This window comes from Acinetobacter pollinis (assembly GCF_015627175.1).
In the GTDB taxonomy this organism is placed as follows: domain Bacteria; phylum Pseudomonadota; class Gammaproteobacteria; order Pseudomonadales; family Moraxellaceae; genus Acinetobacter; species Acinetobacter pollinis.
The window spans coordinates 1-57671 of record NZ_VTDQ01000009.1; the positions used below are offsets into that span (position 1 = coordinate 1).

The window sequence follows — 57671 nt, forward strand, 5'->3', positions numbered from 1 at the left end:
GCATTTATAGTATCTATATTCTTAGCTAATTTATTATATTTTAAATCAAAAAAATCAATTATTACATTATCTATTCTATCTTTTTCGATGTTTTTTATAGTATTGCAAGATAGTGTGCAAGAGATGATATTGTTAAGGTTTAATAGTAAAACAGTAGATGCATCTGATTTAGAAAGAATTATCCAACAAAGAAGTATATACTCTGCTATTAATGACTATCCGTTAATGGGGAATGGGTTAGGTTATTATATACCAAACTTGATTAGAAGTGATGTTGCAAAATATTTGTATGAACTACAGATTTCTGCATTAATAATGCAGTTTGGTATTTTGGGATTTATTATTTTATCTATAATTACTTTATTTCCACTATTTTCACAACTAAAAAGAAAAAGTTTTCTCTGGTTTTTTGTATACTTCTTCATTATAACAATATGGTTAGGAGGTGCTATGATTAATGCTATTCTTTTCTCATCCTCATCGGCTTTGGTTTTTGCTTTAGTATATATTTATAGCCAAAAAACGGACTTAAAAATATAGGAAATTAAATGTATATTAACTCTAGAAATTTAGTTGGACATACAACAGGTGTTCAACGTTATACGCAAAAAATTATAGAAGGCTGGAATGATTCATTATTTCAGGAAATTCGCCCAGACGAAAAATTTGCTTCAGGTATCAAAGGACATTTATGGGAGCAATTTGCCTTACCTAAGGAGTGTAAAAATCAGGAACTATTATGGTGCCCTAGTAATACAGGCCCCTTATCATACAAAAATCAGGTATTAACCATACATGATACAGTACCCTTCGATCATCCAGAGTGGTTAAATCCTAAATTTGTTTTTTGGTATAAATTTCTGCAACCTAAATTAGTGCAGAAAGTTAAACATATTATTACGATCTCTGAATTCTCAAAAAATAAAATTATTGAGCATTTTAAAGTTCCAGAAGATAAAATCTCAGTTATATATAATGGTGTAGATCTGACAAATAAAAAATCTGAGGATTTACCACATAACAGCTTTACGAAATTACCCCCTTATATTTTAAGTGTAGGTTCATTAGAACCTCGAAAAAACTTATCTAGATTGATTACTTCATTTATTGAATATAAAAATGAAACAAAGTCAGATATTAAACTTGTCATTGTTGGTAAAAAAGGCGTAAGCCGAGTTTTTAGTGAAGCAGGTATCAACGAAGTAGATACGGATGATATTATTTTTACAGGTCATGTATCAGATTATGAACTACAGTATTTATATAAAAACACATTAGGATTTTGTTATCCATCTTTATATGAAGGATTTGGATTACCTCCTTTAGAAGCAATGCAGTTTGGTGTACCAGTTCTAACGAGTAATACAACAGCGATAAAAGAACTATGTGAAAATAGAGCATTACTTGTAGATCCTTTATCGGTTTCATCTATTTCTGAAGGAATTTTTGACCTATTGAATGGTGGGATATCTAAAGAAATTTTGACAAGTAACTTGAAGTATGTTCAGGATTTCTCTTGGAGCAAATGTGCTGATCAGACGCTTCAAATTTTACTACAACATAAATAATAGGTTATCGTATGGTTATTGCCTCTATAGTAATATATAAGCATACATATAAAGATTTAGAATCTACATTAATGAGTTTATTCTCAGCTGATTCAATTCAGAAAGTTATCTTGGTAGATAATGATGCTAGTAATTGGGCAAAAGATTTTAAACATGAGAAAGTCACTTATTTAAAATCGGATGGTAATTTTGGTTTTGGATATGGACATAATATCGCAATAAAAAAATTTGCAAAAGAAAGCGATCTTTTTCTTATTTGTAATCCAGATATCGCTTTTGATCATTTACAATTTGAAAAACTAGTAAACTTTGCTTTAAATCGTAAGGAAGGGCTATTTTTACCTAAGATTGTCTATCAAGATGGTGAGAATCAATATGGTGCAAGATTGTTACCCTCTCCGTTAAATCTTTTTGCACGTCGATTTCTAAGTCAAAGTTATGCTAAAAAACTAGATGAAAATTATTTGTTAAAGAAATTTGACTTATCTAAGCCTATATTTGCACCTTATTTACATGGTTGTTTTATGTTATTTAAATCGAAGGCTTTATTAGAGTTAAATGGTTTTGATGAACGATTTTTTATGTATATGGAAGACATAGATTTATCTAGAAGATGTGCTCAACAATTTGGAAATATATACTATGCTGATGCAGAAGTTATCCATTTGCATGAACAGGGTTCTTATAGCAGTAAAAAATTGATGAAAGCACATATAAGAAGTGCGGTACAGTATTTTAATAAATGGGGATGGGTTTACGATAAAAATAGAGATGTCTTAAACAGTAAATGTACACTACAATTAGAGGAGGGTAATTAAACCCTCTAGCAACGTCCATAAATGTCTTCAAAACGAACGATATCATCTTCACCAAGGTAAGAACCTGATTGTACTTCTATGAGTTCCAAAGGTAGTTTTCCTGGATTCTCAAGTGCATGTATTTCACCAAGTGGAATATAGGTCGATTGATTTTCGGTAAGTAAGAAACTCTCTTTACCTTTATGAATTTTTGCTGTACCACTAACAACAATCCAGTGTTCTGAGCGATGATGATGCATCTGAATAGAGAGTTTTTCACCTGGTTTCACAGTAATTCTTTTAACTTGATAACGAGATGAATGATCGATACTATCGTATTTACCCCAAGGGCGATATACTTCACGATGGTTAAAGTGCTCAGTTCGATTTTCTTTTTTCAACGACTCAACGATTTTTTTAATGTCTTGTACTTTAGATTTATCTGCAACCAACACCGCATCTTTTGTTTCAATTACAATAATATTTTCGACGCCAAGTAAGCTGACAAGTTTATTATTGCTATGACAATAACTGTTTTTGCTATCGATGCTAATCACATCGCCATGTAAAACATTGCCATGTTCATCTTTATTTTGTATATCCCATAAAGCTGACCATGAACCAACATCGCTCCAAGCAGCATCTAAAGGAATGACAACGGCATCTTGTGTTTTTTCCATAACAGCATAGTCAATAGAATCTGAGCGACATTGACTAAAGATTTCCGCGTTAATTCGTATAAAGTCGAGGTCTAATGTTGTGTCTTCTATACTTTTTTCACAAGTTTCATAGATATCGTGCGCATGCTGGCTCAATTGTTCTAAGAATATTCCTGTTTTAAACATAAACATTCCGCTATTCCATAAGAATAGACCACTTGCTAAATATTGTTCTGCAACGTCTAGACTTGGTTTTTCAACGAATTTTTTAACACTGTAACCAGAAAGTACTTCTGCACCTTTCTCGATATAGCCGTAACCTGTTTCCGCATGCGTTGGAACAATACCGAAAGTTACAAGCTTATTATCGTTGGCAAGTTCGATAGCCTGATGAATACCTTGTTCAAATGCAGTTTGGTTTTGAATCACATGGTCTGCAGCAAGTACAAGTAAAATACTGTCTTTATCTTTTTTATTTTGGTATGCGGCAGCAAGTGCAACAGCAGGGGCAGTATTTTTTCCCTCAGGCTCTAAAATAATTTTTGCTGAAATACCAATTTCACGCATTTGCTCTGCTGCAAGAAAACGATGTTCTTCATTACAAATAAGAATAGGTTCTTCACAAGATAAATTTTTGAGTCTAAGAAGTGTCGCTTGGAGGAGAGTATAACCATCGGGTGAAAGTTTTAGAAACTGCTTAGGGTGTTGTGCTCTAGATAATGGCCAAAGTCTTGTTCCGCTACCGCCAGCCATAATAACAGGTACTATTTTTGCAGTCATTTATTCATGTTTCCATTTATTAAAACGAGTATTATTTAATAAGCCGTCTTTTGTATAAAGCCACGGAGTATGGTCAGAAAAATTAATTTAATATCTAACCATAAACTCCAAGTTTGAATGTATTCAAGATCACAATTTACGCGTTGTTGCATTTTATCTAAAGTGTCTGTTTCGCCACGCCAACCTTTCATTTGTGCCAAACCAGTAATACCAGGCTTGACCATATGACGTAGCATATAATCGGGTATACATGTCTCATAATATTCATTATGACTAATTGCATGAGGTCTTGGCCCAACGATAGACATCGTACCAAAAAGAACATTAAAGAATTGTGGTAACTCATCTAAAGATGTTTTTCTTAAAAAACCACCTACTTTGGTTACACGTGAGTCATTTTTTTTCGCTTGAACGACAGTATCGCCATTTTCCATGACAGACATACTTCTGAACTTCCAAACCTCAATGATTTGTCCGTGTAAACCATGTCTTTTTTGTTTAAAAAGAATAGGGCCTGATGAGGTTGTTTTGACTGCAATCGCAATAATGAATAAAAGTGGTGAAATCAGCAAAATAATAACAAACGAGATACAGATATCTTCTGTTCTCTTTATAACTTTATTTACTCCAGTAAATGGAGACTTTAAATTATTTAGTTTATTTTTTGCCTTATGCGATTGGCTATGAGCATCTATTATCATAGTTTTTTAGAGATATACCAGATTTATTAAAAATTTAATTTAAGTCTATTACTTAAATTTAGTTATCATATTTGGTGCTTACAGATTCTTTAGATATTTACTAAAATTATGATACCGCTAAAAGTACATTATTTTATATGACGATAGCAAGAGGAGAAATATAGTTTCCTTGTGAAAAATCGTCTGTGTTGTTTCAATTCATATACATATACTCAGCATCTGAAAAATGATACAATTATTCGCTATCTTTCTTCTTTAGCATTCTATAGTTGAATCTCATGACGACCAATACTCAAATTACTGAAGACCGTATCCTCATTTTGGACTTCGGTTCGCAATATAGTCAGCTCATTGCACGTCGCGTACGTGATGCTGGCGTTTATTCTGAAATGTATGCTTTTGATATGTCTGAAGAAGACATTCGTGCGTTTAACCCAAATGGTATTATTCTTTCGGGTGGCCCAGAAAGCGTACATGAAGCAGGCAGTCCGCGTGCACCTGAAATAGTATTTAATTTAGGTGTACCTGTCTTGGGTATTTGCTATGGCTTACAAACGATGTCTGAACAGTTGGGCGGCAAAGTTGAGCCAGGTACTGTGCATGAGTTTGGTTATGCAGAAGTTGACATTCTAATACGTGACCAGCTTATTGGTGACTTACAAGACCAAGAAAACCAACTCCATGTCTGGATGAGTCATGGTGACAAAGTTAGTAAAATTCCTGAAGGTTTTAAAGTGACTGCAAGTACACCAAGCTGTCCGTTTGCAATGGTCAGTGATGAAGCACGTCGTTTTTATGGTATTCAGTTCCATCCAGAAGTGACACATACCTCGAAAGGCAAAGAAATTTTATCAAACTTTGTACATAAAATTTGTGGTTGTCGTAGTCTCTGGACTTCAGAACATATTATCGATTTACGTGTAGAACAATTACGTCAGCAGATTGGTAGCGAAAAAGTATTACTTGGCCTTTCTGGTGGGGTAGATTCATCTGTGGTTGCTGCTTTGTTACATAAAGCGATTGGTGACCAACTCACGTGTGTATTTGTAGATAATGGCTTACTTCGTTTGAACGAAGGTGATCAAGTCATGCAAATGTTTGCAGATAACATGGGTATCCGCGTAATTCGTGCAGATGCTGAAGAGCGTTTTCTAACAGCTCTTGCAGGTGAAGTTGACCCTGAAGCAAAACGTAAAATTATTGGTCGTGAGTTTATTGAAGTCTTTGCAGAAGAGGCACGTAAGCTTGATGGCGTAAAATACTTGGCTCAGGGAACAATTTACCCTGATGTTATTGAATCTGCTGCAAGTAAGCAAGGTAAAGCGCATGTCATTAAATCGCACCACAATGTAGGTGGGTTACCAGAAGACTTGGCATTTGATTTGGTCGAACCATTACGTGATTTATTCAAAGATGAAGTACGTAAACTAGGTACAACACTTGGCCTACCACATAGTATGATTTATCGTCATCCATTCCCTGGCCCTGGTTTAGGTGTTCGTATTCTAGGTGAAGTGAAAAAAGAGTATGCAGATATTCTTCGCTTAGCTGACGATATTTTCATGCAAGAATTACGTAACAGTGGTTGGTACGATAAAACAGCACAAGCATTTGCAGTATTTCAACCTGTGAAATCGGTTGGTGTGGTGGGTGACGGTCGCCGTTATGCATGGGTCATTGCTTTACGTGCAGTAGAAACAGTTGACTTTATGACAGCGCGTTTCGCACATTTACCGTATGAGCTTGTGGATAAGATCTCAACTCGTATTATGAATGAAATTAAAGACGTATCGCGTGTTGTTTATGATGTTTCATCAAAACCACCTGCAACAATCGAATGGGAATAAAATTCCCGTCTTAAAAAAAGCAGAAGTTTAAACTTCTGCTTTTTTTTACCCAATTGTTGTAGATAAAGTCTTTTTTAAATTGTGATCAACGTCGATTTGACATACTCCCACCACTAACCTAACGGTATAGTGGGGGAATCTTTGCGACCTGTACAAACCAATGTTTGCACCTTTCGACATTGCACTTGCACCGACAAGTATCGCAATGTAGGAACTCTTTACACAGCACTGCGTCCCAGTGCATCGGCTAATGCAAAATTGCGTATGTTGATCGAGGCGTTGATGTCCCGATCATGTACACTGTCGCAATCTTGACACGTCCATGTACGAATATGTAATGGCATCTGATCACAAGTATAACCACAATATGAACAGACTTTAGAGCTTGGTACGAAACGTCCAATCTCTAAAACATTCTTACCATTCCATTTCGCTTTGTACTTCAATAAAGTTAAGAACTGCCCCCAACCAACATCCGATATGGCTTTGGAAAGCTTGGCATTCTTCACCATGTTTTTAATGCCTAAATCTTCAACTGCATAACTCGTTGCTTGGTTTTCACGAATGAGTTTATGGGTCAATTGATGATGTTGATTGAGGCGTTGATGTCTGACTTTCTCATGACTTGATGCAACCAATCGTTTTTGATGTTGGTAGTTTTTTGAAGTCTTTTTCTTTCGGGAAAATATCTTTTGACTGATTCCTAAACGTGTTTGACTACGCTGAAAATAGCGTGGGTTCTCTATTTTCACCCCATCAGATTGAATGAGGAAATACTCTAAACCTAGATCAATACCAATGGTTTGGTTTGTATCAATCATTGTCGGTTTAGGTACATGCTCTGAAGTTTCTATAAGTACAGATGCGTAGTATTTGCCAGTTGCAGACTGACTGATAGTGACTGTTTTAATTTTACCTTGAATATCTTGGGTAATCTTGGCTTTAATCCCTTTGATTTTTGGGACATTCAAACGCTGAGAATTGATATCTAATGTACAGTGTTGTGGGCACTGATATGCACGCTGTGGAATCTTCTTAGACTTGAAACGTGGGAACTTTGCACGTCCTTTGAAGAAATTACTAAATGCAGTATGTACATGAAGCAGACTACTCAATAGTGCTTGGCTATTGACCTCTTTCAACCAAACGTATTTGGGGTGGTCTTTCTTTTTGACGAGTTGGTTTTGAAGACGTGTTCTTGAAATACTTTTCTTGAAGAATTTGTAATATCTATTTTGTAATGCTAAAGCCCAATTATAGACAAAGCGAGCGCATCCGAAGTGCTGTTGAATTAACACCTGTTGGTTTTTATTTGGATGAATACGGCATTTCACTGCCTTGTAAATTGTTTCGCTCATATTTATAATTTTAATCCAATACCAATTTAGTGTCAATCTAATGAAGTCACACCATCATTGCGTTTATAAACTAACATACCATTTAGTGTTAGTTACAAAATATAGAAGAAAATGCTTTACCAATCAAATACTCAATCGACTAGAAGAAATTGTAAGAAAGAATTGTTCTGATTGGGATATAGAACTCATTGAGTTCAATGGAGAGGAGGATCATGTACATTTACTGCTTGAAATGCACCCCAACATCATGCCATCAAAATTTATTAATAACTTGAAAACAGTTTCAAGCAGAATGATACGAAAAGAATTTGCTGAGCATTTGACAAAATACTACTGGAAGCCTGTGCTTTGGACTAGGGCGTATTGTTTACTGACAACAGGAGAAGCAACCATTGATACGATTCAACAGTATATTGAGAATCAGAATAGACCTGACTGATCGTCAGGTGGGCTATCCATCTCCATCTGAGAAGCACTACTTCGCAAGAGAGATTATAGATGGAGAATTCCGCCCGTTAAGTTAAATAAGCACATGTTTTGGTTGATTGAGACGATTCAAAGCTGTATAAATTTCTGACACGTTTTCGCAAACAATCAGTTTTGCTCGGTGTTGAGGTGGTAGAAAACCTTCATTTACAGCATGATCAAGTTGTGAAATTAATGCATCATAGTATCCACAAACATTATAAAGAATCATTGGTTTATGGTGTTGCTCAAGTTGTCCCCATGTTGCAACTTCTAATATTTCTTCAAATGTTCCTAGCCCGCCTGGCAAAGCAATAAAAGCACTTGCACGCTCAGCCATCATCGCTTTACGCTCATGCATGGTTTGTACGACATGTAATTCAGTCAATTCGTTGTGGGCAACCTCATAGTCCAACATGAATTCAGGAATAACGCCTACCGTTTCGCCACCAAATTCAATAAACGTATCGGCAACCTGTCCCATAAGCCCAATACTTGCACCACCATAGACGAGACCGAAATGATGTTCTGCAAGTCCTTGCGCGAGTTGTATCGCACTTTCTAAATAAATAGGTTTATTGCCTGAGCGAGAGCCACAATATAAAGCGATTAGCGGTCTAGTTGTCTGTTTTTTTACTTGATCCATAGCATTCACCATATTATCTATATCTTCTCTTTAACATGCCTACCTAAAAATATACAAGTATCTTTTTAGGTAGTAGGAAAATAAAGTTTTTTATCCCTTTAGCCGTAAAACCTCGCCCTTCAGGGCGGGGATATAAGGCTGCAATCCGCTAGTCCCCCTTGTGGGGATTAGCTAGGATTGCTAATGCGGTGTTTTTTACGTGTCAGTAACACTCATGTTGAATATATTGTTTAATAATTCCAATAGGTGCACCACCACATGATGCAGCGAAATAGCTAGGCGACCATAGGGCATTTCCCCATAATTTATTTCTAATTTCAGGGTGTTTCTTTCGTAAAATACGGCTAGATGCTCCTTTTAGACTATTTACTAGGCTAGAGATAGCAACTTTAGGTGGATAATTTACAAGTAAATGAACATGGTCATGTTCACCGTCAAATTCAACCAACTCTGCTTCAAAGTCTATACAGACACGCTCAAAGACCTCTTGCATGGTTAAAAGCATTTTTTTTGAAAATACATCTCTACGATATTTAGCCACGAAGACTAAATGAACGTGCATGTTAAAAACACAGTGTCGACCTGTTCTAATCTCTTGACTATTACTCATAGACCAAATATATTTAAACAATGAAAACACTTAAATTACGCATAAAAGACAAACATTGCAAGGTACTAGACCAATTGGCATCTGAGGTGAACTTTGTTTGGAATTATGTCAATGATTTGTGTTTTAAGCATCTCAAAAAAACAGGGCAATTCTTCTCAGCCTATGATGTTGCGAAATACACCAAAGGCACATCAAAAGAGTGTGGCTTGCATAGCCAAACTGTTCAAGCAGTGACAGAAGAACTCATCATAAGACGCAAACAGTTTAAGAAAGCCAAGCTGAATTGGCGTGTAAGTAATAAGAAATCTGCAAGACGTTCACTCGGTTGGATTCCATTCAAAAAAGTTGCTGTGAAGTACACTGATGGCTATGTTCAATACGGTAAACATCAATTCAAACTATGGGATAGCTACGGACTTTCAAAATACAAAGTTAAGACAGGCTCATTCGTTGAAGATAGTCGTGGGTGTTGGTATGTGTGTTTGGTCGTAGATACACCAAAGATTGAGAAAACAGTATCAACCACAGCAATAGGCATTGATCTAGGGTTAAAAGACCTTGCTACATGCTCAGATGGTGTAAAACTCAAAGCCCCTAAAATATATCGTCAGTATGAATAAAAATTAGGTATTGCTCAAAGAGCTAAGAATAAAAAACGTGTTAAAGCGATCCATGCCAAGATTAAGAATATTAGACAGAATATGTTGCATCAATTCACACATAAACTTGTGAATAGCCATGCAATGATCATTGTTGGCAATGTAAATGCCAAAGCATTGGCACAGACAAAATTAGCTAAGTCTGTACTTGATGCAAGTTGGACGACCTTTCGAGCCATGCTCAAGTACAAATGCGAGAACGCAGGCGTATGGTTTGAGGAAGTCAATGAAATGTATACCACCCAAACGTGTTCGTGCTGTAGCTCACGGCTCAGTAGTCCGAAAGGTAGAATAGGTCTTGGAATAAGAGAATGGCAGTGCATGGAGTGCGGTACACTCCATGATCGAGATATAAACTCAGCACTGAATATTCTTGCGCTCGGACATGAGCGTCTCGCAGGAGGAATCCCCGTCTTGCGAAACTAATCGTTTCTCAGGTCGGGGAGGATGTCAATTGGTTTCTAATCAGAATTTATTTATGGTCAGAATTGCTATAGATACTTTTGTGCATCAATCGTCGCTTTCATTTTTATGGTACCTTGTCCGCCAACGACCTCAAAACCTGCTTCGATAACATCAATATACATGGAATCATTAAAATGGTTATCTTTACCACGTGCCATATTTAACCATGATAAAAATGGCTTAGCATTTAAGTCTAAAGTCCCCTTTTTTGGAAGACTTAAATTTCTACCTACGGTATTTGAAGGGACAAAAGTATATACATAATATCCAGCAGCCGCGTTGTAGCCTTCCCACAGGTCAAAAGTGTATCCATTTTCTGTGAGTACATTGGATGCAGTTTTTTCCCCAAGTGGCCAAGAGTTATGATCACCCCAAATCATAATTTCGAGTTGAGGATGGCCACCATTTGCATCGTTGCGCAAGAAAATATCATATGCGAAATTTCCAGCCATATTGTTGCCACGTGTAGTGTAGTTAAACTTAAGCGGAATTTGTTTTAAAGAGGATACTTGTGTTGGAAACAATTTATCTCCTGTAGGATTCCAGCCATAGTGTGAACCACGTAAAATAGCGGGATAACCATAAAGACCTTTTTCAGAAATATTAAAATTTACTTCTAACTCAGGCGTTGCTTGTCTACCAAATTTACCTCGAATTAAATGATTTGGGTCATTCCAATTATTGATCCATGCATAATGGACGTTAAAATTTTGATAAGAACCTGCATGTAATTGAGTTGTACCAAATACTGAAATGATAAAAAAAAGAATAAAATGAAGAAATTTAGGGGAAGTAATCATTCCGAAATCCCTGAAAAAGTCTCATCATACCATCACAAAGGGACAGTAAAAAAAATGTATGTTATTGATTGTAAAGTTATTGACTAGTTTTAATACTTAAAAAAATTATATTTTGTTCAATTTGTAAAAAGTAACAAAAATTAGTGAATTTAAATAAAATCTTTCCTATACTGATTGTTGGTTTAACAACATTTTTATGAATATGGGTTGTCGACGCTCGATAAAACTTTCGCCGCAATTAGAAGAAGCTTGCCAGTTTAAGGTAATGCCTTTCTCATTTTTTACATTTCAAGACAATAAAAGAAAATCAATGCAGGAGTATAGTCAATGATGTTTGAATGGATGTCAGATCCTTCGGCATGGGTTGGACTTGCGACACTTGTCATTCTTGAAATTGTACTTGGTATAGATAACCTTGTCTTTATTGCCATCTTGGCAGAAAAGCTACCGCCAGAGCAACGTAGTAAAGCACGCCTAATTGGTTTGTCGCTTGCTCTGTGTATGCGTATGGTACTCCTTGCATCTATTGCATGGGTTATTACGCTAACTAAACCACTATTTTATATTTTTGACCATCCATTTGCAGGTCGAGATCTAATTTTACTTTTTGGTGGTGTCTTTTTATTGTTTAAAGGAACAATGGAATTGCACGAACGCCTTGAAGGAAAAATGCAAGTTAAGGAAGAAAATCCTGTACATGCTGCTTTTTGGATGGTGATTGCTCAAATTGTTGTATTAGACGCAGTTTTCTCTTTAGATAGTGTCATTACTGCTGTTGGTATGGTTAAACATTTATCTGTCATGATGATTGCCGTAGTGATTGCGGTGGGTATTATGATGTGGGCATCTAAGCCACTGATGAATTTTATTAACCGCCATCCAACGGTAGTTATGCTCTGTCTTGGCTTCTTAATGATGATTGGTTTCTCATTGGTGGTCGAAGGCTTTGGTTTCCATATTCCAAAAGGCTACTTGTACGCTGCGATTGGCTTCTCAGTCATGATTGAGTTCCTGAATCAAACCACGCGCCGTAATCAAGAAAAGTTGGTGACAACAACAGATTTACGCTATAAAACGGCTTCTGCTGTCATGCGTATGCTTGGTGGTAAACCAAAAAATAATAGTTCTACAGAAACGATGGATCCAGAAAGTGATGTGCTAGCAACAAAAGCTTTGGCTGATGAAATTTTTGATGGCGAAAACAGTACTTACCATAGTGTAATGGTTCAAGGTGTTTTAGGCTTATCTGAAAGACCTGTTAAGTCTGTCATGACACCACGTCCAGAGATTGATTGGATTGATTTAGACGATACACCTGAAGAGCTACAAGAGCGTTTAATGCAAATGACGCATTCGCGTGTCATTTTTGCTCATGGCGAACTAGACAATTTAGCAGGTATTGCATCTACTCATAAGTTGTTAAATGAGTATGTAGATACGAAGCAATTGCACGTAGAGAAAAGCTTACGTGAACCAATGATTGTGCATGAAAATGCACACGTACTCATGGTAATGGAACAGCTCCGTCAAGCACCTTTGCAAATGGCTGTTGTACTTAATGAGTATGGTTCAATCGAAGGTCTAGTGACACCGATTGATATTCTTGAAGCGATCGCAGGAGAGTTTCCAGATGAAGATGAAATGGAAGCTGTTGCAGAAAGCTTAGAAGATGGCTCTTTACTTCTTGAAGGCTCTACCGATATTCGTCATTTGTCTTTATTGCTAGGTAAAGATTTAGTCGATGATAGTGAAGAATACTCAACACTTTCAGGCTATTTATTATTACATCTAGGGCGTTTACCTGAAAATGGTGATGTTGTCCAAGCCGATGGGTATCAATTTGAGATTGTGACCATGGATGGTCATAAAATTGAAAAAGTACATATCGTTTCAACAGAAACACCTGACACGCAAGATGAATAGTCATATTGCAAAATAAACCATGCCTTTTAAAATAGCCCTTTTATAAGGGCTATTTTTATGGAAGATCAGCAACCTTGTCCATGTGGTGGACGTCTTTATACCGAATGTTGTTTGCCATTGCATCTAGGACAACAGAAGGCAAAAGATGCAGAGCAACTGATGCGTTCGAGGTATAGTGCATTTGTAAAACAACAGATAAATTACATTATAGATACGACAGCGCTTGAACAACAAAAGTATCTGGTCTATGGCGATCTGCTCTCATGGAGTCAGGAAACAGATTGGAAATCCTTAGATGTGATTGCTTATGACTATCCTATTGATAAAAATCATGCAAGTGTTGAGTTTAAAGCGTATTATTTGGTCGAAGGCCAAACCAAGGCACACCATGAAAAATCTTTTTTTGTGAGTCATCAGTCTACATGGTACTTTCTTGATCCTACGGTTGAGATTGCATATACCATGAAGCAAGCATGTATTTGTGGTTCACATAAAAAGTTTAAGCATTGTTGTGCGAAATATCTTTAATCGTCGAAAGGTGAAAGATTTTATGGAAAAAAACTTAAAATTCATTATCCTGTAAAAGAATAAAAAAGCTCCGTACAAGGAACTGAGTATGCTACTAACCATTATTTATATTATTGCGATTACTGCTGAGGCAATGACAGGTGCACTGTCTGCAGGAAGGCGGAGTATGGATTGGTTTGGCGTAATTCTAATTGCTTGTGTTACAGCACTCGGAGGTGGTTCGGTAAGAGATGTTTTGCTTGGTCACTATCCGCTAGGATGGGTAAAGCATCCTGAATATTTAGTACTCACATGTTGTGCTGCATTGTTTACAATTTTAATTGCAAATTGGATGAGGCATTTACGATCAATTTTTTTATTGTTAGATGCATTGGGACTTATTGGATTCACAATTATAGGGTGTCAGATTGCCATTCAAATGGGGCATGGTTTTGTAGTGTCTGCTGTTGCAGGAATTATGACTGGTGTTTCAGGGGGAATCTTACGTGACATTTTATGTAACGATGTGCCTTTGGTGTTTCGTCGTGAGTTATATGCCAGTATTTCTTTTGTTTCAGTAATTTGTTATTGGTTATGTATTCATTTTGGTTTAACGCTTGAATGGACTGTGGTCACTACGCTTGTTTTTGGTTTCAGTTTGCGCGTTATTGCAATTTATTTTGGCCTAGAAATGCCAAAATTTATTTATCAAGATGATGATGAGCAGTCTGCATCTTCTAAAGATATTTAGGGAAACCCTTGTAGTTTTGTATCCAAAAGTAAAACTACTTCTATGATTGAATTATAATCGTTTCATCATAGAGTGAAAAAGAACGGTATGGATACTCAAATAGCATCAAATACGTCGAAATATGAATTAAATAAAAAAATTCTCTCTGTTGTTATATTTACTTTTTTTGCCTATTTGTCGGTTGGTTTACCATTGGCAATTTTACCCCAATTGGTGAGTCAACAATTGCAATATAGTTCATTTATTGCGGGCGGAATTATTAGCGTTCAGTATTTGGCAACGTTGTTAACTCGACCGAAAGCAGGCCAACTTGCAGATATGCTCGGTGCACGTAAGGTGGTACTGATTGGGTTAGGTTGTTGTGGAATGAGTGGGATTTTTTCTATCATTGCCGTATTTTGTATAGATAAACAACCTGCTTTAAGTTTAATTCTCTTTGCACTTGGGCGCTTATGTTTAGGGGCAGGAGAGAGTTTTGCAAGTACAGGCTCAACGTTGTGGGGAATGAACCTAGTTGATCGTACGGAAACATCGCGTGTCATTTCATGGAACGGTGTTGCGACTTATTCTGCAATGGCATTTGGAGCACCTTTAGGTGTGTATTTAAATGGTCACTTTTCAACATACGCTTTTGCTGTGACAACGCTTGTTCTTGCTGTAATTGGTTTTTTATTGGCATACCGTAAGCCTACCATTCGTGTCAAAGTCGATACGAAAATAGCCTTCTTAAAAGTTGCTTCTAAAGTTTGGGTCTTCGGTGCTGCATTGGCTTTGGGAACAGTCGGTTTTGGTGTTATTTCGACATTTATAACATTGTACTTTAATGAAAGAGGCTGGCCAAATGCGGCTTATGCACTAAGTGTATTTAGTATTGGCTTTGTATTTATTCGACTGATTTTAGGAAAAATGATTCCTAAATTTGGCGGAATTAAAGTGTCATTATTTTCTTTCGTGGTTGAGGCAATCGGTTTGTTCTTTATCTGGGGAAGTACGCATATTAGCATGGCATATATTGGTGCTTTTTTGGTTGGTGCAGGTTTTTCTTTGGTCTTTCCTGCTTTGGGTGTAGAGGCTGTGAAACAAGTCGAAACAAAAAATCGTGGTTCGGCATTGGGTGTCTATAATGCATTTTTAGACATCGCCCTTATGTTTATTGGGCCGTTTGCAGGGTTGCTTATTCCACTCATTGGAATGCAAGATTTATATGGTGTTGCAGGTGTTATTACGGTACTTGCCGTCATTTTAATGTATTTTTTAAATAAGAATGCGCAAAAGCCAATTTGAGCATTTTATATTGCTATGAGAATTATCAATAAATCAGCGAAAAGTGCGCAAACACTTGTTCTTAGGTGGCACACAGACTAGCATAGGCAACAGATAACAAATCACGAATTGGCCATTTATAGTTATGTCTAGTCTGACTCATCACGCAACTGAAAATCGTTCAGTTGCAGAATTTACTGAACAAGCATATCTCGACTATGCAATGTACGTCATTATGGATCGTGCATTGCCTCACATCAGTGATGGTTTAAAGCCTGTGCAACGCCGTATTGTGTATGCAATGAGCGAACTCGGTTTAAAACATAGTGGGAAACCTAAAAAATCTGCGCGTACAGTAGGTGATGTACTTGGTAAGTATCATCCGCATGGTGATTCGGCATGTTATGAAGCAATGGTTTTAATGGCACAGCCTTTCAGCTATCGTTATCGTTTTATTGAAGGGCAAGGGAACTGGGGTTCACCTGATGATCCTAAATCGTTTGCGGCGATGCGTTATACAGAAGCTAAACTTTCACAGTTTAGCGAGTTATTACTTTCCGAGCTCGGACAAGGAACATGTGCTTGGCAAGATAACTTCGATGGATCATTAAAAGAACCAGTTCATTTACCTGCTCGCGTTCCAAATATTTTATTAAATGGAACAACGGGCATTGCTGTAGGTATGGCCACAGATATTCCACCGCATAATTTGCGAGAAGTGATTAAGGGCGCAATTGCATTAATTCGTAACCCACAACTTACGGATCAAAAAATAGCTGAATATATTCCAGGGCCAGATTTACCGACAAAAGCTGAAATTATTACATCTAAAGAAGAATTATTAAAAATACAGACCACAGGTCGCGGTAGCTATCGTGCACGTGCAGTATATACTGTGGAAAAAAATGAAATTATCATTAGTGATCTACCTTATCAAGTTTCTGGCTCTAAAGTAGTTACACAGATTGCCGACCAAATGCAGGCAAAGAAACTGCCATTAATTTCAGATGTTCGAGATGAGTCTGATCATAAAAATCCGACGCGCTTGGTTATTGTTTTAAGGTCAAACCGTGTAGATGCGGCAATGGTAATGAGCCATCTGTTTGCGACCACAGATCTTGAAAATAGCTACCGTGTGAACCTAAATATGATTGGTGAAGATGGTAGGCCTAAAGTTAAATCAATTCGCCAAATTTTACTTGAATGGATTTCTATTCGTAAGCAGACGGTAACGCATCGTTTAGAATATCATTTAAATAAAATTGAAAAGCGCTTACATATCTTGGCAGGCTTGCTGATTGCTTATTTAGATATTGATACAGTCATTGAAATTATTCGAGAAGAAGATCAGCCAAAATCTGTATTAATGACAAAGTTTGGAATTGACGAAATTCAAGCAGAAGCTATTTTAGAACTAAAATTGCGTCATCTAGCAAAATTAGAAGAGATGGAAATTCGCAAAGAACAAGATGAGCTTGCCGCACGTGCTGCGATTATTCGTGAGCAACTTGAAAATCCTGAATCGTTAAAAACATTAATTATTGATGAACTGAAAGCAGATGCTAAAAAGTTTGGTGATGAGCGCCGTTCACCTATTGTACAACGCGATGATGCAGTACAAATTAAAGAACAAGATCTTGTTCCTGCAGAACCTGTGACCGTTGTATTGTCACAAGCGGGTTGGGTTCGTGCTGCAAAAGGTGCAGATGTAGATGCGGAAAAATTAAATTATCGGGCAGGCGATCAATATCTTAGTCATGCAGTTGGTAAAACGAATCAGCGTGTTTATATTTTAGATGAGTCTGGTCGTAGTTATGCGCTAGCAATTTCTACCTTGCCATCTGCTCGAGGGCTCGGTGAGCCATTAAGCTCTCGTTTGTCTCCTGCCAATGGTGTTAATTTTATTCAGCTTTATATTGCTGATGAAAAACAAGAAATGATGGTGGCGAGTTCGGCAGGCTTTGGCTTTAAAACGGTGACTCAGTCTTTAGATACCAATGCGAAAGCAGGGAAGGCATTTTTAACTCTCCCTGAAAAATCTCAGGTACTTCCATTACTGCCTTTAAAATCGCAAACACATTTGGCTATTTTGACATCTTCAGGGCGTTTGCTCATTATGGAATTAGCAGAACTGCCAATGCTAAACAAAGGTAAAGGGAATAAGTTAGTACAATTGGACAAAACTGAATCACTACTTGCCATTTTACCACTCAATTTAACAGATACTTTAGAGGTCACAGCAGGGCAACAAAAGTTGAAGTTAAAGGGAGAAGATTTAGCGAAATATATTGGCAAACGTGCAAGTAAAGGGCAGATGCTCCCTAGAGGGTATCAAAAAGCATATAAGCTAGATGTTTAAATACATCGCTTTTGATCTGTAAATCAATCATTGATGTTACGTTTACATCAATTGAATAATTAATACGTTCTTAAACTGGAGTTAGCTGGCATTATGGAAAAGATATGGTTTGATGAATACAAGCGAACGGGTATTCAAAACGAGATCAAATTGCCACCTGAAAATACTTCTTTAATTGATTTATTTGAAGAAAGTTTTCAAAAATTTGGCTCGCGTGATGCATTTATCTTTATGGATAAAAAGCTAACTTATACAGATCTTGAGTTAGAAAGCCGAAAGTTTGCCTGTTATTTACAAAGCTTAGGGTTAAAAAAGGGCTCACGTGTTGCGATTATGATGCCAAACGTTTTGCAATATCCTGTTGCCAGCTTAGGGATATTACGTGCAGGATGCATCTTGGTCAATGTGAATCCCTTGTATACATCAAGAGAGTTAGAGCATCAGCTAAACGATGCAGGTGCTGAAACACTCATTATTCTTGAAAACTTTGCGTCAGTATATGAGAAAATTATTGGTCATACTCCAGTGAAGCATGTGGTTGTTGCCTCTGTTGGCGATATGCTTGGTTTAGTAAAAGGTACGGTGGTTAATTTTGTATTACGTACGGTGCGTAAGCAAATTCCTAAATGGCATATTTCAGGACATATCTCATTTAATACCGCGCTTAATCAGGTGAACCCAAATCAATATAAGCGTCCTTCACTGAATTTAGATGATACCTTTATTTTACAATATACAGGTGGTACGACTGGTGTATCTAAAGGTGCAGAGCTAACACATCGGAATTTAGCTGCAAATATGCTTCAGATTCGAAATTTATTTGAAAGTAAATTTCGTACAGTAGAAAAACCAGAGTATCGCTTTTTAGCTGCCTTACCGCTATATCATATTTTTGCCTTTACGATTTGTGAGCTTTATGGTCTATGCCAAGGTGCAACTAACTTACTTATTCCAAATCCAAGAGATTTACCTGCATTGGTGAAGGAAATTGCTAAGTTTAAACCGACATTTTTTCCAGCAGTAAATACGCTATTTAATGCGCTTGTACACAATGACGAGTTTAAACAACTTGATCATAGTCAGATGCAAATAGCAGTTGGTGGGGGTATGGCTGTTTTGCCTTCGACTGCTGAAGCATGGAAAAAATATACCGGAATTATTATTCATGAAGGGTATGGATTGTCAGAAACATCACCTGCTGTTGTTTTTAATCCACCAGTTTCAGAAGAGTTTACGGGAACAATTGGTATTCCATTACCGACTACAGACATCGCAATTTTAGATGACGATGGTAAAGAAGTAGCTTTAGGAGAGCAGGGTGAAATTTGTATCCGTGGTCCTCAAGTTATGAAAGGGTATTGGAATCGTCCCGATGAAACAGAAAAAGTGATGACCAAAGATGGTTTTTTCCGCTCTGGTGACATTGGTGTGATGGACGAGCGTGGATATATTAAAATTGTGGATCGTAAAAAAGACATGATTTTGGTGTCTGGTTTTAATGTTTATCCAAACGAAATTGAAGAAGTTATTGCACAGCATCCAAAAGTATTGGAGGTAGCTGCTGTAGGTGTGCCAGATGAGCGCTCAGGTGAAGTGCCTAAACTGTTTGTGGTTAAAAAGGATAACTCACTGACGACCGAAGAGTTATTGGCATATGCAAAAGCAAATCTAACGGGTTACAAACGTCCACGTTTTGTTGAGTTTATGGATGAGTTGCCTAAATCGAATGTGGGTAAAATTTTACGTAAAGATTTACGTAAACAAGGATAAATATAAAAAAGACCGATTCATCGGTCTTTTTTTATTAAACTTTGCTGCATGACCTGATCTAGATAGGGGCGTGCAACATGAAAAATAATTGTAAATATAAGCATGGTAAAAGCTTGCATTTCAAGCTTATTTAATACCAGTGTGCCATAGCTCAAATAGTTGTCTATACAGCAATACACCACAATAATTGTTAGCCACAATGAAATAGACCAGCGTTTAATACCAACTGCAATCAATGCAAACGTAAGTACAATAATCGTTCCTAAGGTTGAAAACCATGTCCAGTTTGCACAGATCATGCTAATTAAGAAGGCAACAATAGGAAGAACAATCATTAAAATACGATCAAGCTTTTTTTTGGCAAGCTGATGTTGATCTAGTGCTTTTAATAACTCTTGTTGGTCAGATTGTGACATTCAAATCTCATAAAACAGATATATTCACCACTATATTACTAGAGATTTTTATTTTTTGTTGCCTCTAACGTACCCACAAGTTATTTTTAATTGGTTTTGCAAAGAGGGCGAGCACAAACACAAAAGATACTTCAATTGAAAAAGCCCAATAAATATGACCAAGCATTTCACTGGTTAATTCATAGGTATTCAAATTCCATAACCAACCTTTTACATTACTGTCATATGCAGGGTATCTAAATCCGAGTGCAGGTATTAAAAAACCGTGCATTACTACCGTAATAACAATACCGTATAAAGCACCATAAAATGTACGAATTTTAGGAAAATAAGCTGCAAGAAAAATATAAACAAAAGCAAAGATAAAACTAAAAACCCAATGGTAAAGTGTTACAGCACCACTAATAGTAGTTCCCTGATAAATATAGTCCAAGCTATGTGCATCAATACCAAATGGTTTTAGCCATGCATTAATATGCGCAGCAGGCGGAGAAATTTCACCTGCAATACGTGGCGGCATATTTACTTCAGAGCCCCATTTCACAAGAGAGCTAATAAATCCTGCGACCAGTGTACCTAAAGCCAATATTCTGAGGTTGATGCGATTCCATATCATAATAAGTTCCCTATTATTATTGCTTTTGTTTCATAATATCTGACATAAATGTTCTAGTAAAATACTTTACGACATGATTTAGTATTTATTATGATTAAACAATATAGAAGTGAAGAGGGGATTTCATGCAGAGCATAAGTGGCATTGTTTATTTAATTTTAGTTGCATGTCTATTGCCTTATGCTTTTTCAATGATTGCAAAAGTGGCAGGTGGGTTTACCTTTAAAGATAATCAAAATCCTCGCCAGTTTCTATCTCAGACACAAGGAATAGCAGCACGAGCAAACGCTGTACAACAAAACAGTTTCGAAAATTTACCTTTATTTATTGCAGCGATTTTAATGGCTGAATATATGGTCATTGACCAACATGTGGTGATGATTTTAGGGATTGCATATATTGTTTTACGTGTTCTTTATGGAATTTGTTATTTGGCCAATTGGAGTAGTTTAAGATCAATCATGTGGTTCTTGTCTCTATGTTGCCCAATCTACTTGCTTATATTGGTTATTCGCCTAACTTAGGTCAATAATATTGGGAATGATACATATCGCAAAAACGCTTTTTGTATCAATTTAATATAAAATGTATAATTGATAAAGAACCAATCGTAAATACAAGAGTATTGAAATGAGTTATAACAATATCCCTGCGGGTAAAGATGCACCAAACGATATTTATGTTGTTATTGAAATTCCTGCAAATGCAGCACCTATCAAATATGAAGTAGACAAAGATTCTGATGCATTATTTGTAGACCGTTTCATGGCAACTACAATGTTCTATCCTGCAAACTACGGTTATGTACCAAATACACTTTCAGAAGATGGTGATCCTTTAGACGTATTGGTTGTAACACCTCATCCAGTAGAACCAGGTTCAGTTATTCGTTGTCGTCCTGTTGGTAAATTGAATATGGAAGATGACGGTGGAATTGATGCAAAATTAGTTGCTGTTCCTCACGAAAAATTATCTGCACTCTATTCAGATATTCAAGAATATACAGATTTACCAAAATTATTAATTAGTCAAATTGAGCACTTCTTTGCACATTATAAAGATTTAGAACCTGGAAAATGGGTAAAAATCTCTGGTTGGGAAGGTGCAGATGTAGCTAAAGCTGAAATTGTAAAAGCAATTGCTGCAGCAAAATAATTAGATTTTTTAATCAAATAAAAAAAGCCTTCATAGAAGGCTTTTTTTATATTCTACCTTTTAAGTGTGATTTTTATCAATTAATTAAATAATATTGTGATTTAAATACATTTTTATTATATAAAAATATAGAATTATAAATACACTAGAAGACTTATTTTTATATGGCAATTGTAGCCATTTGACGGTGTAATTAAATGAATAAACTTTTTTTAGTGGGTCTATTTCTACTCGGGTCTGCTCAGATAAATATAGTACAAGCAGGAAACATTGGCGATATTACTGTAAAAACAGCAACCGGTAATTATAATTTAACGATGCGACAAGTATGGTCTATGCATTGGTCACCTGCATTTAATAAGTGTAGAGCAAACTATCCCCAAACGAAGTCTGTCCAATTACAGCGTTTCGTTTTAAATGAACAAATGTCTCCTGCAAATCTTTTTAGTTTGTGGACTTGCCGAGATACAAAATAACTTTAATAAAAAAACGCCTAATGTATAACATTAGGCGCTTGGCAATCGTATCTAAAATAAAATTAGAAGTTGATTGGATATTCTAGGTATAAACGCCATTCATTTGTGTTTCCTGCATAGTCGTTATAACTTGCATTTGCACGGTAAGTAGAGTTACGTACTTTAAAGCTTAAGTTTTTAGCAAAACCACTTTGAACGGTATATTTGACTTGGTTGAAAATTTCACGCTCTTTAGCATCGTCTGCTTTACCCGCTACATGAATGTTCCAACCATATACATATGCAGTTGTCCATGTTAAGCCAGGAACGCCTAATGAACCAAAGTCTAAAGAGTACATTGCTTGTAATGATTTCTCATGATTACCATTGAAGTCAGAGTAATATGAGTTCGGTAGCCAAATTGACATACCACCATCACCTACAATGTTATAGTCGTAGCCGACATCACCTGTGCTTTGTTGGTATGAAAGCATACCTGTATGTGCGCCTTTGTTATAAGTTGCAGATGTTGCCCAAATATTATTTTTCTTACTTGTGTCTTTCTCTCCAGTAGGGAAAGTTAGATTACCGTAAACATCTTTATTATATTTAGTATGGTAACCGCTTAAATCAAATGTTAAAGAACTATCAGATTCAAGTGGCAGTTTATAGTTCACATTTAGGTAGTGACGCTGTAGGGCATCTTTAAATACTGCACCGTAGTATGAACCTTGTAAGTTTTCATCAAACTTATATTTTGCACCCCAAACATCAGCGCGTTTTAAGTGATTACCATCGGTATTAATTTGGTTTGAATATTGGTCTTTTGTGAAGTGACCATAGACAAGCTCTAAATCTTTAATTTCATGACTTGTAACTAACGTCCCTGTGAAGTATTCAGGAAGTAAGCGTAGATCATTACTTGACAGTACTGGTAGTTGTAAGAACTGTGTACCATATACAACTGTTGTATTTGAAATACGTGCTTTTACGTTTACGCCACCACGTGCCCAAATATCTTTTTGTCCATCTTTGTAGAGCATTTGGTTACCAGCATGTGCATTTTCACCAAGTTTAAATGCAAAATCACCAAGTGCACCCACACCAAAACCTACAGTACCTTGTGTAAAGCCCGAATCGAACTTACCGATGACACCTTGGCCCCATGAGCTTTTATCATGCTGACCATTTGATAGGTCACGATAGATCCATCCATTTCGGAGGAGAATAGAGCCTTTTGCATCTTCAACAAAACCTTTTGATTCGCTTTGTTCGCTTGCATGTGTCACTGTTGAAAGCAAAGTTGCTTGAACGATAAATGCGAGTGCGAGTTTCTTGTGTATTTTTGGCATGTATACTTTCCCCAAGGAGGTGAACTGTAATTTGGAGCTAATCAAACACAGTGGTTTAACAAAAGACCAACTAATCTATAATAAAAAAAACCACAATTGCAAATTTATTTACCGTACATCATATATAAAATGCGGATTTACTAAGTGTTTTTTCCGATATTGATCTTTCTAATGTCATTCTACACTGTATCTATCGATAAAATAATTAGCAAAAAGTATACCAATTTCCATAATTCTGAAAAACTTGTTAAAGTGAAAAAGTAAAAATTAAACAAAATTTTTATAAATACGATTCACTCATTCGATGTTTAGGGGGAAACATGTTTCAAAAAATTCTAATCGCTACCAGTATTTTCACGATGTCTGGCCTAACATGCGCTTCAGAAAATGGACTACAGCCCTATGGTCTAAGTTTTTCAGGAAGTGTTGGTTTAACATCAGATTATCGCTTTCGTGGACAAACACAGACCCAGAATGATCCAGCATTGCAAGGAACTTTTACCCTAGCTCACGATTCGGGTATGTATTTTAGTGTTTTTGCTTCTAATGTTGATTTTGGTACAAATAATCCGAATATAGAATTAGATCCATCTGTTGGTTACACCACAAAGTTACCCCTTTCGGCAACGTTACAACCTAATTTGGATGTGGGTTTAGCATACTATAATTATCCAAGCGGTCATGACCTTAACTATCCTGAATTATATGCACGTCTTACTTTTGCAGATCTTTTTGCGAAAGGTGATAGCTTAATACCTAGCATTTCTTATAGTCATAATTATGGTGGGAATCTTACAAAGGATGCATATCAGCACCGTATTAATAATTGGAATTTTAATCTTGCTTATAGTGTACCTATTAAAGAAACAGGGTTTGGTTTAGTCAGTAGTCTTGGATATAGTAAATCTGATCGAGAAATCGGATTGTATGGTAATGATGATAATTACATCGATTGGAAAGCTGGGCTCACTTATAACGTTCAGGCAATTTCAGGTTTAGTTGCAGAGTTAAGTGCTGTCGGCACAAATATCGATACTACCGGCTATGACCATGTGACTAAACGTGGTGTAGATACAGGTGCAGTATTTAGTATAACAAAATCATTTTAAAGTAAAAAAGCACCTTTTAGGTGCTTTTTTATGGGAAAGGACTACGGTATGACAGCGCTTCAGTTAAATGAGATGAATTTATATTTGATGTACCGTCTAAGTCGGCAATTGTACGCGCAAGTCTTAAAATTCGATGATAGCTTCTCGCGGAGAGGCCCAACTTTTTTTGAGCAAGTTCGAGAATTTTCTGACCAGTAGCATCAAGTGATGCATACGTTTGAAGTTCACTGGTCGAAAGTGCATGATTTTGCTTATTTTGTCGTTTTAACTGTTTAGTATGCGCTGCAATAACGCGGTTTCTCACTGTTTCAGAACTTTCAGGTACCGCATTGGATTGTAGGTCGTGAGAGGATAGAGGTGGAACATCAATGTGTAAATCTATACGGTCAAGCATAGGACCTGAAATCTTGCTCTGATAACGTCTAATCGTTTCTGGACTACACTGACAACGAGCATCTTGATGAAATGCGTAACCACAGGGGCAAGGGTTCATCGCTGCAATGAGTTGAAAATGAGCAGGAAAAGTAGTTTGCCTTGAAGCACGAGAAATTGTAACTTGTTTTTCTTCAATAGGTTGACGTAAGGCTTCAATGACTTTTCGGTCAAATTCAGGAAGCTCATCTAAAAATAATACTCCTAGATGTGCAAGTGTAATTTCACCAGGTTGAGGCGATGAACCACCTCCCACCAATGCAATACTTGAAGCCGAATGGTGAGGTGCACGAAAAGGGCGCATACCCCAAGTATGACTTTGTTTTGCAACAGAATATATACTAGCTACCTCCAATATATCTTGTGCAGTAAGGGGAGGTAAAATACTAGGAAGTCTTGAGGCCAATAGCGTTTTTCCTGTACCAGGAGGACCTCTAAACAGTAAAGAATGCCCACCTGCGGCAGCAATTTCTAAGGCTCTGCGAGGTCTAAGTTGACCTTTCACATCTTTTAAATCAAGCATTGATTTTAATGAATAATATTCTTCTTGATTTGAGTCGTACACTGACATTGAAGAACCATGATTAAAATGATCACATACTGCTTTTAAACTACTCGCTGTATATATTTTTAATTCATTTAATCGGCTAGCTTCTTGTGCATTTTGTTCAGGAAGAATTAGAGCACGTTTCGATTGCTGACATGCAATTGCAATAGTAATTGCACTAGAAACAGGTCTAAGTTGACCATCTAAAGAAAGTTCACCAATAAATTCATAATTTTCGGATTCTATTGGTGAAATTTGCCCAGAGGCTATGAGAATTCCCAACGCGATTGCGAGATCTAACCTTGCACTGTCTTTGGGTAAATCTGCAGGTGCAAGATTAATGGTTAATCTTTTGGTTGGAAAGGTAAAACCACTATTAATAATTGCTGAGCGTACACGGTCTTTACTTTCCCGTACAGCAGCTGCGGGAAGTCCTACAATAGTCAGGGAGGGTAAACCTTGACTTAGATGGACTTCAACTTCAATGCATGGTGCAGAAATACCAAGAACACCACGACTGTAAACTTTAGCGAACGACATTTTGAACCAAATTGGTGCTTTACATTAGAGATAAAATAACTAATTGTGCACTTTTATTGTGCATTTTTAGAGATGGCATGCTCCAATACAGAGATCTGCTCATTTAATTGATCAATACGTTCATTTGCTTGAGTTAATGCATGCTGATGTCGTGTGAGTTCTTCTTTCGACACTAGATCCATTTTATGAATAGCCTCATTGAGTAATGCACGTAAATGATGCTCTAAATCTGCTTTAGGTTGTTCTATCTGAGACAAAATAGATTGAATTAACTGTTCTTTCATAAAAAACTCGGTTTTGGCTATAAAAATGTAAATTTTTTTAGAATTGCTTCACTATTCTAAAGCATTCATTTCATATTCAATAAACTTTAACAGTAGCTTGAATGTAAAGCATTTAAAATAAATTCTTAATGCTTGAGTTTTCATCAAATTAATTCAATTTTGGCATGAAAATTGAACATAAAAAATGAACCATAATGAAATAACCTGAAGGAATATAAACATGAAGCTTGTAACAGCAATTGTAAAACCATTTAAGTTAGATGATGTTCGTGAGGCACTTTCAGAAATTGGTGTGCAGGGGATTACTGTAACAGAGGTGAAAGGTTTTGGACGTCAAAAGGGGCATACCGAGCTTTATCGTGGTGCAGAATACGTTGTAGATTTTCTTCCAAAAGTAAAAATTGAAATTGCTATTAGCGATGAAATGGTTGATAGCGTTATTGAGTCTATTACACGTGTGGCAAGTACTGGAAAAATTGGTGATGGTAAAATTTTTGTCACTACTTTAGAGCAAGTCATTCGTATTCGTACGGGCGAAACAGGTCCAGATGCAGTTTAGTCTTGGCACAAAGATTGCTAAGAGCTGATTAACTTGCATGAATATGGGGTAGGGAATATGAAAAAAATTATCATGGCACTGAGTCTGACCAGTGCGCTTCTAAGTGGTGCACCAGCATGGGCAGAAGATACAGCATCTGCACCATCTCAAACCGTGGTTGTTTCTCAGGCTGCAGATCATTCGGCAAGTACGTCTACACCTGCCCCTCAACCTGCTCCCGCACCTGTAGCAACACCTAAGTTAGATACAGGTGATACAGCGTGGGTACTTATTTCAACGGCATTGGTATTGCTGATGACCATTCCCGGCATTGCACTTTTCTATGGCGGTATGGTGCGTAAGAAAAATGTCTTGGGCATCATGGCACATAGTTTAATGGCAACAGCATTGGTCAGCGTTGTATGGGTTGCAGTAGGCTATAGCTTGGCATTCGATGCAGGTAATGCTTTTATTGGTGGCTTCAGTAAGGCGATGCTTTCAGGCATTGGTTTAGATACCTTACAAGGTACAATTCCTGAAGTTTTATTTGTAATTTTTCAGATGACCTTTGCCATTATTACCGTTGCTATCATTAGTGGTTCAGTCGCTGAACGAATGAAATTTGGTGCATTTGTTGGGTTTACAACGCTATGGATTCTTATTGTTTATGCACCAATTGCGCATTGGGTTTGGGGCGGTGGCTGGTTGGCAGCTGATGGTGCATTAGATTTTGCTGGTGGTACGGTTGTTCATATCAACTCAGGTGTAGCAGGTCTTGTTGCTGCATATATGTTAGGTAAACGTGTTGGTTTTGGCAAAGAATCTATGGCACCACATAACTTAACACTTACAGTTATTGGTGCAGGCCTCCTTTGGGTGGGGTGGTTTGGTTTTAATGGTGGTTCAGCTTTGGGTGCAAACGGTGGCGCAGCTTATGCTTTAGTGACAACTCAAGTAGCAGCAGCAGCAGCAGCACTTTCTTGGTCTTTAATTGAAAAGCTAATTCGTGGTAAAACCTCTGTATTAGGTATTGCATCTGGTGGTGTTGCAGGTCTTGTGGTGATTACACCTGCTGCAGGTTATGTGACCGTTGGCGGTTCACTTATTATGGGTTTACTTGGTGGTGTGATTTGTTTCTGGGGAACAACAGCACTCAAACGTTTCTTAAAAGCAGATGATTCACTTGACGCTTTTGGTTTACATGCAGTCGGTGGTATTGCAGGCGCAATTTTAACAGGTGTATTTGCAAGCTCATTCATTATGGGCGATAAAGCACCTACGAATTTGCTCCATCAGGTATGGGTACAAAGCCAAGGTGTATTAGCAACAATCGCTTATAGTGCAATTTGTACATTCATTATTCTTAAAATTATTGATGTAGTGATTGGCATTCGTGTACCCCATGATGATGAACGTATGGGACTCGATTTAAGCCAACACGGCGAACGTATTGAGTAATCCGATTTAGATCAAAATAGCCTCTATATGGGGCTATTTTTTATTTTAGACACAACATTTAGTATCTGTCAGTTTTTTGATACACTAGAGAAAAATAAATTGGCAGATAGAATTTAAAATGCATTGTCCATTTTGTAATGTTCCTGACAGTAAAGTGATTGATTCTCGACTTGCAGCCGAAGGACGTCAGATTCGCCGTCGTCGAGAGTGTGTCGGATGCGCAGAGCGTTTTACTACATTTGAAACATATGAAGTGGTAATGCCTCGCGTCATTAAATCAAATGGGAAAAATGAACCGTTTGATGAAGCAAAACTTCGTCGTTCCTTAATGCATGCATTACAAAAGCGCCCTGTTACACAAGAGAAAATAGAGGCGGTGTTGAGTGATATTCAGCAAACATTACGTCGTTTAGGTGAGCGAGATGTAAGTTCATTGCGCATTGGTGAAATTGTCATGAAAGCGTTATTTGTATTAGATCATGTGGCATATGTACGCTTTGCATCTGTATATCAAGACTTTCAAGACGTAGAAGCATTTAGAAAACAGATTGAACAAATGCAGCAAATGCAAAAAGAGCGCCAATCATGAATACGCTATTTTCACAACAAGACCAAGTATATATGCGTCAAGCCATTGAGCTGGCAAAAAAAGCAATTTATTCGACCAAGCCAAACCCAAATGTAGGGTGTGTTATTGTAAAAAATGGTGAAGTCATTGGACAAGGGTTTCACCCAAAAGCTGGGCAACCTCATGCAGAAGTATTTGCTTTACGTGAGGCAGGGCATTTATCTGAAGGTGCAACGGCATATGTCACCTTAGAACCATGTGCCCATTATGGTCGTACACCCCCATGTGCAGAAGCATTGGTAAAAGCAGATGTGAAACAAGTATTTATTGCCAATACAGATCCTAATCCGCTTGTTGCAGGCAAAGGTATTTCAATTTTAGAAGCAGCAGGCATACAGGTTAATACAGGACTTTGTGCAGAAGAAGCTAAAGTACTAAACGAAGGCTTCTTAAAAAAAATGGCAACGGGAATGCCATACGTTAGACTAAAAGTAGCTTCAAGTTTAGATGGCCGCACTGCTATGGCTTCAGGTGAGTCAAAATGGATTACAGGACAAGAGGCTCGTCAAGACGTTCAGCATTGGCGTGCAATCTCAGGTGCCGTGATCACGGGTATTGAAACGGTATTGGCAGATGATTGCCAATTGAATGTACGCCAGTTAGAAAATATTGAACGAGATGCAATTGTACAGCCCAAAAGAATTGTATTAGATCGTCAAGGGCGTTTACCTTTAACTGCAAAAATTTTAGAGAATCCAGAAGATACATGGGTAATGACACCGTATCGTCAGGAGTTGGCAGATTTAGGTGTTCTTCAGTTTGAGGTTCAACCGCTCAATAGTTTATTAAGAGTGCTTGCGCAGAAACATCATATTCATGATGTACTTGTCGAAACAGGTGCAACGCTTTCGACCAGCTTTTTAACTGAAAAATTGGTTGATGAAATGATACATTATGTTGCACCAACATTATTGGGCCAGTCAGCGCGAGCGATGTTCCAAGCTAATTTTTCAATGTTGGCACAGCAACAACGTTTTACTGTGAAAGATATTACTCAATTGGGTGATGACTTCCGCTTAAGGTTGATACCAGTACAAGAGTCATTATGAGTTCAGAAACGACGGTTTATCATAAGCGCCGACATGCGGCACGAACAACAGATGAATACTTGTTCCATCAATTGGTTCCTTATTTAGGCAATAAACGCCGTTTACTTCATCTCATTTTAGAAGCACTGGAAATGACAGGCACGCTAAATACTGATGGTAAAAAAAAGCGTGCGCCCATTTTTGCAGATTTTTTTGCAGGTAGTGGTGTGGTTTCGAGATTGGCGCGTCAAAATGGTTATCGTGTTATTGCAAATGATTGGGAGCCGTACAGTCATGCACTGAATCATGCGGTTCTTTCTTGTGTTGAAGCTCCTGCCTTTAAAGAATTAGGTGGATATCAAAAAGCGATTGATTACTTAAACCGCTTACCTTTAGCGAAAGGTTGGGTAACTCATAACTTATGCCCACGTAACGATGAAGAATATGACCCTGCGCGTGATCGTTTGTTCTTTAAACGTAGAAATGGCATGCGTATTGATGCAATTCGTCAGCAAATTGCAACATGGCAGGCAGAAGGTGCAATTGATGATGTGGAAATGAGTGCTTTATTAGCACCACTTCTATATTCAGCCAGCTTTGTGAGTAATACCAGTGGCGTGTTTAAGAGTTTTCACCATGGTTGGGGTGGAAAAACACAGACGGCACTTGAACGGATTGAGTCACTTTTGTGGTTAACCCCCAGTCGTTTTTGTGAAATTGGTCGTCCGAATCAGGCTGCTGCTGAAATGTGGTGTGTAGATGCACAGCACCTTGCAAATCAAATGAGCGATTTTGAAGTTGATGTGGCTTATTTAGATCCACCATATAATCAGCATGCATATAGTAGTAATTATCATGTTTTAAATTCGCTCACGTTATGGGATCAAACAGATTTACCATCTCCAGATACGAAAGGTTTTAAAAGTGGTATAGATCGGGCATGGCGCAAAGAGCGTCCGAGCTTATATAACTCTTCAAAATATGCCAAAGAGGCCTATGAAAAGTTACTTGCTACGGTAAATGCACGTTTTATCTTAACGAGCTATTCGACGGATGGAAATATCTCGGCAACCGATTTGCTCAAAGCAAATTTAGAACGTGGCAAAGTCACGTTACTCACACAAGATGTACCACGGTATCGCGTGAGTAAACAGCGTCAGTCTGAGCGTGCACGTGTACTTGAATTTATTGTTATTACAGATACAAAGGCCAAATCTGGTCCACCACTGAGACAGCTACTCGGACAACTTTACCATTATGCCGAGTTAGGTGGTGTAGATACGACAGGTGTAAGCTCTCAGTTGGCATTATGGTAAAAGGAAGATAACCATGTTTACAGGTATTATTGAAAGTGTTGGGCAAGTGAAAAGCTTGCAAAATGTGGGTGGAGATATTCGTTTAACAGTAGGTACAGACATAGACATGTCTGATGTTCACCTAGGTGACTCGATTGCAACCAATGGTATCTGTTTAACGGTAACAGCTTGGGGCGATCACTGGTATTCGGCTGACGTTTCACGTGAAAGCTTAGACCGTACAACTCTAGGACGTTGGAAAGTTGGACAGCCATTAAATATTGAAAAAGCGATGTTACCTACAACGCGCTTTGGCGGACATATTGTGAGTGGTCATGTCGATGCAATTGGTGAAATTACGCTCATGCGTCATGATGCACGATCATTGTATTTTGAAGTGACTGCACCAAAAGAAATTGCAAAGTACTTAGCAGAAAAAGGCTCGATCACTGTTGATGGTATTAGTCTAACAATTAACCACTTAAATGGTTGTGTGCTTAGCCTAAATTTAATTCCACATACTGCCGAGCGAACTAATATTTCAACATGGCAAGTAGGTACAGCAGTCAATTTAGAAGTAGATATCCTAGCACGCTATATGGAGCGTTTACTTTTAGGTGATCGTGCGGCAATTGAAAAAGAAGATTCGAAAATTAGTATGGAATTTCTTGCAGATCATGGGTTTTTAAAATAAAGAATTCGGCATTATGCCGAATTCTTGCTTTTATTTTCGTCTAGTAAAATTTTAACTTCTTCTTCGGCTGCTTGTTGTAAGTTTTGGTTGAAACTTTCTACTGATTTTTGAATGTGTTCAATCAGTCCTTCCGCTTCAAGTTCAAGACGTAATTGAATATTTTCAATAACCTGTTGTAGCTGTACATGATTCAGTTTTAATGCTTTGTCAGAGGTTTGAGATGAAGCAGAAGCAAAACTCTGTTTTTGGTAACGACTACTATATGACTTGGTTTCAGTGTTCAATTTATTTTGCAAAGATTTTAATTGCTCCACTTGCGATTGTTCTTGCAAGCGCTCATCAAGCTGTAAGTTTTTGAGATATTCATCTTCAGCTTTTCTTTGTTTGAAAATTTTATCTTCAAGACGTTTTTGCTCGCGACAACGAGCATCTTCGATCATTTGTGCTTTAAGTACTTCATAGGCGTGTTGAATTTTTTGTTCAGAAGTCGTTTGAGCAAGTTCGTCTGATGCCTTCCATTCGTCAATATCACTTTCAGGTGTAAGGAGCTCACAGATGCGTGAGAGGTCATCAATATAGGTTTGTCGTGCAGCCTGCGGTGTATTTAACCAACGGGTTTTAAAGTCTTCACCAATATCTAATGCCACCAATTTAACTCCTCATGACAAATATTTTTTATAGTTTAAATGTTCTTGGTTCAATACCAAGTTGACGGTACTGCTTAAATTTATCTCGGCCTGTTATTTTAGAGGCTTCTGTATTTTCGACAATCTCAATAATGTGTTTAAACGTATCTTTAACATCAATCACATCATCACTAAAATTAAAAATAATCCATTCACCTTCGGTAGGTAAGTTTCCTGAAATACATACCTGTCCTGTGGTTTCATCTATACCATGGGTAATAAAACTTGTAGGATCAAAAGACCAAAGTAAATCGTCTAAAGTATGTTGTAATTCTTTCGATGGACAATACCACCATAGTTTTGGTGTGGTTTTTAAAACTTTACGTGCCAAACGACAAGCACTTTGTACTTGTCGTTCAACGCTTTTTTCAAAAAGATAAAAGCTAATAGCTGTCATTATTTCACGCGGTTTGCAATAAATTGAGTCAAAAGTGGTACTGGACGACCTGTCGCTCCTTTGTTTGCGCCTGAAAGCCAAGCAGTACCTGCAACGTCCAGATGTGCCCAACGGTATTCACGTGTGAAACGTTGTAAGAAACATGCTGCTGTAATTGAACCACCTTGTGGACCACCAATATTTGCAATATCTGCAAAAGGTGAGTCTAGTAACTCTTGGTAGTCATCAATTACAGGCATACGCCAAACACGGTCAAAGCTTTGCTCACCGGCTTGTTGTAAGTCTTGTACCAAAGCATCATCTGGTGAAAATAAACCTGTAAGGACTTTACCAAGTGCAACTACACAAGCACCTGTTAAGGTGGCAATATCAATCACTAACTCTGGATTAAAGCGTTTGACATAAGTGAGTGTATCGCAAAGTACAAGGCGACCTTCTGCATCTGTATTTAAAATTTCTACAGTTTGGCCATCCATCGTTTTAACAATGTCGCCCGGACGAGTAGCTTTACCTGATGGCATATTTTCAGCAGCAGCAATCGCACCTACCACATGAATTGGCAGTTTTGCTTCACAAAGTGCACGTAACGTACCAAATACAGAAGCTGCGCCACACATGTCAAATTTCATTTCATCCATACCTGCACCCGGCTTGAGGGAAATGCCACCTGTATCGAAAGTTACACCTTTACCTACAAGTACAACAGGTGCTTCGTCGCGTTGTGCATTATATTCAAGTGTAATAATACGGCCCGGACGTTCAGAACCTTTGCTGACTGCAAGGAATGAATGCATACCAAGTTCTGCCATGTCAGCTTCATCTAGTACAGTTACTTTAAGCTGTTCTGGGAATTCTTTTGCTAAATCAAGTGCAACTTGTGCTAAGTATTCTGGATAGCAAATATTACCCGGACGGTTACCTAAATCTCTTGCCAATGTTTGGCCATTTTGAATTGCTTGAATAAGTTCGATTTGTTGTACTGAGAGCGTTGTTCCTTCAAGCTGAAGTGTTTCAAGAACTTGTTGATGTTTATTCGATTTGAATTCATCGAAATGATAATTGGCCTGTGTTAAGGCAAGTGCAAATGTATAATGGTATTGTTCAGGTAACGCGGTTAAATTTACTGTAATTTGAGAATAGTTTTTCTGCGCAATTTTAATAATGTTTTGTGCAATTTTTGCTATTTTACTACCACTAAGGTTTGCAGGATTGTCTAAACCGATTAAAGTAATGCTTGGATAGGCTTCACTGTGTCCAATGAGTGGCAAAGTTTCATTCAATTGCGCTTTAAAATTTGCATTTTGAATGATTTGATTAAAGTTTTCGAGTGATGCAACATTCGCTTGCTCAATGTTTTGTGCATTTACAAGAGAAAATAGAACTGAATGCGCGTCTTGAGATTGTTTTAAAGTAAGTTTCATACGCTTGCAAAACCTTGTCATAGAGGGTTAATTGTTAGAACAACTTCTATCATCATACTAAGCCAATTTGCCCTTATGGGTATAGAGGCTTTTACTAAAAGTCAAAAGATTGATTTAAAACAAGGTCGAACAGCACTTATTTCAGAAAATCTTTGTTTTATTATAGAGGAAACAAAGGGGAAGGCATCTGATGAGAGGTTATTTATTCTGTGTATTCGGTTAAACTAGCAACATATTTAATTTTCAATGTAAAAATGGAAGTGTCCTTTTGATTATTCGACGTTATCTTGTGAAGCAAGTCGTGTCGACTTCCGTGGTTGTCGTGGCTTTATTAACCTTAATTATGATGGGTGGTCGACTCATTAAGTATTTTGGTGTGGCGGCACAAGGTCGTTTAGATGCCAGTGTTTTATTTAGTATTATTGGCTATCGACTTCCTGAGTTTTTAACACTCATTTTACCATTAGGCTTTTTTATTGGCTTAATGTTGGTGTTTGGGCGTTTGTATACAGACAATGAAATGGCTGTGCTCAATAGTAGTGGTTTAAGTCGTAACCATTTGGCACGCTTACTTATTCCCATGACAGCAGGTGTTATGGCAATACAAATTGCACTGATGGTCTGGGTTGGGCCTTGGGGTGTTTACAAGTTTGAGCAATTAACCAGTGCGCAAGCAGTGAGAACGGGCTTTGACCTCGTTAGACCTAAAGAATTTGTATCTTCTGGCCCCTATACTATTTATGCAAGTGATTTGTCTGAAGATCGAAAAAATTTAAAAGATGTCATCTTTTATCAACGTTCAGAACAAGACAATAAGCCGGATTTAATTATTCTTGCGCGTGAAGCAAAACGTGTTGAAATTCCAAATGATACAGCCAATGTGGTTGATTTATTGGATGGTCGCCGTTACGAGATTTATCAAGGACAGCCACGTTATTCGCAAGCTGAATTTAAAAGCTATCGTTTACGTATAGAAAATGACAAAGAGTCATCGATTGGGAGCAGTGCGATTAACGCCGTGACCATTGGGAAACTTTGGGCAAAAAGAGATGATTCAGTCGTTCAAAGTGAGTTAGGTTGGCGTGTTTTTGGTCCGTGGGTCATTGTTATTGCACTAATGCTTGCCACAGCTTTGTCTGAAGTGAATCCGCGTCAAGGGCGTTACTATAAGTTACTGCCTGCGATTCTTATTTTTGCAAGTTTAATTGTATTAATGATGGCGGTTCGAACACGTGTATCACGTGGTGATCTCAGTGTTTGGTTGTATCCTATTGTACTTGTTGCTTATGGTGTGATTACCTTTATTTTCTTGCGTAATCCGAATTTAACACCAAGACTTAAACAGAAATTGAGTAGATGAGGTCTATAAATGTTCGCACGTAGTATTATCGCTAAACATGTGACCTCTACAACAGCGCTTGCCATGCTTGGAGCAACCGCCGTGTTAACACTGTTACAAGGCTTGTTTACATATCTTGCAGAGTTGAGTGCATTAAAGCATGGTTATAATGCACTACAGGCATTGCAATATGTGCTTTGGAATACCCCAGCTTTTCTCTATAAAATTTTACCTATTTCTGCATTAATTGGTGCGGTTATTGGTTTAGGTACGCTTGCATCAAACAGTGAACTGGTTGTGATGCGTTCGATTGGTGTAAGCCTATGGCGTATTGTTGGTTGGGTAGTTCGCTCAGCACTCATTTTGGTGGTTTTGGCATTTGCTTTAAGTGAGTGGGTTATTCCTCATACTAACGAAAGGGCAGATAGTCTAAAGAAGCATCAGAGTATTTCCTCTCTTGGCGAAGTACGTGGATACTGGACAAGGGAAGCACAACGTTTCATTTATATTAATTATGCAAATTCTGAGGGTGAGCTAAAAGGGATTCAAATCTTAGATTTTGATAACAACTACCATCTTAGACAAACTTTGAACGCTGAGGGTGGGCATTTTCAAAAGAATGGTCAGTGGCAGTTAAATGATGTAACGCAAATGACTGTACAAGACGATGGTCGGGCAGTAGAGCAACATTTAGCAACATCAGAGATTGCACTTGCACTACAGCCAAAATATGTGCATATGGTAACCATAGATCCTGAAGATCTATCACCAAGTCAGTTGGTTTCATTTATAAGATATTTATCTGATTATAGTCAGGTTCCAAAGTCTTACCAGCTCGCATTTTGGCAGAAAGTAGGTATGCCTTTTTCTCTTATTGCACTTGTTATTATTGCTTGCTCATTTATTTTTGGACCACTACGCCAACAATCTATGGGTTTTCGTTTGGTTATTGCATTATTTACAGGGCTTGGTTTTTACTATATTCAAGACTTTTTTGGGTATGCCAGCTTAGTTTATAACGCATCACCTGCGTGGTTTGTGTTTACCCCAATTGTACTTATTTTTCTTGCAGGTGGGTACTTGCTCAATAGAGCAAAATGAGAAAAAAAGGTTGTATGTGCTTTGTAGCTTACAACCTTGGTAACATAGTCGCTTGTTTAAAAAGTATGTAATATGGAAATTTCAATAAACAACAAAGAGAATATACTATGACGGACGTGAAGGCTGGCAAGATCCCACATATCTTAGTCATTATGGATGGTATAGGTCATCGTGAAGCAGAACAAGACAATGCTTTTCTTGCAGCAAAGACACCTAATTTGACCGCAATGGAAGCGAACCATCCGCATAGTTTAATTTCTGGTTCGGGTGAAGATGTTGGCTTACCTGATGGCCAAATGGGGAATTCCGAAGTTGGTCATATGAACCTTGGTGCAGGACGTGTGCTGTATCAAGATTTTACACGGATTACTAAAGATATTCGTACTGGGGATTTTTTTAAGAACCAAGTCTTGGTCGATGCTGTAGAAAAAGCCAAAGTAAAAGATGGCGCTGTTCATATTATTGGTTTGCTTTCAGACGGCGGTGTACATGCGCATGAAGATCATATTGTGGCAATGTGTGAACTTGCATTGAAACGCAATGCTAAAGTGTATTTACACGCATTTACCGATGGTCGTGACACACCACCAAAAAGTGCAGAATCTTCATTAAAGAAACTAGACGCACTATTTGAACAATACCCAAATCAAGGTCGTATTGTTTCTATGATTGGTCGTTATTTTGCAATGGATCGCGATAATCGTTGGGATCGTGTAGAACAAGCATATCGTTTACTCACAGAAGGTGAGGCGGTGCGTGTGGCTGCAACGGCTGAAGAAGGTTTACAACAAGCATATGCGGCTGAAGAAACAGATGAGTTTGTAAAAGCGACTCGTATTGGTGAAAAGACACCAATTCAAGATAACGACAGTGTTGTGTTTATGAATTTCCGCGCAGACCGTGCGCGTGAATTAACACGTGCTTTTGTAGAAACAGACTTTTCTGGATTTGAGCGTAAAGTTCAACCTAAGCTTGCAGAGTTTGTTATGTTAACACGTTATCAAGCGAGTATTCAGGCACCTGTGGCGTATATGCCAGAACCACTACATAATACGTTGGGTGAGTACCTATCTAATTTAGGGAAAACACAATTACGTATTGCTGAAACTGAAAAATATGCACATGTGACATTCTTCTTTAGCGGTGGCCGTGAAGATGAATATGAAGGTGAGAAACGTATTCTTATTCCATCGCCAAGTGTTGCTACATATGATTTAAAGCCTGAAATGAGTGCTTATGAAGTAACCGATAAGGTTGTTGAAGCAATTAACTCTCAAGCATACGATCTCATTGTAATTAACTATGCCAATGGTGATATGGTTGGACACACAGGTGTATTTGATGCGGCAGTTAAAGCAGTTGAAGCAGTAGATACCTGTTTAGGTCGTGTATATGACGCAGTGATGGCACAGCATGGACATATGCTTGTAACGGCAGACCATGGTAATGTTGAACAAATGCAAGATTACGAAAGCGGTCAGGTACATACACAACATACGACTGAGCTTGTACCATTTATTTATGTTGGTCCAACCAGTGCCACAATTGCAAGTGGTGGTGTATTAGCAGATGTTGCACCTACGTTACTTAGCCTCATGAAACTCCCAATCCCACAAGAAATGAAAGGCCGTAATTTAATTACGTTGAACGAAAAATAGAGGTTAATGGATGATTCACCAACTGAAAAAACTTAGGATTTTACTTGGTTTGCTTGGTTGTATGAGTTATACCAGTGCTGCCACACCAAGTGGCAGCCAAACCCCCGAATATAATGAAAATGAGAAAGCACTCTATAGCCAAGAAATTCCAATTGATGGAATTCAACGATTTGTTCAGATCTATGCACTTATTAAAGATAACTATGTGCGTGAAACCTCAGATGAAGAGTTGTTCGAACAAGCAATAAAAGGCTTAGTCAGTGGACTAGATCGTTATTCAAGATATCTTACACCAGAAGAATATAAGCAACTTGTTCAGTATACAGATGGAGATGTTGCAACTGTTGATTTTGAGCTTATTTTAGATCGTGCACAAAAACAATGGTATATACGTGGCGTCCGCTCGAACTCAGATTCTGCAAAACTGGGAATTCATAATGGAATGCCTGTTTATAAGCTAGATAATATTGAAATTAAAGATCTTACGCCTGAGCAGGTTAAAAATATTTTATTCGGTGCAGTGGGGACTGTCGTAAATATACAAGTTGCCCCAGTTGGACAACCACTGACCGTGGTTCGTAATAAAAAAATAGAAGTAGAAATTGCTGCCAACTTATTAAAAAATCAGGTTTTGGTGATTAAGGTTCCTGTATTCCAACAAGAAACGGCAAATGAAATTAAGAGTATTTTGGAACAATATAAGAATACGAAATTAAAAGCAGTACTGTTTGACTTGCGTAATAATCCCGGTGGGTTGTTATCGGCAGCCGTGGAAACAGCAGATCTATTTTTGAATAATGGGACGATTGTCACTACACGAAGTCGATCGGAAGGTAGTCAGACTTTTCAAGCCTTACCCAGTAAAGAATTTGATGACCTTAAACTAGGAATATTGATTAATGGCCGCTCTGCTTCGGCAGCAGAAGTTTTTACTGCGGCATTAAAAGAACATCAACGTGCTTGGGTACTTGGCGAAAAAAGTTATGGAAAAGGGGTTGTACAAAAGTTATTTCCATTATCGAATGGTGCAGCAGTACAAATGACGGTTTCTCACTATTTTACCCCGAATAACAATATGATTGATGGCCGAGGGATACAACCGAATCAAAATATCCCTAGACCGCCAACTATGAAAGATAATGTTTATATAGAGACGATCTCCGAGGCATTACTTAAACATTAACCTTCATCTAAGCCAAACTTTTTTAGGCGATATCGTAAAGAGCGAAAAGACATATTGAGTTTTTTAGCAGCCTGTGTTCTGTTCCAGTAAGTTTTATTTAGCGTTTCTATAAGAATTCTTTTTTCAATCGCTTCTAAGTAAGGTTCTAGACCATCTGCCCAAACCTTTTGCATTTCAAGTTGAGTTGAGTCATCGGTATACGTAGTAGGGCTGATGACAGGAGTACTTATAGGTTGTGGAGGTGTTTCCACCTGTGGTGTAGGTTTATGTATATTAATAGATTTTAAATTAATATCACTAATTGCATGTCCATCGGACAAAGTAATAGCACGTTCGATAATATTGCGAAGTTCGCGAATATTTCCTGTATAGCGTTGTTTCATAAGCCAGTCTTTGGCTGAAATAGTAAATTCTTTTGTTGGAATTTGCCATTCTGTACATATTTTTTCTAAGAAGTGTTTTGCAAGCAAGATAATGTCTGCACCGCGTTCTCTTAACGGAGGAAGTTGAATGTCCATGACATGTAAGCGGAAAAATAAATCTTGTCTAAACTTTCCTTCCTGAATAAGTTGCTCTACATTTTGATGTGTCGCACTAATAATGCGGAAATCTACAGGAATTTCGGTATCTGAACCAATCGGGCGAATACATTTTTCTTGTACTGCACGTAAGAGCTTCACCTGCATATTCATGGGTAGCTCTGCTATTTCATCTAAAAAGAGTGTTCCACCATCTGCCGACTGTATAAGACCAACTTTATTTTGTGTGGCACCCGTGAAGCTTCCTTTTACATAGCCAAATAATTCACTTTCCATGAGGTCTGCTGGAATGGCACCACAATTAATTGGAACAAAAGTAGACTCTTTACGATGGCTAAGAAGATGAACCAATTTTGCGATGACTTCTTTTCCTGTCCCTGATTCGCCCATAATAAAGACAGGAGCTTGTGTCTTAGCTACTTTTCTTAAAGTATCTCTGAGGGTATTCATCACAGGTGATTGACCAATAAGTAGCTTATACTCAATGTCTGATGAATTTAGTTTTTGTTCTGCTGCCTTGTTTGAAAAAGCTTTTTCCAAAAGGTTTTTGAGAGACTCCAAATTGATGGGCTTGCTCAGAAAGTCAAAAGCACCTGCTTTTAATGCAGCAATTGCAATTTCCATATTGCCATACGCACTAAGTACGGCAATTGGCAAATCGTGATAGTGATCAGTCACATATTTGACTAATTCTAATCCACTTTCATCGGGAAGGTTTAAGTCAGTGAGGCAAGCATCATACTTATGTTTGCTAAGCTTCTCTTTGGCTTGTGCGACATCATGTGCAATATCACAATAAATATGAATACGTTTTAAGCTCATTTGGATGAGCATACATAGATCCACTTCATCATCGACGAATAAGATTTTAGGATTATTTATTGTCATCTTGTCTCAATCATTTCTATACCACAACCAGTGGGCACTCAATGCGAAAGCATGTTGCATGCTTTAATTTTATATAGTTTAACGTTGCTTGGTTTGCATCACATAAACTACGTGATAAATACAAGCCTAGCCCAGTCCCATTAATTTCAGTTGTAAAAAAAGGTGAAAATAAGTTTCTAATGTGATGTTCAGGAATGCCCGAACCAAAGTCGATAATATCTATAACAGCATATTGATTTTTTGTATAAGCTTTTACTTCTACGGTAGCCTGCTCTTTTGAAGTATGACGTAATCCATTGCGTATTAAATTAATCAAAATCTGTCTTAGGTGCGTTTCATCAAATTTAATATAAATTTGTAGCAAAATAGATAATTGAATTTGGTCTTTAGGTACATCAGAGAAATCATCTTTTAAACATTCTATCAGAAAATGGTTTAAAAGAATTGTTTTTGTAATAGGGGTTTGGCTTCGTGCCATATCTAACGTAGATTCAATTGTATGGTTAATTCTAAGGCTTTGTTTCGAAATCATGTTTTGTAACATGGCTCTTTCACTGTCATCTGCATCTGCAAGTAATTCATTGGCTTGAACAATACTAGCCAAAGGGTTACGAATTTCGTGAGCAATGCTTGCAGAAAGCTGTCCTAATGCAGCAAGTTTTAATTGTTGTACATGGTCATTAAATTTTTGTGCATCTTGCATAATAAAAAGTGTAAGTAACTGCTGAGGAACTTTTAGTTTCTGTATTCGGATATGAATCTGCTTGGTTAACCCTTGTGGCTCGAATATAAAACGCTCTCCTTGACTGAGCCGATTAAAGATAATGTACTCATATAATTCTGGTTGAATACTCTGTAATGGTGTGTCTTTAATGGGTTGAGCTGCTTCTATATTTAATAATTCATGAGCTGCTGGATTCACCAAAATGACATGTTGTTTGTCATTAATGACTAAATATCCCATATCGACTTGTTCAAGGATATATTGATTTAGATCTTGCAGTTGAAGAATAGCAATAGATTGTGAGTTATTTACTTTTGTTAAGTTTTCAAAACGTTTGACAGTAAATTGCGCTGTGAAGTAAATAACTAAAAATAAAAATGCAAGAAAAAGCGTACTACCAATATTGTTCAGATGATGGGTATATAGCCATGAGTCTATAAATGGAATATAAACAACAGAAATAATAGAAAGCAGTGTTAAAGAAAGTGCCTTTCGATGAGATAACAGTAAATTAGTAATAAAGATTGTAATTGCAAATAATAAGCTGATATGAAGGTTTGGCGCACCTTGTGCAAAGGTGAGTAAACTAAAACAAGAGACATCGATAATACTAAAAAATATAATTTTTTTAGGTAAAAGCGACTGACTTAAATATAAGAGTAAGAATTGAAGTAGACTAATAAAGGTATATACAATAAGGGTGATGATATAAAACGTCTGATATTTATAGTCATCTGTCGATTGAGATAAATTTAAAAAGAAAATTGCAAGTAAACTACTTGCAATAATCAGTCGATAAATACCATACCATAATCCGAGACGGCGAAAGCTAAAAGAATCGGAAACAACACGCATGATGGTATTTAAGGTTGAACGAGGTTATAACGAATCGCAAGATGCGTTAATTTGACGTCACTATCGATATTTAATTTTTCAAAGATGCGATAGCGATATGTATTTACAGTTTTTACGCTGACAAAAAGCTTGTCTGCAATATCTTGCGCGCTATGACAACTTACAACCATCATGGCAACTTGCATCTCTCGCTCAGAGAGTTGATCAAATGGTGAGAGTTGTGTATCTGCTAAATATGAACTTGCCAGTTGCTCCGCAATATCCGCACTAAAATACTTACCACCTTGGCTTACTTTTTTTATCGCACGTACCATTTCTTCAATGGGTGCGCCTTTGGTAATGTAGCCTTTGGCACCTGCTTTTAAAACCAAAGAAGGGTAAGGTTCTTCAGATAGCCCACTGACAGCAATAATTTTAGTGGTTGGTATACTTTGAACGAGACGACGGGTCGTTTCTATTCCTCCAATGCCAGGCATATTTACATCCAGTAAAATAATGTCTGGCTGATTTTTTCGTGCAAGCACGAGAGCATCTTCTCCTGATTCAGCTTGTCCCACTACTTCGATATCGACCTGATCGGTGAGCATTCGGCAAATGCCTGTTCTTACCAATTCATGGTCATCTACGACTAAAACTGAAATCACGTTCTGGTTACCTCATGAATTGAACTTTTTTGTTACATAAATTTGTTACATAAAGCAAATTAAACTTGCAATCACAACACAAAATTAGCAATGCTATCCTAAAATATTACCTGAAATTTATGCATAATTACTGGTTTTATACAAATCAGTGCCTTGTGCAAATGTAAGGCATATTCGTGGTAATAAGCAAATTTATCTTATCACCTTTTTAGTCGAGTGAAATATTGTGAAAAGTTTAAAGAAGTCTTTGGTACACATGTTAAGTGTACCCCTTTTACTGGGATTAAGTTGCTATAGCTTTGCAGATCTTACAATCGATGGAAAGCCGCCTGTTCATCAAAATTTTTCAACACATGATGTCAAAGAGCTATTGGCAGATGATGATGAGATAAATATTGCGCCACAAGGCAGTACCACGACATCTACAACATTGCGTCCTGCACAACCAGGCGTTGTAGATACTAGCTTCATGAATAATGCAGGTCCAAGTGTTCATGCAGGTTCTGCATTGGTGATGGATGCACAAACGGGTGAAGTACTGTTTAGTAAAAATAGTAGTTTTTCCAGGCCAATGGCATCGATTACTAAGTTGATGACAGCAGTCGTGACAGCAGATGCACATTTAGATATGTCTGAAAATATTACATTAGAGCCAATTGATTTTGATGGTCCTAAAAAGGCAAGTACCAAATTGCGTGTTGGCGACAAAATGAATCGTGCAGAAGTGTTATTGGTTGCACTGATGAAGTCTGAGAATCCTGCTGCTGCCGCGCTAGCAAGAACTTATCCAGGTGGAAAACCCGCATTTATTGCAGCCATGAACGCAAAAGCACGTGAACTAGGAATGAGTTCAACGCATTACTTTGAATCGACTGGTTTGGACCCACGTAATGTTTCTTCTGCAAGAGACTTAGCAATTTTAGTGACTCAAGCTTATAAGTATGGCGTGATTCGTCAGTTCTCATCTACACCACATTACGATTTTAATTTAGGGTATAGAATGCTAAATGCCAGTAACACAAATGCATTGGTACGTAATGGCGGATGGAATATTAATCTTTCAAAAACAGGCTTTATTAATGAAGCAGGGCGTTGTGTTGTTATGCATACCACTGTTAATTCACGTCCTGCTGTAGTGGTGTTGATGGGTGAACCAACCACACAAGCTCGAAATACAGATGCAACACAGCTCCTCAACTGGCTTACAGGTTTACCAAAAGACACCTGATTTTTTATATAGACTCGCTTTTTACAATAAAAAAATCCCTGTGTGCTCACAGGGATTTTTTTATTGCGAAGAGATAGTTTATTTATCCATATGAGACAAGATTGAGTTTTTCACATCATTCATTGTCGCATCAATGGTAAGCATAACTGCATCGGCACATTGTTTAATGGCTGTATCTGGATCTTTAAGACCATTACCCGTTACAGTACATACAATTACTGAACCTTCAGCAATTTTTCCTGCTTTAATGTCGCGAATTGCGCCACCAATAGAAGCTGCAGATGCAGGTTCTACAAATACACCTTCGTACATTGCTAGCATACGCTGTGCATCTAAAATTTCACTGTCTTGTAGTTCATCAAACCAACCATTTGAATCTCGTACAACCGCTTTTGCATGATTCCAACTTTGTGGATTACCAATACGAATAGCCGTCGCTACAGTTTCAGGTGCCTCAATCGGAGCACCACGTAAAAATGGAGCTGCGCCTGATGCCTGATAACCTACCATTTTAGGTAAGCCTTCTGGTTTAGGGCCTGTAAACTGATCTGTTGTTGGATCATAAACAACTTGTTCAAATGCTTCTACAGGTTGATCTGCAACAGCTTCTGTATAACCCATCCAATGCGCAGTAATGTTTCCTGCATTACCTACAGGTAGGCAATGGTAGTCAGGAGCTTTTCCTAAAGCTTCTACAATTTCGTAAGAAATCGTTTTTTGACCTTGTAGACGATAAGGGTTAATCGAGTTCACAATTGTTACAGGTGCTTGATCTGCCATTTCTTTGACAAGACGCATACCATCATCAAAGTTACCACGAATTTGCATGGTAATTGCACCGTACATCATGGCTTGTGCCATTTTACCCATTGCAATTTTGCCTTCAGGAATAAGTACGAATGCTTTAATTCCTGCACGAGCTGCATAAGCTGCTGCAGCAGCAGACGTGTTACCAGTAGATGCACAAATAATCGCTTTTGAGCCATCTTCAACTGCTTTTGTAACCGCCATAGTCATACCGCGGTCTTTAAAAGATCCTGTTGGGTTAAGGCCTTCATATTTCACATAAATTTCAACATCTTTGCCAATAATACGTGGAATATTTTCAAGTTTAATCAGTGGTGTGTTTCCTTCACCTAAAGAGATTGCACGTGTAGTTTTTGATACAGGTAGACGGTCGCGGTAGCGATCTACAAGTCCAGTATAGCGATTGGCATTAGACATGATGTTGTTCCAAGAAGATGTGTAAAACATGCGAGACAATAATCAGCCTCGCAACTGAGCTTAAATTAATTTTCCAGAGATTCCAAGCGGATTCGAGTCACTTCGCCGTGTGTTGCAGGCAATGCTTGGATTTTAGCAATGGCTTCATCCATTTTTGATTCAACAATTGGATCGGTCATAATGACGACAGGAACACGATTTTTTAAACGTGGTTGTTGCATAATGGCATCGATACTGATCCCACACTGACTTAAAATAGTCGTAATGTCTGCTAAAACGCCTTTGTTGTCATCAACATTGACACGTAGGTAGTATGCAGTGGTCATTTCCTCACGTTTTAGAATTTGAATATCTTCAAGTGATTCAAATGCAAGCTGTGGAATTGTCCCTGAGCCATCTTCGGTGTACGAAATATCACGAACCAAGTCAATAATATCTGCAACAACAGCAGATGCAGTTGGGCCACCACCTGCACCCGGACCATAGTACATAGTTTGACCAACAGCACTTGCCTTAACAGAAACAGCATTTTGAACACCGTTTACATTTGCCAAAGGCTGTTCTTCAGGAATAAGTGTTGGATGAACACGCAGTTCGATACCGTTTTCTGCACGACGTGCAATTCCTAAATGTTTAATACGGAAGCCAAGTTCTTCTGCGTATTTTACGTCTTGTGCTGTAATTTTACTAATACCTTCGGTATAGACTTTGTCGAATTGTAATGGAATACCAAATGCGATAGAGGCAAGTAAAGTTAATTTATGTGCTGCATCAATGCCTTCAACATCGAATGTAGGATCTGCTTCTGCGTAGCCTAAAGCTTGAGCTTCTGCAAGTACATCTTCAAACTGACGAGATTTATCACGCATTTCAGTCAGAATAAAGTTACCTGTACCATTAATAATACCAGCTAACCAGTCAATTCGGTTAGCTGCAAGTCCTTCACGCATGACTTTAATAATAGGAATACCGCCTGCAACCGCAGCTTCATATGCAATTTGTACGGTGTTATTGTCAGCCGCTTCAAAGAGTTCATTGCCTTCTTCAGCAAGTAAAGCTTTGTTTGCTGTAACAACCTGTTTTCCATGTTTTATTGCTTCTAAAATTAAATCATGTGCAGGTTGAATACCACCAATGAGTTCAACAACGATATCTACATCGGGTTGGCGAACAATTTCAAATAGATCTGCACTTTGTTGAATACCTTCCAAATTGAGATCTGGGCGTGGACGGCGAGTGCCTACGTGAGTAATTTGAATTTCTCGACCTGTACGGCGTTTAATTTCTGTGGCATTTTCTTGTAATAATTGAAGAACTCCACAACCAACGGTACCAAGACCAAGTATAGCCAGACGAACTGGTTTCACGTCACACTCCAAAATAAATTAGCAAATGATCTTAGATCATAGCTAAAAAAATCGGCAGAGTGTAGGTGAAGATTCGCGAATCTTCACCTATTTTAGTATTATTTTTCTAATTTTTTGACAATATCATCGGCTGAAAGGTAACCACCTAGGTAATGACCGTCTTGACTATATACAGCAGGTGTACCATTTACACCGATATTTAGGCCAAGTGCATATTGTGATTTGACTGGGTTTTGGCATTGTGTTTGTGGAATATTTTCACCTTTTACCACTGAAGCAAATGCAGCTTGGCGATCTTTACTACACCAAATACTTTCCATCATTGGGAGGAACTGATCGCCACGAGGCCATGCAATGTAACGAACCTCAATACCTTTTGCTGTAATTTCTGGCAGTGATTCATGAAGTTTATGGCAGTAAGGGCAGCTTGCATCTGTAAATACATAAATTATATGTTTTGTCTGACCTTGAGCAGGATAAACAATAAGATCTTTTACATTCAATTGTTCAAAGAGTTTTTGGTTTTCTTGCGCCTGCAATCCTTCACTTACGTTATGTAGTTTTGTATCGCCTAAACGTAAAATATCGCCTTGAATAATATATTTACCATCAGATGTAGCATAAACCGATGGCATACCTTCTAAGTTTACCCAGTAAATATTTGGAACTTCCGTCTTTTTAATGTCGGTAACTTTAATTTTAATATTTGCTTTTTCCAACTGCTCTTGGAATGTTTTCATTAAGCGTTGTTTTTCATTGCGCTCTAGAATAGGTGATACGTCACCTGTTGCTGGACTTGTCGCTGTCAGTGAATCTGATTTTGTTGTTTCTGCTTTGTCTTTAGAACAACCAGACATAATGGCAGTTACAGCGAAAGTGCAAGCAAGGAGTGTTTTAGAATAAGGAAATGCCATAAAAAACTCTTTAACTGATCAAGAATAATAAAAATAATGCTTAAGCATATCAAAAAATATGATCAAGTTCGTGAAGTTTCATTACTAAGTGTGACAATCTCACATACCTGTGTTACGGGCGGGGATGATATGTCTCATGTACTTTTTGCAATCTGACTTGTGCCACATGCGTATAAATTTGTGTAGTGGACAAATCGCTATGACCTAAAAGCATCTGTACAACACGTAAATCTGCACCATGATTGAGGAGATGTGTTGCAAAAGCATGTCTTAAAGTATGTGGTGAAAGTTCAGTCTGAATATTGGCAATTAGGGCGTAACGTTTAATGGCATACCAAAAATTTTGTCGACTCATAATTCCACCATGTTGGGTTAAGAATAAATAGTCGGTACTGGTTTTATAAAGGGCAGGGCGCGCTTCATTAAGATATTTTTCAATCCACTCTGTGGCGACTTGTCCGATTGGAACGAGCCTTTCTTTATTACCTTTACCAAGAATGCGTAAATAGCCTTGTCTTAAGTTGAGTAACTCGATGCGTAAATTAATGAGTTCACTTACACGTAGACCGCTTGCATACAGTACTTCAAGCATGGCACGGTCTCTTAGACCAAGATGTGTGTGAATATCGGGTGCTTGAATTAAAGCTTCGACATCTTCTTCACTTAGGTCTTTAGGAAGCGCTCGACCAAGCTGAGGCGTTTTATGTGTTTCTAACGGATCATCTGTACGGAGTTTTTGCTCGCGCATAAATTTGTAAAAAGACCGAAGTGCAGAGAGAATCCTTGCAATAGAGCGTGGGCTTTTTCCTTGTTTGGTCAGCTCAATAAGTACATCTGAAATATCGTCTTTACACCACTGTGATAGGGGTAAACGACTAAGTTCACTACATTGTATTAAGTCAGACAAATAGGCATTACGTGTATGTGGGCTGACGGTTTGTGCAACCAAATAATCTCTATACCCAATTAAAAAAGAGAGCTTTTTCGGTATTTTGACAGGCGCAGGTACGCGAGGTTTTTTATTGTTTAGCATGGCAATATCATAATTAAAAATAATTTAATTGAGAAGACTAAACTGATAAATGTTGCATTTAGTTAATAGCTGATGATGTGTATGTAAATTGTTCTCATTTATGTTTATAATAATTAAAAATGTTAAGGATGCTGCGCGGTGCTGTTATCAGAGTTAAAGGTCAAGCAAGCTGCTGTTATACAAAAGATTAATCACCTAAATGCTGTGGATGGGCAAGATGATTTAATTGCGAGCCGATTGGAAACTTTAGGATTCTTACCAGGGACCCTTGTAAAGATTATTGCACGAGGCGTTTTTGGTGGCGATCCCATTCTTATTCAGATCGGATTTACACGGTTTGCGTTAAGAAAGTTTGAAGCAGAAAAGATTGAAGTGAATCATGAGGGAGCACCTGTATGAGTGAGGTGCTTCGAGTCGCTTTAGTCGGCAATCCAAACTGTGGTAAAACATCTGTTTTTAATCAGTTAACAGGAACTCGCCAAAAAGTTGGTAATTATGCAGGTGTGACTGTAGAGAAAAAGGTTGGTTTCTTTAATCTACCTTCTGGTCAAGCTGTACGTGTACTGGATTTACCGGGTACCTATAGTTTAGATGCTACAAGTCCAGATGAAGCGGTAACACGTGATGTCTGTTTAGGTAAAATTGAAACTGAAGCAGAACAAGATGCATTTTTGTGTGTTGTTGATGCAACAAATTTGAGTTTACATCTGGGCTTAGTATTAGAAGTCATTGCCTTAGGACGACCTGTTTTAGTCGTTTTAAATATGATGGATGAAGCACGCCGTCGTGGTATTCAAATTAATATTCAAAAACTTTCTGAACGTCTTGGTGTACCTGTTACTGAAACAGTAGCAACAAACGCATCTGGTGTCGCAAACTTAACAAAAGCATTAGATCAAAAACGTTTTAATACACCGAATACAGAATTAAGTGGTCTGGTTGGGAATCCTCATCAGAAAGCACAACAAATTTTAGATGATGTTATTGTTTTTGCAGATAAAGAAGATAAGCGAACAGCCTTCTTAGATCGTATTTTTCTCCATCCTATTTTAGGATTGGTAAGTCTTGCTTTACTCATGTTTATTGTATTCCAAGCTGTATTTACTTGGGCTGCTCCTTTTATGGATGCCATTGAAGGTGCGTTTAAGTGGTTAGGTGAAGCTGTAGGTAGTGTCATTACTCAGCCAATGCTTCATAGTTTGGTTGCAGATGGGATTATTGCGGGTGCAGGTAGTGTTGTGGTGTTCCTACCTCAAATTCTGATTTTGTTCTTCTTTATTTTGTTGTTAGAAGAAACAGGTTATTTACCTCGTGCAGCTTTTCTACTTGATAAATTGATGTATAAAGCAGGGTTAAGTGGTCGCTCTTTTATTCCGCTGTTGTCTAGTTTTGCCTGTGCTGTACCAGGTATTATGGCCACGAGAAGTATTAATGATCCACGTGATCGTTTAACAACGATCTTAGTTGCGCCACTCATGACTTGTTCTGCCAGACTTCCTGTTTATGCATTACTGATTTCAGCATTTATTCCAAATACGCAAATTTGGGGCTTTTTAAGTTTACAAGGACTTGTATTGTTTGCACTGTATATGGCAGGAATTTTAAGTGCATTGATTGTTGCTTTTATTATTAAGTTATTTCAAAAAGATAAATCTGAATATGCATTGCTGATGGAGCTTCCAAGCTACCGCTTTCCGAATATGAAAAGTATTGCTATTGGTTTACTCGATCGTGGACGTATTTTCTTAAAACGTGTTGGTGGAATTATTTTTGCACTTTCAATTCTCCTTTGGTTTTTAAGTACTTTCCCACAGCCCCCTGAACATGCCACTTTACCTGCAATTGATTATAGCTTCGCAGGACAATTAGGCCATCTGATTCAGCCTTTATTTGCACCAATTGGGTTTAATTGGCAAATTTGTATCGCACTTATTCCTGCAATGGCTGCACGAGAAGTAGTGGTTGCTTCTTTAGGAACGGTTTACGCACTCTCTGGTGCAGATGATGATGCAGTTGCACAAGGTTTAACACATTTAATTAGCTCACCTGACTCAGGTTGGACAATTGCTACTGGATTATCGTTACTGGTTTGGTTTATTTATGCACCACATTGTATCTCTACGCTTGCAACTGTGCGCCGTGAGACTGGCTCATGGAAAATGGTTGCCTTTATGACAATTTATTTGTTTGGACTTGCATATTTTACGGCATTTCTAACTTATCAAATTGCCTCACATTATTTTGGCTAAGAGGAGGCTAAAATGGTTGAAACACTTATCGTTACTGCATTGGTAATCTGGAGTGCGATTTATACATTTAAGAAGGTTTTTCCAAAATCTGCTTATAAGGTATTTAATCATTTGGCCAATATCTGTGAAAGGCAGGGTTGGCATAAAATTGCAAACTGGATTAGACCTGACATGGTTGCCGGATGTGGTGGTGGCTGTGATTGCAGTAGTTCACCAAGCAAAAGTAAAGTAAAAGTTCCTGAAACTGTTGAAGCAGTAAAATGGAAATAATATTTCTTATAATGAAAAAGCCATCTTAAAGATGGCTTTTTACGTGAATAACACAAAAAAATAGTGATGTTCTTTAATCTATAAAAGCAATCTAAAAAGCAAAGTGCTACCATTCATAAAAGTAAAAGAATGATGCTCGGGGCATAAATGTTAATACAGCGTGGTGGTTTAAAGGTTGTTGTTGGCCTTGGTATATCTGGCGTATCTGCCGTCAATTTTTTAGTAGATGCGGGATATCGTGTCGCTGTAACAGATTCTAGAGAGACGCCTCCTGGATGTGAAAAAATTCCTGCAAATATTGAAAAAGTATTTGGTTCTATTGACGAAGAACTCTTATTACAAGCCGAAGAAATTATTCTTAGTCCAGGTTTACCTTTGGATTTGCCTGAAATTCAGCAAGCCATCACCAAAGGCATTCCAGTGATTAGTGAGATTCAATTGCTTAGACGTGCAACGGATGTACCTGTAGTTGCGATTACAGGCTCAAATGCAAAGAGTACAGTAACTACTTTAATTGGTCAGATGACGCAGGCTGCTGGAAAAAACGTTGCGGTTGGTGGAAATCTTGGACGTCCAGCGTTAGATTTACTTAAAGATAAACCTGAGTTAATTATTCTGGAGCTCTCAAGTTTTCAACTAGAAACAACATCAAATTTAAATGCTGAAGTTGCTGTTGTATTAAACATGAGTGAAGATCATTTAGATCGTCATGGCAATATGCTGAATTATCATCAAGCAAAACATCGTATTTTTCAGCAAGTGAAGAAGGTGGTTTATAACCGAGATGATGCGCTGACAAGACCACTTATTCCAGATTCAACACCTATACAAAGTTTTGGTTTAAATGCACCAGATATGAATGAATACGGCATTTTAAGAGACACTGATGGCACAATGTGGTTAGCACGTGGCCGTGAACGCTTGTTACGTACAGATCTTATGTATATTCAGGGCATGCATAATATGGCAAATGCATTGGCTTGCCTTGCTTTAGGTGAAGCCATAGGCCTACCTCAAGATAGAATGTTAGATACTTTAAAGACATTTAAAGGCTTAGAGCATCGCTGTGAATATGTGACGACAAAACAAGAGGTTCGTTATTACAATGATTCAAAAGGCACAAATGTGGGTGCCACTGTGGCTGCGGTTGAAGGTTTAGGTCAAGCTTTAGCATCAAATACGGCTGGTAAAGTTGCCTTAATTTTAGGTGGTGTAGGCAAGGGACAAGATTTCACTGTGCTTCGCACAGCATTAGAGCGTTTTGTGAAGGTGGTTGTGCTTATTGGAGAGGATGCATCTCAAATCTCTCAAGCTATTGATGGAGCAACTGAAGTTGTATTCGCTAAAACATTGCAAGAAGCTGTAGATATTTGCCAAGAGATGACTGTACCAAATGATGTTGTTTTATTGTCGCCAGCATGTGCAAGCTTTGATATGTTTAAAAATTATGGTGACCGAGGGCACCAATTTGTCAAATATGTAGAGACCTTATAAGCATGATTCAAAAAAAAGAACGCTTAGGAGTAAGCCCAAGTACAAAGTTACAAGACCTCTATACACGTATCAGTCATATCCTTCCTAAGGAAATTACCGTAAGAAACATTTTAGTTTTTTGTGTACTGACATTACTTGTGATTGGGACGGTCATGGTGGCTTCGGCATCAATGCCTTATGCTGCAAATGTGCAAAATAATCCGTTCTACTTCTTAGAGCGACATATGATCTCAATTATGATTGCGATGTGTGTTGCTTTTGTCGTTTCAAGATTTGCCTTAGAAAGCTGGTTTAAAAGTATTTTTCTTCTGTGGTTAATTACGATTGCTTTATTGTTCGTAACTTTCCTTATTGGTACTGAAGTAAACGGTGCAAGGCGTTGGATTCGTTTAGGTTTCTTTACATTACAGCCGACTGAAGTTGCTAAAATGATTATGGCAATATTTACTGCAGACTATGTCGTACGCCGTGCCAGTGAGGTTAGAGATCGAGGTTGGATGGGACTCATGCGTTTAGCCTTGGTTATGTTCGTTTCTATTGTACTCATTATTCTTGAGCCCGATTTTGGTTCTACGGCCGTAATTGTCATGATGATGGTTGGTGTGTTTTTCCTTGCAGGCGCACCGATTAAACAGTTCCTTGTTATGGGTGGTGTTATTGTATTGGCCTTGGCATCACTGGTTATCTTTGAGCCTTATCGTCTTGAACGCTTAATGTCTTTTTCAAATCCATGGGCTGATCCGCTCGGTGCAGGTTATCAGCTATCGAATGCGCTTATGGCATTTGGGCGTGGCGAGTGGTTTGGTGTAGGACTAGGGCATAGTATGCAAAAAATGTCTTATCTTCCAGAAGCACATACAGACTTTATGTTGGCAATTTTAGGTGAAGAGTTTGGTTTCTTTGGTATTTTTACCATTTTAACACTTGAATTTTTAATGCTCGCATGTTGTGTTCGCATTGGTTATCGTGCACTAAAAAATAACTATCTTCGAGCAGGTTATTTGGCTTATGGCATAAGCTTTATATTTCTCATGCAAATTTTAGTGAATGCGGGTATGAATATGGGAATGTTACCTACCAAAGGTTTAACACTACCTTTTATTAGTTATGGTGGATCATCGCTCATGATGTGTGCGGCAATGATTACACTGGTACTTAAAATCGATGCTTCTACACAAGATGAAAATCCAACCAAAGAGCTTTCGAATTTCTAAAATACACTTAGCAAAAAAAGCACTTGATCGGAAGTGCTTTTTTTATAGCTAGAAATAGGTACCTGAGAGCATGGTTGTTTGAGGAACACGATGAATTTGCCACTGTTGAACAGCTTGCTTGAGCATATTTGAAGGTCGATCTAGCGCTACATCGGGCTGTTGAAGTGCACTAAAAGCCTGTTGTAAGAGTTTTGATGCATTGGATGGATCGAGTGCTTGAGCCAAATTCTGTTTAGAAAGTTTTTGACCTTGATCATTCATTGCTAGAGGAAGATGTAAATAACGAAGTTGAGGATAGTCAAGTAATTGGCTTAGCCAAATCTGACGGGCAGTATTATCTAAAAGATCTGCACCGCGAACGACATGCGTAATTCCTTGGAGGTAGTCATCCACCACAACTGCAAGTTGATAATTAATGATACCGTCACGGCGTTTTAAAACAAAATCGCCGAGTTCAGTAGCAAGATTAGCGGTTTGCTCACCTTGTAATATATCTATAAAAGTAATGGGATCTTCATTGACTTTGACACGAATTGCCTGATGTTCAAAATCTAAGTGAAGGTTTTTACATGTACCTTGGTATATTGCATTTGATCCGAGCATCTTACGTGTACACTGACAAGCATAGATAGCGTGCTTTTGATGAAGTTGTTCCAATACATCATTGTAGATATCGAGTCGATCTTTTTGAAACAAAATTTGCTCATCAATTTCAAACTCAAATGCTTCTAAACACTGAAGAATATGTGTTTCGCTACCAGGATAAATACGAGGAATGTCGGTATCTTCTATTCGAACCAGCCATTTTCCATGGTTCGATTTTGCTTCGCAATAGCTCGCAACAGCAGTAATGAGAGAGCCAAAATGCAAAGGGCCAGTTGGCGATGGCGCAAACCGACCCCGATAAGGTGTATGTTCTGAGTGTTGATCACTCATGATTTAACCTTTATTTTGTTTTTCTTTAATCTCTGCGAGTGTTTTGCAATCAATACACAATGTTGCAGTTGGTCTTGCTTCTAGACGACGTAAACCGATCTCAACACCGCATGTTTCACAGAAACCATAATCATCATTTTTAATTGCTTCAATTGACTTCTCAATTTTACGAATTAAGCGACGCTCACGGTCACGAGTACGCAGTTCAATCGCGAACTCTTCTTCTTGTGTTGCACGATCATTTACATCAGGAAGTGCTGTAGACTCATCTTGCATTGTGTTTAATGTACGATCAACTTCTGACATTAAGTCAGACTTCCATGCGAGAAGAATTTTTCTGAAGTGCTCTAATTGTGCATCAGACATATACTCTTCATTTTTCTTTGGTTCATACGGTGCAATACCAAAAAGGCTTGCAGTAGAACCGCTACTTGCTGTTTTTGGTTTTGCTTTGCGACCACGTTTGGGTGCTTCACCTTCAACAGCTGTTTGCTCATCTAAGACTTGGTTTAGAGTATCATTTGCCATATAGGGCATTCCTCATCATATACGTCAAAGTTACGTACTCGTTAGGGCGATATGCAAATTTTTATTATTGCCTTTCAAAGCTGTAAAACCAGACTTTTAAGGGCTCGTTATCATAAAGACTTTTTAATGACTTGGATAGTCCTTAAAGCATATTTGATATGAAACCAGTTTTACCGATGAGCTAACTTAATATAATTTCTAAGAAAATAAAAGTTAATAGCCTGAAATATTTTCATTTATTTGGTGTGGGTGTTCATCTAAACGGTGCACTTGAGTCTCAAAATGACCGTTATCGTGTAAATAAAGACAGCGATAACCAGGTTCAATGGTGTCTAAAGCAAAATCTTTACTTTTTGGCTTAAATTGTATGCTTGTTGAAGGGACAGAAAGAAAGCGAATCTGATGAAGTGTAACATCAGTTTCTTGATGAACATGGCCGTTAATTACACCTTTCACCTGAGGATAATTTTTGAGTATCTCAATGAGTTCATTACCATTTTTTAAGCAATGCTCATCAATCCATTCCGATTTCATGGGTACAGGATGATGGTGACAGCCTATTATTGTATGAAGGTTTGAATGTGTTTGAAGCAATTCTTCAAGTGTTTGAAGTTGATGTTTGTCAATATATCCATCAATTCGGCCAGAAACAGCGCTATTTAATAAAATAATACACCACTGATCTAAATGGATGAAAGAAATTGGTTGATTCTGTGGATACGGGAAAATTTCTAAATCATCATGATTACCTGGGGTTTGATAGAAAGGAATATTTAAACTTTCCATATAACTGAGGTAACGACTATACGTTTGGGGTTTGGCAACCTGTGCAATATCTCCTGTATGAATGATCATATCAATTTTATGATTTTGTTCTAATATATCATTCATCACTTGATGAAAAGAAAGCTCAGGATCTATTTTAACGAACTGCTCATCGCATGAATCCATTAAATGTGTATCGCTAATTTGGATAATCGTTTTCATAGAAGATACATTCTCATACAGAGGAGCAGTTAGTTTTGAAGTGCCTGAATATGTTGTTTGAGCCATTGAAGTGCAATAATTACAGGTGCATTTCTTAATTGTTCGTTTAGAAATAAATCTTGAACTTGTGAATAATCAAATAAGTGAAGTTTGATATTTTCACCCTCTTCGGCCAAGCCAAAGATACTGCCACTTTCAGGAAAATCTGCTTGTGCTGTGTATAAGTAGAGTAACTCATCACATGAACCTGCTGAAGGATAAAACGTAAAGAGATGTTCTAAGTCATAGAGTTTACAGCCAGCTTCCTCAATACTTTC

56 protein-coding genes and 1 pseudogene (1 of these 57 running past the window's edge) are annotated in these 57671 nt (G+C 37.8%); 32 read left to right on the forward strand and 25 right to left on the reverse strand.

Annotation, left to right across the window (positions count from 1 at the left end):
* From I2F23_RS05265 to I2F23_RS05275, 3 genes are all read left to right on the forward strand, one after another.
* Positions 1-540 (forward strand): hypothetical protein (locus I2F23_RS05265; protein ID WP_195771518.1); only part of this gene is annotated, 540 nt, incomplete at its 5' end.
* A gap of 8 nt (positions 541-548) precedes the next feature.
* Positions 549-1568: a glycosyltransferase family 4 protein gene (locus I2F23_RS05270; RefSeq protein WP_195771519.1), complete on the forward strand. Its 1020-nt coding sequence runs from the start codon at positions 549-551 to the stop codon at positions 1566-1568.
* An 11-nt stretch (positions 1569-1579) separates the two neighbouring features.
* Positions 1580-2386: a glycosyltransferase gene (locus tag I2F23_RS05275; protein ID WP_195771520.1), complete on the forward strand. Its 807-nt coding sequence runs from the start codon at positions 1580-1582 to the stop codon at positions 2384-2386.
* A gap of 5 nt (positions 2387-2391) precedes the next feature.
* Here I2F23_RS05275 and I2F23_RS05280 read toward each other — a convergent pair whose 3' ends face one another.
* Together I2F23_RS05280 and I2F23_RS05285 are read right to left on the reverse strand one after the other, a co-directional pair.
* A complete protein-coding gene (locus tag I2F23_RS05280) occupies positions 2392-3804 on the reverse strand; it encodes a mannose-1-phosphate guanylyltransferase/mannose-6-phosphate isomerase (protein WP_195771521.1) in 1413 nt (470 codons plus the stop codon).
* Between the two features lie 35 nt (positions 3805-3839).
* Positions 3840-4505, reverse strand: a complete 666-nt coding sequence (locus I2F23_RS05285) for an exopolysaccharide biosynthesis polyprenyl glycosylphosphotransferase (protein ID WP_195771522.1) — start codon at positions 4503-4505, stop codon at positions 3840-3842.
* A gap of 278 nt (positions 4506-4783) precedes the next feature.
* Here I2F23_RS05285 and guaA point away from each other — a divergent pair, with 278 nt between their 5' ends.
* The gene (guaA, locus tag I2F23_RS05290; protein WP_195771523.1) at positions 4784-6352 is read left to right on the forward strand and encodes a glutamine-hydrolyzing GMP synthase; all 1569 of its coding nucleotides are present in this window, start codon (positions 4784-4786) and stop codon (positions 6350-6352) included.
* Between the two features lie 218 nt (positions 6353-6570).
* Here the strand turns inward: guaA and I2F23_RS05295 are convergent, their stop codons facing one another.
* Positions 6571-7710 (reverse strand): RNA-guided endonuclease TnpB family protein, encoded by a 1140-nt coding sequence (locus tag I2F23_RS05295; RefSeq protein ID WP_195771524.1) that lies wholly within the window; start codon positions 7708-7710, stop codon positions 6571-6573.
* Between I2F23_RS05295 and tnpA (I2F23_RS05300) the strand changes: the two genes are divergently transcribed.
* Positions 7697-8149 (forward strand): IS200/IS605 family transposase, encoded by a 453-nt coding sequence (gene tnpA, locus I2F23_RS05300; RefSeq protein ID WP_407648000.1) that lies wholly within the window; start codon positions 7697-7699, stop codon positions 8147-8149. The genes I2F23_RS05295 and tnpA (I2F23_RS05300) overlap by 14 nt on opposite strands.
* 81 nt (positions 8150-8230) lie before the next feature.
* Here tnpA (I2F23_RS05300) and I2F23_RS05305 read toward each other — a convergent pair whose 3' ends face one another.
* Both I2F23_RS05305 and tnpA (I2F23_RS05310) read right to left on the reverse strand, forming a co-directional pair.
* Complete coding sequence (locus tag I2F23_RS05305; protein ID WP_228285382.1) at positions 8231-8821, reverse strand: LOG family protein; 591 nt, start codon at positions 8819-8821, stop codon at positions 8231-8233.
* A 202-nt stretch (positions 8822-9023) separates the two neighbouring features.
* A complete protein-coding gene (tnpA, locus tag I2F23_RS05310; RefSeq protein ID WP_195771527.1) occupies positions 9024-9431 on the reverse strand; it encodes an IS200/IS605 family transposase in 408 nt (135 codons plus the stop codon).
* Positions 9432-9451: 20 nt separating this feature from the next.
* Between tnpA (I2F23_RS05310) and I2F23_RS05315 the strand changes: the two are divergent.
* Positions 9452-10516: pseudogene (locus I2F23_RS05315) on the forward strand (RNA-guided endonuclease InsQ/TnpB family protein).
* A 65-nt stretch (positions 10517-10581) separates the two neighbouring features.
* Here the strand turns inward: I2F23_RS05315 and I2F23_RS05320 are convergent.
* A complete protein-coding gene (locus tag I2F23_RS05320; protein WP_195771528.1) occupies positions 10582-11355 on the reverse strand; it encodes a GH12 family glycosyl hydrolase domain-containing protein in 774 nt (257 codons plus the stop codon).
* Positions 11356-11682: 327 nt separating this feature from the next.
* Between I2F23_RS05320 and I2F23_RS05325 the strand changes: the two genes are divergently transcribed.
* From I2F23_RS05325 to I2F23_RS05350, 6 genes are all read left to right on the forward strand, one after another.
* The gene (locus I2F23_RS05325; protein ID WP_195771529.1) at positions 11683-13278 is read left to right on the forward strand and encodes a TerC family protein; all 1596 of its coding nucleotides are present in this window, start codon (positions 11683-11685) and stop codon (positions 13276-13278) included.
* Between the two features lie 57 nt (positions 13279-13335).
* Positions 13336-13806: a YchJ family protein gene (locus I2F23_RS05330; RefSeq protein WP_195771530.1), complete on the forward strand. Its 471-nt coding sequence runs from the start codon at positions 13336-13338 to the stop codon at positions 13804-13806.
* A gap of 88 nt (positions 13807-13894) precedes the next feature.
* Positions 13895-14536, forward strand: coding sequence for a trimeric intracellular cation channel family protein (locus tag I2F23_RS05335; RefSeq protein ID WP_195771531.1), 642 nt, complete (start codon positions 13895-13897; stop codon positions 14534-14536).
* An 87-nt stretch (positions 14537-14623) separates the two neighbouring features.
* Positions 14624-15820: an MFS transporter gene (locus I2F23_RS05340; RefSeq protein WP_195771532.1), complete on the forward strand. Its 1197-nt coding sequence runs from the start codon at positions 14624-14626 to the stop codon at positions 15818-15820.
* A gap of 124 nt (positions 15821-15944) precedes the next feature.
* A complete protein-coding gene (gene parC / locus I2F23_RS05345) occupies positions 15945-18158 on the forward strand; it encodes a DNA topoisomerase IV subunit A (RefSeq protein WP_195771533.1) in 2214 nt (737 codons plus the stop codon).
* Between the two features lie 93 nt (positions 18159-18251).
* Positions 18252-19928 carry an AMP-binding protein gene (locus I2F23_RS05350; RefSeq protein ID WP_195771534.1) on the forward strand — a complete coding sequence of 559 codons (1677 nt, stop codon included), beginning with the start codon at positions 18252-18254 and terminating at the stop codon, positions 19926-19928.
* A gap of 17 nt (positions 19929-19945) precedes the next feature.
* On the opposite strand, the gene I2F23_RS05355 is transcribed toward I2F23_RS05350, so the two are convergent.
* A complete protein-coding gene (locus I2F23_RS05355) occupies positions 19946-20344 on the reverse strand; it encodes a hypothetical protein (RefSeq protein WP_195771535.1) in 399 nt (132 codons plus the stop codon).
* Positions 20345-20408: 64 nt separating this feature from the next.
* Entirely contained in the window at positions 20409-20960 is a 552-nt protein-coding gene (locus I2F23_RS05360; protein ID WP_195771536.1) for a DUF1440 domain-containing protein, read from the reverse strand.
* 125 nt (positions 20961-21085) lie between these two features.
* Here I2F23_RS05360 and I2F23_RS05365 point away from each other — a divergent pair, with 125 nt between their 5' ends.
* From I2F23_RS05365 to I2F23_RS05375, 3 genes are all read left to right on the forward strand, one after another.
* Positions 21086-21484, forward strand: coding sequence for an MAPEG family protein (locus tag I2F23_RS05365; RefSeq protein ID WP_195771537.1), 399 nt, complete (start codon positions 21086-21088; stop codon positions 21482-21484).
* 106 nt (positions 21485-21590) lie between these two features.
* Positions 21591-22115, forward strand: a complete 525-nt coding sequence (gene ppa / locus I2F23_RS05370; protein WP_195771538.1) for an inorganic diphosphatase — start codon at positions 21591-21593, stop codon at positions 22113-22115.
* Between the two features lie 197 nt (positions 22116-22312).
* Positions 22313-22591: a hypothetical protein gene (locus tag I2F23_RS05375; RefSeq protein ID WP_195771539.1), complete on the forward strand. Its 279-nt coding sequence runs from the start codon at positions 22313-22315 to the stop codon at positions 22589-22591.
* A 62-nt stretch (positions 22592-22653) separates the two neighbouring features.
* Here I2F23_RS05375 and I2F23_RS05380 read toward each other — a convergent pair whose 3' ends face one another.
* A complete protein-coding gene (locus tag I2F23_RS05380) occupies positions 22654-23922 on the reverse strand; it encodes an OprD family outer membrane porin (protein ID WP_195771540.1) in 1269 nt (422 codons plus the stop codon).
* Between the two features lie 320 nt (positions 23923-24242).
* Here I2F23_RS05380 and I2F23_RS05385 point away from each other — a divergent pair, with 320 nt between their 5' ends.
* Positions 24243-25031, forward strand: coding sequence for a TorF family putative porin (locus I2F23_RS05385; RefSeq protein ID WP_195771541.1), 789 nt, complete (start codon positions 24243-24245; stop codon positions 25029-25031).
* A gap of 28 nt (positions 25032-25059) precedes the next feature.
* Here I2F23_RS05385 and I2F23_RS05390 read toward each other — a convergent pair whose 3' ends face one another.
* Both I2F23_RS05390 and I2F23_RS05395 read right to left on the reverse strand, forming a co-directional pair.
* Complete coding sequence (locus I2F23_RS05390; protein ID WP_195771542.1) at positions 25060-26550, reverse strand: YifB family Mg chelatase-like AAA ATPase; 1491 nt, start codon at positions 26548-26550, stop codon at positions 25060-25062.
* Positions 26551-26603: 53 nt separating this feature from the next.
* On the reverse strand, positions 26604-26834 hold the full coding sequence (locus I2F23_RS05395) for an accessory factor UbiK family protein (protein WP_195771543.1): 231 nt from the start codon (positions 26832-26834) through the stop codon (positions 26604-26606).
* A 220-nt stretch (positions 26835-27054) separates the two neighbouring features.
* On the opposite strand from I2F23_RS05395, the gene glnK reads away from it, so the two are divergent.
* From glnK to I2F23_RS05425, 6 genes are all read left to right on the forward strand, one after another.
* Positions 27055-27393 (forward strand): P-II family nitrogen regulator, encoded by a 339-nt coding sequence (glnK, locus tag I2F23_RS05400; protein ID WP_023273577.1) that lies wholly within the window; start codon positions 27055-27057, stop codon positions 27391-27393.
* 57 nt (positions 27394-27450) lie between these two features.
* A complete protein-coding gene (locus I2F23_RS05405) occupies positions 27451-28830 on the forward strand; it encodes an ammonium transporter (RefSeq protein ID WP_195771544.1) in 1380 nt (459 codons plus the stop codon).
* 118 nt (positions 28831-28948) lie between these two features.
* Positions 28949-29419 carry a transcriptional regulator NrdR gene (gene nrdR, locus I2F23_RS05410; protein ID WP_195771545.1) on the forward strand — a complete coding sequence of 157 codons (471 nt, stop codon included), beginning with the start codon at positions 28949-28951 and terminating at the stop codon, positions 29417-29419.
* The gene (gene ribD, locus I2F23_RS05415; RefSeq protein ID WP_195771546.1) at positions 29416-30507 is read left to right on the forward strand and encodes a bifunctional diaminohydroxyphosphoribosylaminopyrimidine deaminase/5-amino-6-(5-phosphoribosylamino)uracil reductase RibD; all 1092 of its coding nucleotides are present in this window, start codon (positions 29416-29418) and stop codon (positions 30505-30507) included. The genes nrdR and ribD overlap by 4 nt, the downstream gene beginning before the upstream one ends.
* A complete protein-coding gene (locus I2F23_RS05420; RefSeq protein ID WP_195771547.1) occupies positions 30504-31802 on the forward strand; it encodes a DNA adenine methylase in 1299 nt (432 codons plus the stop codon). The genes ribD and I2F23_RS05420 overlap by 4 nt, the downstream gene beginning before the upstream one ends.
* A gap of 13 nt (positions 31803-31815) precedes the next feature.
* The gene (locus I2F23_RS05425; protein WP_195771548.1) at positions 31816-32475 is read left to right on the forward strand and encodes a riboflavin synthase; all 660 of its coding nucleotides are present in this window, start codon (positions 31816-31818) and stop codon (positions 32473-32475) included.
* Positions 32476-32486: 11 nt separating this feature from the next.
* Here the strand turns inward: I2F23_RS05425 and I2F23_RS05430 are convergent, their stop codons facing one another.
* From I2F23_RS05430 to I2F23_RS05440, 3 genes are read right to left on the reverse strand one after another with little or no spacing between them, the layout of a single operon-like run.
* A complete protein-coding gene (locus I2F23_RS05430) occupies positions 32487-33122 on the reverse strand; it encodes a hypothetical protein (RefSeq protein ID WP_195771549.1) in 636 nt (211 codons plus the stop codon).
* Positions 33123-33150: 28 nt separating this feature from the next.
* A complete protein-coding gene (locus I2F23_RS05435; protein WP_195771550.1) occupies positions 33151-33558 on the reverse strand; it encodes a DNA polymerase III subunit chi in 408 nt (135 codons plus the stop codon).
* Entirely contained in the window at positions 33558-34979 is a 1422-nt protein-coding gene (locus I2F23_RS05440) for a leucyl aminopeptidase (RefSeq protein ID WP_195771551.1), read from the reverse strand. The genes I2F23_RS05435 and I2F23_RS05440 overlap by 1 nt, the downstream gene beginning before the upstream one ends.
* Positions 34980-35247: 268 nt before the next feature.
* Between I2F23_RS05440 and lptF the strand changes: the two genes are divergently transcribed.
* From lptF to I2F23_RS05460, 4 genes are all read left to right on the forward strand, one after another.
* A complete protein-coding gene (lptF, locus tag I2F23_RS05445; RefSeq protein ID WP_195771552.1) occupies positions 35248-36339 on the forward strand; it encodes an LPS export ABC transporter permease LptF in 1092 nt (363 codons plus the stop codon).
* Positions 36340-36348: 9 nt separating this feature from the next.
* Positions 36349-37419, forward strand: a complete 1071-nt coding sequence (gene lptG / locus I2F23_RS05450; RefSeq protein WP_195771553.1) for an LPS export ABC transporter permease LptG — start codon at positions 36349-36351, stop codon at positions 37417-37419.
* A 107-nt stretch (positions 37420-37526) separates the two neighbouring features.
* The gene (gene gpmI / locus I2F23_RS05455) at positions 37527-39077 is read left to right on the forward strand and encodes a 2,3-bisphosphoglycerate-independent phosphoglycerate mutase (RefSeq protein WP_195771554.1); all 1551 of its coding nucleotides are present in this window, start codon (positions 37527-37529) and stop codon (positions 39075-39077) included.
* A 10-nt stretch (positions 39078-39087) separates the two neighbouring features.
* Positions 39088-40260 (forward strand): S41 family peptidase, encoded by a 1173-nt coding sequence (locus tag I2F23_RS05460; protein WP_195771555.1) that lies wholly within the window; start codon positions 39088-39090, stop codon positions 40258-40260.
* On the opposite strand, the gene I2F23_RS05465 is transcribed toward I2F23_RS05460, so the two are convergent.
* Genes I2F23_RS05465 through gacA form a run of 3 tightly spaced genes read right to left on the reverse strand, consistent with a single transcriptional unit; the run spans position 40257 to position 43910 of the window.
* Positions 40257-41687 carry a sigma-54-dependent transcriptional regulator gene (locus I2F23_RS05465; RefSeq protein WP_195771556.1) on the reverse strand — a complete coding sequence of 477 codons (1431 nt, stop codon included), beginning with the start codon at positions 41685-41687 and terminating at the stop codon, positions 40257-40259. The genes I2F23_RS05460 and I2F23_RS05465 overlap by 4 nt on opposite strands.
* A gap of 16 nt (positions 41688-41703) precedes the next feature.
* Positions 41704-43266 carry a sensor histidine kinase gene (locus I2F23_RS05470; protein ID WP_195771557.1) on the reverse strand — a complete coding sequence of 521 codons (1563 nt, stop codon included), beginning with the start codon at positions 43264-43266 and terminating at the stop codon, positions 41704-41706.
* A gap of 8 nt (positions 43267-43274) precedes the next feature.
* Positions 43275-43910, reverse strand: coding sequence for a response regulator transcription factor GacA (gene gacA, locus I2F23_RS05475; RefSeq protein ID WP_195771558.1), 636 nt, complete (start codon positions 43908-43910; stop codon positions 43275-43277).
* Positions 43911-44136: 226 nt separating this feature from the next.
* On the opposite strand from gacA, the gene I2F23_RS05480 reads away from it, so the two are divergent.
* Positions 44137-45138: a serine hydrolase gene (locus I2F23_RS05480; RefSeq protein ID WP_195771559.1), complete on the forward strand. Its 1002-nt coding sequence runs from the start codon at positions 44137-44139 to the stop codon at positions 45136-45138.
* Between the two features lie 78 nt (positions 45139-45216).
* Here I2F23_RS05480 and thrC read toward each other — a convergent pair whose 3' ends face one another.
* The 4 genes from thrC to xerD all read right to left on the reverse strand — a co-directional run bounded on the left by thrC (position 45217) and on the right by xerD (position 49676).
* Positions 45217-46362 (reverse strand): threonine synthase, encoded by a 1146-nt coding sequence (thrC, locus tag I2F23_RS05485; protein WP_195771560.1) that lies wholly within the window; start codon positions 46360-46362, stop codon positions 45217-45219.
* Positions 46363-46427: 65 nt separating this feature from the next.
* Positions 46428-47729, reverse strand: coding sequence for a homoserine dehydrogenase (locus tag I2F23_RS05490; protein WP_195771561.1), 1302 nt, complete (start codon positions 47727-47729; stop codon positions 46428-46430).
* Positions 47730-47827: 98 nt separating this feature from the next.
* Positions 47828-48643 carry a DsbC family protein gene (locus tag I2F23_RS05495; protein WP_195771562.1) on the reverse strand — a complete coding sequence of 272 codons (816 nt, stop codon included), beginning with the start codon at positions 48641-48643 and terminating at the stop codon, positions 47828-47830.
* A gap of 112 nt (positions 48644-48755) precedes the next feature.
* Positions 48756-49676 carry a site-specific tyrosine recombinase XerD gene (xerD, locus tag I2F23_RS05500; RefSeq protein WP_195771563.1) on the reverse strand — a complete coding sequence of 307 codons (921 nt, stop codon included), beginning with the start codon at positions 49674-49676 and terminating at the stop codon, positions 48756-48758.
* A gap of 138 nt (positions 49677-49814) precedes the next feature.
* Between xerD and I2F23_RS05505 the strand changes: the two genes are divergently transcribed.
* The 5 genes from I2F23_RS05505 to ftsW all read left to right on the forward strand — a co-directional run bounded on the left by I2F23_RS05505 (position 49815) and on the right by ftsW (position 54903).
* Positions 49815-50075 (forward strand): FeoA family protein, encoded by a 261-nt coding sequence (locus tag I2F23_RS05505; RefSeq protein ID WP_195771564.1) that lies wholly within the window; start codon positions 49815-49817, stop codon positions 50073-50075.
* Positions 50072-51925: a ferrous iron transport protein B gene (gene feoB / locus I2F23_RS05510; RefSeq protein WP_195771565.1), complete on the forward strand. Its 1854-nt coding sequence runs from the start codon at positions 50072-50074 to the stop codon at positions 51923-51925. The genes I2F23_RS05505 and feoB overlap by 4 nt, the downstream gene beginning before the upstream one ends.
* Before the next feature lie 12 nt (positions 51926-51937).
* A complete protein-coding gene (locus tag I2F23_RS05515; protein ID WP_195771566.1) occupies positions 51938-52195 on the forward strand; it encodes a DUF6587 family protein in 258 nt (85 codons plus the stop codon).
* A gap of 147 nt (positions 52196-52342) precedes the next feature.
* Entirely contained in the window at positions 52343-53689 is a 1347-nt protein-coding gene (gene murD / locus I2F23_RS05520; protein ID WP_195771567.1) for a UDP-N-acetylmuramoyl-L-alanine--D-glutamate ligase, read from the forward strand.
* A gap of 2 nt (positions 53690-53691) precedes the next feature.
* Entirely contained in the window at positions 53692-54903 is a 1212-nt protein-coding gene (ftsW, locus tag I2F23_RS05525) for a putative lipid II flippase FtsW (RefSeq protein WP_195771568.1), read from the forward strand.
* A 48-nt stretch (positions 54904-54951) separates the two neighbouring features.
* Here the strand turns inward: ftsW and gluQRS are convergent, their stop codons facing one another.
* The 4 genes from gluQRS to I2F23_RS05545 all read right to left on the reverse strand — a co-directional run.
* A complete protein-coding gene (gene gluQRS, locus I2F23_RS05530; RefSeq protein WP_195771569.1) occupies positions 54952-55839 on the reverse strand; it encodes a tRNA glutamyl-Q(34) synthetase GluQRS in 888 nt (295 codons plus the stop codon).
* Positions 55840-55842: 3 nt separating this feature from the next.
* A complete protein-coding gene (gene dksA / locus I2F23_RS05535; RefSeq protein WP_195771570.1) occupies positions 55843-56367 on the reverse strand; it encodes an RNA polymerase-binding protein DksA in 525 nt (174 codons plus the stop codon).
* 213 nt (positions 56368-56580) lie between these two features.
* A complete protein-coding gene (cpdA, locus tag I2F23_RS05540; RefSeq protein WP_195771571.1) occupies positions 56581-57354 on the reverse strand; it encodes a 3',5'-cyclic-AMP phosphodiesterase in 774 nt (257 codons plus the stop codon).
* A gap of 29 nt (positions 57355-57383) precedes the next feature.
* On the reverse strand, positions 57384-57671 hold the 3' portion of the coding sequence (locus I2F23_RS05545) for an NUDIX domain-containing protein (protein ID WP_195771595.1). It continues 330 nt past the right edge of the window; 288 of the gene's 618 nt are visible here — the last part of the coding sequence; its start codon lies beyond the right edge, outside the window — the gene reads right to left on this strand; it ends in the stop codon at positions 57384-57386.

Coding starts and splice junctions, on each gene's coding strand:
- I2F23_RS05270 (WP_195771519.1), top strand. CDS start 549: ATGTATATTAACTCTAGAAATTTAGTTGGACATACAACAGGTGTTCAA.
- I2F23_RS05275 (WP_195771520.1), top strand. CDS start 1,580: ATGGTTATTGCCTCTATAGTAATATATAAGCATACATATAAAGATTTA.
- I2F23_RS05280 (WP_195771521.1), bottom strand. CDS start 3,804: ATGACTGCAAAAATAGTACCTGTTATTATGGCTGGCGGTAGCGGAACA.
- I2F23_RS05285 (WP_195771522.1), bottom strand. CDS start 4,505: ATGATAATAGATGCTCATAGCCAATCGCATAAGGCAAAAAATAAACTA.
- guaA (WP_195771523.1), top strand. CDS start 4,784: ATGACGACCAATACTCAAATTACTGAAGACCGTATCCTCATTTTGGAC.
- I2F23_RS05295 (WP_195771524.1), bottom strand. CDS start 7,710: ATGAGCGAAACAATTTACAAGGCAGTGAAATGCCGTATTCATCCAAAT.
- I2F23_RS05305 (WP_228285382.1), bottom strand. CDS start 8,821: ATGGATCAAGTAAAAAAACAGACAACTAGACCGCTAATCGCTTTATAT.
- tnpA (WP_195771527.1), bottom strand. CDS start 9,431: ATGAGTAATAGTCAAGAGATTAGAACAGGTCGACACTGTGTTTTTAAC.
- I2F23_RS05320 (WP_195771528.1), bottom strand. CDS start 11,355: ATGATTACTTCCCCTAAATTTCTTCATTTTATTCTTTTTTTTATCATT.
- I2F23_RS05325 (WP_195771529.1), top strand. CDS start 11,683: ATGATGTTTGAATGGATGTCAGATCCTTCGGCATGGGTTGGACTTGCG.
- I2F23_RS05330 (WP_195771530.1), top strand. CDS start 13,336: ATGGAAGATCAGCAACCTTGTCCATGTGGTGGACGTCTTTATACCGAA.
- I2F23_RS05335 (WP_195771531.1), top strand. CDS start 13,895: ATGCTACTAACCATTATTTATATTATTGCGATTACTGCTGAGGCAATG.
- I2F23_RS05340 (WP_195771532.1), top strand. CDS start 14,624: ATGGATACTCAAATAGCATCAAATACGTCGAAATATGAATTAAATAAA.
- parC (WP_195771533.1), top strand. CDS start 15,945: ATGTCTAGTCTGACTCATCACGCAACTGAAAATCGTTCAGTTGCAGAA.
- I2F23_RS05350 (WP_195771534.1), top strand. CDS start 18,252: ATGGAAAAGATATGGTTTGATGAATACAAGCGAACGGGTATTCAAAAC.
- I2F23_RS05355 (WP_195771535.1), bottom strand. CDS start 20,344: ATGTCACAATCTGACCAACAAGAGTTATTAAAAGCACTAGATCAACAT.
- I2F23_RS05360 (WP_195771536.1), bottom strand. CDS start 20,960: ATGATATGGAATCGCATCAACCTCAGAATATTGGCTTTAGGTACACTG.
- I2F23_RS05365 (WP_195771537.1), top strand. CDS start 21,086: ATGCAGAGCATAAGTGGCATTGTTTATTTAATTTTAGTTGCATGTCTA.
- ppa (WP_195771538.1), top strand. CDS start 21,591: ATGAGTTATAACAATATCCCTGCGGGTAAAGATGCACCAAACGATATT.
- I2F23_RS05375 (WP_195771539.1), top strand. CDS start 22,313: ATGAATAAACTTTTTTTAGTGGGTCTATTTCTACTCGGGTCTGCTCAG.
- I2F23_RS05380 (WP_195771540.1), bottom strand. CDS start 23,922: ATGCCAAAAATACACAAGAAACTCGCACTCGCATTTATCGTTCAAGCA.
- I2F23_RS05385 (WP_195771541.1), top strand. CDS start 24,243: ATGTTTCAAAAAATTCTAATCGCTACCAGTATTTTCACGATGTCTGGC.
- I2F23_RS05390 (WP_195771542.1), bottom strand. CDS start 26,550: ATGTCGTTCGCTAAAGTTTACAGTCGTGGTGTTCTTGGTATTTCTGCA.
- I2F23_RS05395 (WP_195771543.1), bottom strand. CDS start 26,834: ATGAAAGAACAGTTAATTCAATCTATTTTGTCTCAGATAGAACAACCT.
- glnK (WP_023273577.1), top strand. CDS start 27,055: ATGAAGCTTGTAACAGCAATTGTAAAACCATTTAAGTTAGATGATGTT.
- I2F23_RS05405 (WP_195771544.1), top strand. CDS start 27,451: ATGAAAAAAATTATCATGGCACTGAGTCTGACCAGTGCGCTTCTAAGT.
- nrdR (WP_195771545.1), top strand. CDS start 28,949: ATGCATTGTCCATTTTGTAATGTTCCTGACAGTAAAGTGATTGATTCT.
- ribD (WP_195771546.1), top strand. CDS start 29,416: ATGAATACGCTATTTTCACAACAAGACCAAGTATATATGCGTCAAGCC.
- I2F23_RS05420 (WP_195771547.1), top strand. CDS start 30,504: ATGAGTTCAGAAACGACGGTTTATCATAAGCGCCGACATGCGGCACGA.
- I2F23_RS05425 (WP_195771548.1), top strand. CDS start 31,816: ATGTTTACAGGTATTATTGAAAGTGTTGGGCAAGTGAAAAGCTTGCAA.
- I2F23_RS05435 (WP_195771550.1), bottom strand. CDS start 33,558: ATGACAGCTATTAGCTTTTATCTTTTTGAAAAAAGCGTTGAACGACAA.
- I2F23_RS05440 (WP_195771551.1), bottom strand. CDS start 34,979: ATGAAACTTACTTTAAAACAATCTCAAGACGCGCATTCAGTTCTATTT.
- lptG (WP_195771553.1), top strand. CDS start 36,349: ATGTTCGCACGTAGTATTATCGCTAAACATGTGACCTCTACAACAGCG.
- gpmI (WP_195771554.1), top strand. CDS start 37,527: ATGACGGACGTGAAGGCTGGCAAGATCCCACATATCTTAGTCATTATG.
- I2F23_RS05460 (WP_195771555.1), top strand. CDS start 39,088: ATGATTCACCAACTGAAAAAACTTAGGATTTTACTTGGTTTGCTTGGT.
- I2F23_RS05465 (WP_195771556.1), bottom strand. CDS start 41,687: ATGACAATAAATAATCCTAAAATCTTATTCGTCGATGATGAAGTGGAT.
- I2F23_RS05470 (WP_195771557.1), bottom strand. CDS start 43,266: ATGCGTGTTGTTTCCGATTCTTTTAGCTTTCGCCGTCTCGGATTATGG.
- thrC (WP_195771560.1), bottom strand. CDS start 46,362: ATGTCTAATGCCAATCGCTATACTGGACTTGTAGATCGCTACCGCGAC.
- I2F23_RS05495 (WP_195771562.1), bottom strand. CDS start 48,643: ATGGCATTTCCTTATTCTAAAACACTCCTTGCTTGCACTTTCGCTGTA.
- xerD (WP_195771563.1), bottom strand. CDS start 49,676: ATGCTAAACAATAAAAAACCTCGCGTACCTGCGCCTGTCAAAATACCG.
- feoB (WP_195771565.1), top strand. CDS start 50,072: ATGAGTGAGGTGCTTCGAGTCGCTTTAGTCGGCAATCCAAACTGTGGT.
- I2F23_RS05515 (WP_195771566.1), top strand. CDS start 51,938: ATGGTTGAAACACTTATCGTTACTGCATTGGTAATCTGGAGTGCGATT.
- murD (WP_195771567.1), top strand. CDS start 52,343: ATGTTAATACAGCGTGGTGGTTTAAAGGTTGTTGTTGGCCTTGGTATA.
- ftsW (WP_195771568.1), top strand. CDS start 53,692: ATGATTCAAAAAAAAGAACGCTTAGGAGTAAGCCCAAGTACAAAGTTA.
- gluQRS (WP_195771569.1), bottom strand. CDS start 55,839: ATGAGTGATCAACACTCAGAACATACACCTTATCGGGGTCGGTTTGCG.
- dksA (WP_195771570.1), bottom strand. CDS start 56,367: ATGGCAAATGATACTCTAAACCAAGTCTTAGATGAGCAAACAGCTGTT.
- cpdA (WP_195771571.1), bottom strand. CDS start 57,354: ATGAAAACGATTATCCAAATTAGCGATACACATTTAATGGATTCATGC.